This is a genomic window from Pseudomonas sp. Root569 (assembly GCF_001427465.1).
Classification (GTDB): Bacteria; Pseudomonadota; Gammaproteobacteria; order Pseudomonadales; family Pseudomonadaceae; genus Aquipseudomonas; species Aquipseudomonas synxantha.
Window position 1 is genome coordinate 1 of sequence record NZ_LMGQ01000009.1, and the last position, 55,280, is coordinate 55,280.

General features: G+C 56.9%; 60 protein-coding genes and 4 tRNA genes (1 of these 64 running past the window's edge). 56 read left to right on the forward strand and 8 right to left on the reverse strand.

The annotated features are described in order from the left end of the window. The first annotated feature begins 208 nt into the window (after positions 1-208). From birA to bfr, 49 genes are all read left to right on the forward strand, one after another. The gene (gene birA, locus ASD70_RS09740) at positions 209-1,168 is read left to right on the forward strand and encodes a bifunctional biotin--[acetyl-CoA-carboxylase] ligase/biotin operon repressor BirA (RefSeq protein WP_046069770.1); all 960 of its coding nucleotides are present in this window, start codon (positions 209-211) and stop codon (positions 1,166-1,168) included. Beyond that, positions 1,158-1,907 (forward strand): pantothenate kinase, encoded by a 750-nt coding sequence (locus ASD70_RS09745; protein WP_056846329.1) that lies wholly within the window; start codon positions 1,158-1,160, stop codon positions 1,905-1,907. The genes birA and ASD70_RS09745 overlap by 11 nt, the downstream gene beginning before the upstream one ends. Before the next feature lie 7 nt (positions 1,908-1,914). Beyond that, entirely contained in the window at positions 1,915-2,361 is a 447-nt protein-coding gene (locus ASD70_RS09750; protein ID WP_056846330.1) for a hypothetical protein, read from the forward strand. A gap of 142 nt (positions 2,362-2,503) precedes the next feature. Then, positions 2,504-2,588 (forward strand) — tRNA-Tyr (locus ASD70_RS09755). A gap of 23 nt (positions 2,589-2,611) precedes the next feature. Continuing rightward, a tRNA-Gly gene (locus ASD70_RS09760) sits at positions 2,612-2,685 on the forward strand. A gap of 26 nt (positions 2,686-2,711) precedes the next feature. Further along, positions 2,712-2,787, forward strand: a tRNA-Thr gene (locus tag ASD70_RS09765). A gap of 163 nt (positions 2,788-2,950) precedes the next feature. Continuing rightward, a tRNA-Trp gene (locus ASD70_RS09770) sits at positions 2,951-3,026 on the forward strand. A 45-nt stretch (positions 3,027-3,071) separates the two neighbouring features. Then, complete coding sequence (gene secE / locus ASD70_RS09775) at positions 3,072-3,440, forward strand: preprotein translocase subunit SecE (protein ID WP_003194658.1); 369 nt, start codon at positions 3,072-3,074, stop codon at positions 3,438-3,440. Positions 3,441-3,449: 9 nt separating this feature from the next. Then, a complete protein-coding gene (gene nusG, locus ASD70_RS09780) occupies positions 3,450-3,983 on the forward strand; it encodes a transcription termination/antitermination protein NusG (RefSeq protein WP_003176436.1) in 534 nt (177 codons plus the stop codon). Positions 3,984-4,100: 117 nt separating this feature from the next. After that, complete coding sequence (rplK, locus tag ASD70_RS09785) at positions 4,101-4,532, forward strand: 50S ribosomal protein L11 (protein ID WP_003176435.1); 432 nt, start codon at positions 4,101-4,103, stop codon at positions 4,530-4,532. Then, complete coding sequence (gene rplA, locus ASD70_RS09790) at positions 4,532-5,227, forward strand: 50S ribosomal protein L1 (protein ID WP_003176434.1); 696 nt, start codon at positions 4,532-4,534, stop codon at positions 5,225-5,227. The genes rplK and rplA overlap by 1 nt, the downstream gene beginning before the upstream one ends. A gap of 199 nt (positions 5,228-5,426) precedes the next feature. Continuing rightward, positions 5,427-5,927 carry a 50S ribosomal protein L10 gene (gene rplJ / locus ASD70_RS09795; RefSeq protein WP_003232405.1) on the forward strand — a complete coding sequence of 167 codons (501 nt, stop codon included), beginning with the start codon at positions 5,427-5,429 and terminating at the stop codon, positions 5,925-5,927. A gap of 78 nt (positions 5,928-6,005) precedes the next feature. After that, complete coding sequence (gene rplL / locus ASD70_RS09800; RefSeq protein WP_003176432.1) at positions 6,006-6,371, forward strand: 50S ribosomal protein L7/L12; 366 nt, start codon at positions 6,006-6,008, stop codon at positions 6,369-6,371. A 219-nt stretch (positions 6,372-6,590) separates the two neighbouring features. Beyond that, positions 6,591-10,664, forward strand: coding sequence for a DNA-directed RNA polymerase subunit beta (gene rpoB, locus ASD70_RS09805; RefSeq protein ID WP_046069767.1), 4,074 nt, complete (start codon positions 6,591-6,593; stop codon positions 10,662-10,664). A gap of 64 nt (positions 10,665-10,728) precedes the next feature. Further along, a complete protein-coding gene (rpoC, locus tag ASD70_RS09810) occupies positions 10,729-14,928 on the forward strand; it encodes a DNA-directed RNA polymerase subunit beta' (RefSeq protein ID WP_005791982.1) in 4,200 nt (1,399 codons plus the stop codon). A gap of 216 nt (positions 14,929-15,144) precedes the next feature. Continuing rightward, positions 15,145-15,516 (forward strand): 30S ribosomal protein S12, encoded by a 372-nt coding sequence (gene rpsL, locus ASD70_RS09815; RefSeq protein ID WP_002555494.1) that lies wholly within the window; start codon positions 15,145-15,147, stop codon positions 15,514-15,516. Between the two features lie 118 nt (positions 15,517-15,634). Beyond that, the gene (gene rpsG, locus ASD70_RS09820; RefSeq protein ID WP_002555493.1) at positions 15,635-16,105 is read left to right on the forward strand and encodes a 30S ribosomal protein S7; all 471 of its coding nucleotides are present in this window, start codon (positions 15,635-15,637) and stop codon (positions 16,103-16,105) included. 30 nt (positions 16,106-16,135) lie between these two features. Continuing rightward, complete coding sequence (gene fusA, locus ASD70_RS09825; protein ID WP_043050068.1) at positions 16,136-18,241, forward strand: elongation factor G; 2,106 nt, start codon at positions 16,136-16,138, stop codon at positions 18,239-18,241. Positions 18,242-18,271: 30 nt separating this feature from the next. Beyond that, positions 18,272-19,465, forward strand: a complete 1,194-nt coding sequence (gene tuf / locus ASD70_RS09830) for an elongation factor Tu (RefSeq protein ID WP_003176426.1) — start codon at positions 18,272-18,274, stop codon at positions 19,463-19,465. Between the two features lie 159 nt (positions 19,466-19,624). Further along, complete coding sequence (rpsJ, locus tag ASD70_RS09835) at positions 19,625-19,936, forward strand: 30S ribosomal protein S10 (protein ID WP_003186070.1); 312 nt, start codon at positions 19,625-19,627, stop codon at positions 19,934-19,936. An 81-nt stretch (positions 19,937-20,017) separates the two neighbouring features. Next, positions 20,018-20,653, forward strand: a complete 636-nt coding sequence (gene rplC / locus ASD70_RS09840) for a 50S ribosomal protein L3 (protein WP_003176425.1) — start codon at positions 20,018-20,020, stop codon at positions 20,651-20,653. A 12-nt stretch (positions 20,654-20,665) separates the two neighbouring features. Continuing rightward, complete coding sequence (gene rplD / locus ASD70_RS09845; protein WP_003176424.1) at positions 20,666-21,268, forward strand: 50S ribosomal protein L4; 603 nt, start codon at positions 20,666-20,668, stop codon at positions 21,266-21,268. Next, entirely contained in the window at positions 21,265-21,564 is a 300-nt protein-coding gene (rplW, locus tag ASD70_RS09850) for a 50S ribosomal protein L23 (protein WP_002555488.1), read from the forward strand. The genes rplD and rplW overlap by 4 nt, the downstream gene beginning before the upstream one ends. A 14-nt stretch (positions 21,565-21,578) precedes the next feature. Then, positions 21,579-22,403 carry a 50S ribosomal protein L2 gene (rplB, locus tag ASD70_RS09855; RefSeq protein ID WP_003210080.1) on the forward strand — a complete coding sequence of 275 codons (825 nt, stop codon included), beginning with the start codon at positions 21,579-21,581 and terminating at the stop codon, positions 22,401-22,403. A 16-nt stretch (positions 22,404-22,419) separates the two neighbouring features. Further along, entirely contained in the window at positions 22,420-22,695 is a 276-nt protein-coding gene (rpsS, locus tag ASD70_RS09860; protein ID WP_002555486.1) for a 30S ribosomal protein S19, read from the forward strand. Positions 22,696-22,706: 11 nt separating this feature from the next. Then, positions 22,707-23,039 (forward strand): 50S ribosomal protein L22, encoded by a 333-nt coding sequence (gene rplV, locus ASD70_RS09865; RefSeq protein ID WP_003103908.1) that lies wholly within the window; start codon positions 22,707-22,709, stop codon positions 23,037-23,039. Positions 23,040-23,052: 13 nt separating this feature from the next. Continuing rightward, a complete protein-coding gene (gene rpsC / locus ASD70_RS09870) occupies positions 23,053-23,739 on the forward strand; it encodes a 30S ribosomal protein S3 (protein WP_003176422.1) in 687 nt (228 codons plus the stop codon). A 12-nt stretch (positions 23,740-23,751) separates the two neighbouring features. After that, a complete protein-coding gene (gene rplP, locus ASD70_RS09875; RefSeq protein ID WP_003176421.1) occupies positions 23,752-24,165 on the forward strand; it encodes a 50S ribosomal protein L16 in 414 nt (137 codons plus the stop codon). Continuing rightward, a complete protein-coding gene (gene rpmC, locus ASD70_RS09880; RefSeq protein ID WP_002555481.1) occupies positions 24,165-24,356 on the forward strand; it encodes a 50S ribosomal protein L29 in 192 nt (63 codons plus the stop codon). The genes rplP and rpmC overlap by 1 nt, the downstream gene beginning before the upstream one ends. A 2-nt stretch (positions 24,357-24,358) precedes the next feature. Next, positions 24,359-24,625, forward strand: a complete 267-nt coding sequence (gene rpsQ, locus ASD70_RS09885) for a 30S ribosomal protein S17 (RefSeq protein ID WP_003444370.1) — start codon at positions 24,359-24,361, stop codon at positions 24,623-24,625. A 23-nt stretch (positions 24,626-24,648) separates the two neighbouring features. Further along, positions 24,649-25,017, forward strand: coding sequence for a 50S ribosomal protein L14 (rplN, locus tag ASD70_RS09890; protein ID WP_002555479.1), 369 nt, complete (start codon positions 24,649-24,651; stop codon positions 25,015-25,017). A gap of 11 nt (positions 25,018-25,028) precedes the next feature. After that, the gene (gene rplX / locus ASD70_RS09895; protein ID WP_007896770.1) at positions 25,029-25,343 is read left to right on the forward strand and encodes a 50S ribosomal protein L24; all 315 of its coding nucleotides are present in this window, start codon (positions 25,029-25,031) and stop codon (positions 25,341-25,343) included. A 22-nt stretch (positions 25,344-25,365) separates the two neighbouring features. Next, positions 25,366-25,905, forward strand: coding sequence for a 50S ribosomal protein L5 (rplE, locus tag ASD70_RS09900; RefSeq protein WP_003194642.1), 540 nt, complete (start codon positions 25,366-25,368; stop codon positions 25,903-25,905). Positions 25,906-25,918: 13 nt separating this feature from the next. After that, positions 25,919-26,224, forward strand: a complete 306-nt coding sequence (gene rpsN / locus ASD70_RS09905) for a 30S ribosomal protein S14 (RefSeq protein ID WP_003176414.1) — start codon at positions 25,919-25,921, stop codon at positions 26,222-26,224. A 208-nt stretch (positions 26,225-26,432) separates the two neighbouring features. Continuing rightward, the gene (gene rpsH / locus ASD70_RS09910) at positions 26,433-26,825 is read left to right on the forward strand and encodes a 30S ribosomal protein S8 (protein ID WP_003176413.1); all 393 of its coding nucleotides are present in this window, start codon (positions 26,433-26,435) and stop codon (positions 26,823-26,825) included. A gap of 12 nt (positions 26,826-26,837) precedes the next feature. After that, positions 26,838-27,371, forward strand: a complete 534-nt coding sequence (gene rplF, locus ASD70_RS09915; protein WP_003194640.1) for a 50S ribosomal protein L6 — start codon at positions 26,838-26,840, stop codon at positions 27,369-27,371. 10 nt (positions 27,372-27,381) lie between these two features. Beyond that, a complete protein-coding gene (rplR, locus tag ASD70_RS09920; protein WP_003186037.1) occupies positions 27,382-27,732 on the forward strand; it encodes a 50S ribosomal protein L18 in 351 nt (116 codons plus the stop codon). Positions 27,733-27,735: 3 nt separating this feature from the next. Beyond that, a complete protein-coding gene (rpsE, locus tag ASD70_RS09925; RefSeq protein WP_003176409.1) occupies positions 27,736-28,236 on the forward strand; it encodes a 30S ribosomal protein S5 in 501 nt (166 codons plus the stop codon). A gap of 2 nt (positions 28,237-28,238) precedes the next feature. Continuing rightward, positions 28,239-28,415, forward strand: coding sequence for a 50S ribosomal protein L30 (gene rpmD / locus ASD70_RS09930; protein WP_003176408.1), 177 nt, complete (start codon positions 28,239-28,241; stop codon positions 28,413-28,415). Between the two features lie 3 nt (positions 28,416-28,418). Further along, complete coding sequence (rplO, locus tag ASD70_RS09935) at positions 28,419-28,856, forward strand: 50S ribosomal protein L15 (protein WP_046069766.1); 438 nt, start codon at positions 28,419-28,421, stop codon at positions 28,854-28,856. Then, entirely contained in the window at positions 28,857-30,185 is a 1,329-nt protein-coding gene (secY, locus tag ASD70_RS09940) for a preprotein translocase subunit SecY (RefSeq protein WP_003194637.1), read from the forward strand. It begins immediately after the preceding gene. Between the two features lie 27 nt (positions 30,186-30,212). Next, positions 30,213-30,329, forward strand: a complete 117-nt coding sequence (rpmJ, locus tag ASD70_RS28280; RefSeq protein ID WP_002555468.1) for a 50S ribosomal protein L36 — start codon at positions 30,213-30,215, stop codon at positions 30,327-30,329. Between the two features lie 129 nt (positions 30,330-30,458). Continuing rightward, entirely contained in the window at positions 30,459-30,815 is a 357-nt protein-coding gene (gene rpsM, locus ASD70_RS09945; protein ID WP_003194635.1) for a 30S ribosomal protein S13, read from the forward strand. Positions 30,816-30,845: 30 nt separating this feature from the next. Then, positions 30,846-31,235 carry a 30S ribosomal protein S11 gene (gene rpsK, locus ASD70_RS09950; RefSeq protein WP_002555466.1) on the forward strand — a complete coding sequence of 130 codons (390 nt, stop codon included), beginning with the start codon at positions 30,846-30,848 and terminating at the stop codon, positions 31,233-31,235. Positions 31,236-31,253: 18 nt separating this feature from the next. Further along, the gene (rpsD, locus tag ASD70_RS09955; RefSeq protein WP_003176404.1) at positions 31,254-31,874 is read left to right on the forward strand and encodes a 30S ribosomal protein S4; all 621 of its coding nucleotides are present in this window, start codon (positions 31,254-31,256) and stop codon (positions 31,872-31,874) included. A gap of 22 nt (positions 31,875-31,896) precedes the next feature. Further along, positions 31,897-32,898, forward strand: a complete 1,002-nt coding sequence (locus ASD70_RS09960) for a DNA-directed RNA polymerase subunit alpha (RefSeq protein WP_003176403.1) — start codon at positions 31,897-31,899, stop codon at positions 32,896-32,898. A 41-nt stretch (positions 32,899-32,939) separates the two neighbouring features. Continuing rightward, positions 32,940-33,326: a 50S ribosomal protein L17 gene (gene rplQ / locus ASD70_RS09965; protein WP_003176402.1), complete on the forward strand. Its 387-nt coding sequence runs from the start codon at positions 32,940-32,942 to the stop codon at positions 33,324-33,326. 238 nt (positions 33,327-33,564) lie between these two features. Beyond that, the gene (locus tag ASD70_RS09970; RefSeq protein WP_043050067.1) at positions 33,565-35,013 is read left to right on the forward strand and encodes a catalase; all 1,449 of its coding nucleotides are present in this window, start codon (positions 33,565-33,567) and stop codon (positions 35,011-35,013) included. A gap of 155 nt (positions 35,014-35,168) precedes the next feature. Beyond that, entirely contained in the window at positions 35,169-35,633 is a 465-nt protein-coding gene (bfr, locus tag ASD70_RS09975) for a bacterioferritin (RefSeq protein ID WP_003176400.1), read from the forward strand. Between the two features lie 65 nt (positions 35,634-35,698). Here bfr and uvrA read toward each other — a convergent pair whose 3' ends face one another. Beyond that, entirely contained in the window at positions 35,699-38,533 is a 2,835-nt protein-coding gene (gene uvrA, locus ASD70_RS09980; RefSeq protein WP_046069765.1) for an excinuclease ABC subunit UvrA, read from the reverse strand. A 178-nt stretch (positions 38,534-38,711) separates the two neighbouring features. On the opposite strand from uvrA, the gene ASD70_RS09985 reads away from it, so the two are divergent. Continuing rightward, positions 38,712-40,106 (forward strand): MFS transporter, encoded by a 1,395-nt coding sequence (locus tag ASD70_RS09985; RefSeq protein ID WP_056846331.1) that lies wholly within the window; start codon positions 38,712-38,714, stop codon positions 40,104-40,106. Between the two features lie 9 nt (positions 40,107-40,115). Next, on the forward strand, positions 40,116-40,631 hold the full coding sequence (locus ASD70_RS09990; RefSeq protein ID WP_043050064.1) for a single-stranded DNA-binding protein: 516 nt from the start codon (positions 40,116-40,118) through the stop codon (positions 40,629-40,631). Positions 40,632-40,704: 73 nt separating this feature from the next. Here ASD70_RS09990 and ASD70_RS09995 read toward each other — a convergent pair whose 3' ends face one another. Then, complete coding sequence (locus ASD70_RS09995) at positions 40,705-41,529, reverse strand: alpha/beta fold hydrolase (RefSeq protein WP_046069762.1); 825 nt, start codon at positions 41,527-41,529, stop codon at positions 40,705-40,707. A gap of 277 nt (positions 41,530-41,806) precedes the next feature. Between ASD70_RS09995 and tam the strand changes: the two genes are divergently transcribed. Continuing rightward, positions 41,807-42,568 (forward strand): trans-aconitate 2-methyltransferase, encoded by a 762-nt coding sequence (gene tam / locus ASD70_RS10000; protein ID WP_056846332.1) that lies wholly within the window; start codon positions 41,807-41,809, stop codon positions 42,566-42,568. 21 nt (positions 42,569-42,589) lie between these two features. Here tam and ASD70_RS10005 read toward each other — a convergent pair whose 3' ends face one another. Continuing rightward, positions 42,590-43,153 (reverse strand): cysteine hydrolase family protein, encoded by a 564-nt coding sequence (locus ASD70_RS10005; protein WP_056846333.1) that lies wholly within the window; start codon positions 43,151-43,153, stop codon positions 42,590-42,592. A gap of 96 nt (positions 43,154-43,249) precedes the next feature. Between ASD70_RS10005 and ASD70_RS10010 the strand changes: the two genes are divergently transcribed. The 3 genes from ASD70_RS10010 to ASD70_RS10020 all read left to right on the forward strand — a co-directional run bounded on the left by ASD70_RS10010 (position 43,250) and on the right by ASD70_RS10020 (position 46,249). After that, the gene (locus ASD70_RS10010; protein WP_056846334.1) at positions 43,250-44,221 is read left to right on the forward strand and encodes a GlxA family transcriptional regulator; all 972 of its coding nucleotides are present in this window, start codon (positions 43,250-43,252) and stop codon (positions 44,219-44,221) included. 173 nt (positions 44,222-44,394) lie between these two features. Beyond that, positions 44,395-45,504 carry a DUF3182 family protein gene (locus tag ASD70_RS10015; protein ID WP_056846335.1) on the forward strand — a complete coding sequence of 370 codons (1,110 nt, stop codon included), beginning with the start codon at positions 44,395-44,397 and terminating at the stop codon, positions 45,502-45,504. Next, positions 45,494-46,249: an alpha/beta hydrolase family protein gene (locus tag ASD70_RS10020; RefSeq protein WP_046069757.1), complete on the forward strand. Its 756-nt coding sequence runs from the start codon at positions 45,494-45,496 to the stop codon at positions 46,247-46,249. The genes ASD70_RS10015 and ASD70_RS10020 overlap by 11 nt, the downstream gene beginning before the upstream one ends. Positions 46,250-46,253: 4 nt before the next feature. Here the strand turns inward: ASD70_RS10020 and ASD70_RS10025 are convergent, their stop codons facing one another. The 4 genes from ASD70_RS10025 to ASD70_RS10040 are packed head-to-tail and all read right to left on the reverse strand — an operon-like array spanning position 46,254 to position 50,158. Further along, a complete protein-coding gene (locus tag ASD70_RS10025; RefSeq protein ID WP_056846336.1) occupies positions 46,254-47,210 on the reverse strand; it encodes a lysylphosphatidylglycerol synthase domain-containing protein in 957 nt (318 codons plus the stop codon). Further along, positions 47,200-48,462, reverse strand: a complete 1,263-nt coding sequence (gene clsB / locus ASD70_RS10030) for a cardiolipin synthase ClsB (RefSeq protein ID WP_056846337.1) — start codon at positions 48,460-48,462, stop codon at positions 47,200-47,202. The genes ASD70_RS10025 and clsB overlap by 11 nt, the downstream gene beginning before the upstream one ends. Continuing rightward, positions 48,459-49,235 (reverse strand): endonuclease/exonuclease/phosphatase family protein, encoded by a 777-nt coding sequence (locus tag ASD70_RS10035; protein ID WP_046069754.1) that lies wholly within the window; start codon positions 49,233-49,235, stop codon positions 48,459-48,461. Before ASD70_RS10035 ends, clsB begins: the two co-directional genes overlap by 4 nt. After that, positions 49,232-50,158 (reverse strand): DUF72 domain-containing protein, encoded by a 927-nt coding sequence (locus ASD70_RS10040; RefSeq protein WP_056846338.1) that lies wholly within the window; start codon positions 50,156-50,158, stop codon positions 49,232-49,234. Before ASD70_RS10040 ends, ASD70_RS10035 begins: the two co-directional genes overlap by 4 nt. Positions 50,159-50,376: 218 nt before the next feature. Between ASD70_RS10040 and ASD70_RS10045 the strand changes: the two genes are divergently transcribed. Next, entirely contained in the window at positions 50,377-52,467 is a 2,091-nt protein-coding gene (locus tag ASD70_RS10045) for a mechanosensitive ion channel family protein (protein WP_046069752.1), read from the forward strand. Positions 52,468-52,559: 92 nt separating this feature from the next. On the opposite strand, the gene ASD70_RS10050 is transcribed toward ASD70_RS10045, so the two are convergent. After that, on the reverse strand, positions 52,560-55,280 hold the 3' portion of the coding sequence (locus ASD70_RS10050; protein ID WP_056846339.1) for a DEAD/DEAH box helicase. It continues 1,527 nt past the right edge of the window; only the last 2,721 of its 4,248 coding nucleotides appear in the window; its start codon lies off the right edge, out of view; its stop codon occupies positions 52,560-52,562.

Genomic DNA, 55,280 nt, shown 5'->3' on the forward strand with positions numbered 1-55,280 from the left:
TGTGGGGTGTGGGGTTTCCCCATGTGAGAGTAGGTCATCGTCAAGATTAAATTCCGAAACCCCAATTGCGAAAGCAGTTGGGGTTTTGTTTTGGGCGCTCGGAAAATCTATAAATATCACTTATGCCTTGAGTGCTAACGAACGGGCTTTCTATGCAATGACCCTACGCATGGCTATCATGCGTGCCTCATTGTGAGGCGATACCTGCATGCTGACGTTGTTGAAACTTCTGAAAGATGGTCGATTCCATTCTGGAGAGGCGCTTGGCGCTGCCCTGGGGATTAGTCGAAGTGCTGTGTGGAAGCAGCTCCAGCATCTTGAAGCCGAGATGAATCTGCCTATTCATAGAGTCCGTGGCCGTGGGTATCAATTGGCTGCGCCGCTGGTGTTTTTGAATGCAGAGGACATTTCTCTGGAGGCGGCTTCTTCGGCCTGGCCGGTTCACATTTACGATTCCGTTGATTCCACCAATGCCGAGGCTTTGCGTCTTGTGGAGTCGGGCTGCGTGCCACCCTTTGTTGTCTTGGCAGAACAACAAACGGCTGGAAGGGGGCGGCGTGGCCGAAAATGGGTCAGTCCATATGCGCAAAATCTTTATTACAGTCTCGTGTTGCGCATCGACGGCGGCCTGCGACAGTTGGAGGGGTTGAGCCTCGTAGTGGGTTTGGCTGTCATGCAGGCTTTGCGCGAGTCGGGGGTCCAGGGCGCTGCTTTGAAGTGGCCAAACGACGTCTTGGTTGGGAACAAGAAAATTTCTGGCATCTTGCTTGAGTTAGTCGGGGATCCTGGAGACATCTGTCACGTTGTGCTTGGCATAGGTATCAATGTGAATATGCAGAAGGCTGTTGAGGTCGATCAACAGTGGACGTCGATGCAGCTTGAGACTGGAACCTCTATTGACCGCAACCACCTGGTGGCGCGCCTGGGAGGACAGCTGCAAATCTATCTTGATCGCCATAAGGCTACTGGTTTTGCGGGATTGCAAGAAGAGTGGGAGCAGCATCACTTGTGGCAGGCCAGGCCTGTATCTCTCATTGCCGGCACCAACCGGATTGAGGGGGTGGTACTGGGTGTGGATCGTCAGGGCGCCTTGCGTTTGAATGTCGATGGGGTTGAGAAAATCTATAGCGGCGGTGAGCTAAGCCTGAGGTTGCGTGATGATTCTTGAGCTCGACTGTGGAAACAGCTTCATTAAATGGCGTGTACTTGAGTCGAGTGAGGCAAGCGCTTGCGCGGAAGGCATAGCAGGTTCGGATGCATCATTGATTGACAGCTTGGTGGCTCTTCCCGATCTTCTGCTTACGCGCTGCCGATTAGTCAGTGTTCGTGCACTTGAAGAAACCGACAAGCTGGTAGCTGCTTTGGTGGATACATTTGGCGTTACCGTTTCATGTGCCGGCCCTGAGCGGGAAATGGCTGGTGTGCGCAACGGCTACGAAGATTTCGAGCGTCTCGGGCTTGATCGTTGGTTGGCGATGCTCGGGGCGTTCAAATTGGCGTCAGGTGCATGCCTGGTGCTTGATTTTGGCACCGCGGCGACCGCCGATTTTATCAGTTCAGATGGTGAGCACCTGGGAGGGTTTATTTGCCCAGGCATGCCCCTCATGCGCAATCAGCTGCGTACCCATACGCGCAAGATACGTTATGGCGACGCGGCGGCTGAGAGGGCTCTGGAGCGCCTCTCTCCGGGGCGGACCACCGTGGAGGCCGTCGAGCGAGGCTGTACGCTCATGCTTAGAGGGTTTGTGCTGACCCAGCTTGAGCTGGCGCGAAGCTACTGGGGTGACGATTTCACCGTCTTCCTGACTGGAGGGGATGCTGAGTTGGTCTCGGATGCTGCGCCCCAGGCTCAGCTGGTTCCGGACCTTGTATTTGTTGGTCTGGCGATGGCATGCCCTTTGTCTTGAGGTGATTATGCGTTGGCTGTTTTTGCTTTTACTTGTCCTCAATGCTTTCTATTACGTCTGGCATCAGCAAGAGGCTCCGTTGCGTGCCAAGGATGTTACGCCTTTGAGTCTTTATCGTGGAGCGCAGCAAGACATTCGGCTCTTGAGTGAATCTGTAGATGGGGTGGCTCGGCGTGATCGAATAAAGCCATCTGAAGGGCAAAATACCTGTCTATACATCGGTGGTTTCTCTGATCGGCGCCAAGCCCTATCTGTCGAGCAGCGACTGACGAGCCTGGATATAAAGGTCAAGGTTCAATTGTTGAGTGCGCCTGATGCCTCGGGTTACTGGTTGCGTGTAGCCCCTGAAAGCCGGCGCCTGGCTGATGATCTGCCGTTTGAAAACCTTGCTAAGGAATTCAATGAGTTAAAACATAAAATAATGCTGTGCGAAGGCATTGCAACTCTCGAATAGTTTGCATAGAATGGCGCCCGCTTCGCAGTGAAGACCTTTAAGGGCTACATGGCGAAGCGAAGGTCAACGCAGCTAACCTCATATTTTTAATGAGAAAATGCTTGACAGAAGGCCGGCGTGATGTAGAATGCCGGCTCGCTTAGGAGGGGTTCCCGAGCGGCCAAAGGGATCAGACTGTAAATCTGACGTCTACGACTTCGAAGGTTCGAATCCTTCCCCCTCCACCATTTTAGCGTGAGCTGCAAGCTCCGCGGGTATAGTTTAGTGGTAGAACCTCAGCCTTCCAAGCTGATGATGCGGGTTCGATTCCCGCTACCCGCTCCAAGTTTGCAGATTGTGCACGGTGTTTTGCTCTTGTAGCTCAGTTGGTAGAGCACACCCTTGGTAAGGGTGAGGTCAGCGGTTCAAATCCGCTCAAGAGCTCCATATAACAAGGCAGATATGAAAATATCTGCCTTTGTTTTAACAGCTGCCTCGGCTTGTTTCGTGTTGTGTCTGGCTTTGATTGTCGGATGGTTTCAAGTCTGTTGGGGTTGGTTGTTGTAAAGTCTTTTTCAGGCCTGCATAATGGTCGGCCTGATTTTGTTTTAGGTCAGTAGCTCAATTGGCAGAGCGACGGTCTCCAAAACCGTAGGTTGGGGGTTCGATTCCCTCCTGACCTGCCAGATTCACGTGGTGTGTCTGGCTTTCTTTTCACAGGATCTTCATAGATGACTCCTAAGGCTGAAGCTCAAAGCTCTCGTTTCGATCTGGTCAAGTGGCTCGCTGTAGTCGCCTTGGTGGTCGTAGGCGTTGTTGGCAATCAGTACTATTCTGCTTCGCCGATCCTGTACCGTGTGCTCGCTTTGCTCGCCCTTGCTGCTGTAGCTGCCTTTGTAGGCCTGCAGACTGCCAAAGGCAAGTCTTTCGCGGTCCTGGTAAAGGAAGCTCGCACCGAAATACGTAAAGTCGTTTGGCCGACTCGCCAAGAAACCACGCAGACCACATTGATTGTCGTGGCTGTTGTTCTGGTTATGGCGTTGCTGTTGTGGGGGCTTGATTCCCTGCTCGGCTGGCTTGTTTCCTTGATTGTTGGCTAAGGGTGTCCCGTGGCTAAGCGTTGGTACGTTGTGCATGCTTACTCGGGTTACGAGAAGCATGTTATGCGCTCTTTGCTAGAGCGCGTAAAGCTTGCAGGCATGGAAGATGGCTTCGGCGAGATTCTGGTCCCCACTGAAGAAGTGGTTGAAATGCGCAATGGCCAGAAGCGCAAAAGCGAACGCAAGTTCTTCCCTGGCTACGTGCTGGTTCAGATGGACATGAATGAAGGTACTTGGCACTTGGTCAAGGACACTCCTCGTGTCATGGGTTTCATTGGCGGTACTGCTGATAAGCCTGCTCCGATCACCGACAAAGAGGCGGAAGCAATTCTGCGTCGCGTTGCTGATGGTAGCGACAAGCCCAAGCCGAAGACGTTGTTCGAGCCGGGTGAGGTTGTTCGTGTGACTGATGGCCCATTTGCTGATTTCAATGGCACCGTCGAAGAAGTTAACTACGAAAAGAGCCGGATCCAAGTGGCAGTGCTCATTTTCGGTCGCTCTACTCCGGTAGAGTTGGAGTTCAGCCAGGTCGAGAAGGTCTAGCTGGACAAGCATCCCAACCCCGCAGCCTTAGGCTGTGGGGTTTTGTCGTCACTGGGATAAACGCGCAAGTAACCGGGGAGCCTTTCGAGGCGTTTGAACCCGTAATTGGAGTGCCTCATGGCCAAGAAGATTACCGCTTACATCAAGCTGCAAGTGAAGGCCGCTCAGGCCAACCCAAGTCCACCCGTCGGCCCGGCTCTGGGTCAGCACGGCGTGAACATCATGGAATTCTGCAAGGCCTTCAACGCCCGTACACAGGGTCTTGAACCAGGTCTGCCGACTCCAGTGATCATCACTGTATACAGCGACCGTAGCTTCACCTTCGAAACCAAGTCGACCCCGGCTTCGGTTCTGCTGAAGAAGGCTGCTGGTCTGACTAGCGGTTCCGCTCGTCCTAACACCGTTAAGGTTGGCACCGTGACTCGTGCTCAGCTGGAAGAAATCGCGAAAACCAAAAACGCGGATCTGACTGCAGCTGATATGGATGCAGCCGTGCGTACCATCGCCGGTTCTGCTCGTAGCATGGGCCTTAACGTGGAGGGTGTGTAATGGCTAAGCTGACCAAGCGCCAAAAGGCTATCGCCGGCAAAATCGAAGCAGGCAAGTCCTACAACTTTGTAGACGCTGCTGCCCTGCTGACCGAGCTGTCGACTGTCAAGTTCAGCGAGTCTGTTGACGTTGCTGTAAACCTGGGTGTTGACCCACGTAAATCTGACCAGGTCGTTCGTAGCGCTACTGTGCTGCCACACGGTACTGGCAAGACTGTACGTGTTGCTGTCTTCACCCAAGGCCCAGCCGCTGAAGCTGCTCTGGCCGCTGGCGCTGATCGCGTTGGCATGGATGACCTGGCTGCCGAAATGAAAGGCGGCGACCTGAACTACGACGTAGTTATCGCCTCCCCGGATGCAATGCGCGTTGTAGGCCAGTTGGGTCAGATCCTCGGTCCACGTGGTCTGATGCCTAACCCTAAAGTCGGCACTGTAACCCCAGACGTAGCTACCGCGGTTAAAAACGCCAAGGCTGGTCAGGTTCGTTATCGCACCGACAAAAACGGCATCATTCACACCTCCGTTGGCAAAGTCGGCTTCGATGCCGTCAAGCTGAAGGAAAACGTTGAAGCCCTGATCGCTGATCTGAAGCGTATCAAGCCGGCTTCCTCGAAAGGTATCTACGTCAAGCGCGTTACCCTGAGCACCACTATGGGCCCAGGTCTGGTCATCGACCAAGGCTCGCTGGACGTATAAGACGCAAGTTGGCGCAAGCGATTGCGCCAATTGAAAGATTGGGGTCCCTGCCTGGCGGGGGCTATCCAAGACCGTAGGCGACGCAAGTCTTAAACCAACAAGCCTACGCAGATGGTGCTCCCGGTTCCTTACCGAATCAGACACCAAAACGACATCCGGCTCCGGCCAGATGAAACGGTAACAAGCAGGAGTTAAACCCGTGGCAATTAATCTCGAAGACAAGAAGGCCATCGTCGCTGAAGTCAACGAGGCTGCCAAAGCTGCTCTGTCCGCTGTCGTGGCTGATGCCCGTGGTGTGACAGTAGGCGCTATGACCGGACTCCGTAAAGAGGCTCGTGAAGCTGGCGTATACGTACGTGTTGTACGTAACACCCTGCTCAAGCGCGCTGTTGCTGACACTGAATACAGTGTTCTCAACGACGTGTTCACTGGCCCGACTCTGATTGCGTTCTCCAAGGATCATCCAGGCGCTGCTGCCCGTTTGTTCAAGGAATTCGCCAAGAGTCAGGATAAGTTCGAGATCAAGGCAGCTGCGTTCGAGGGCAAGTTCCTCGCAGCTAACCAAATCGACGTACTGGCAACACTGCCGACCCGCGACGAAGCCATTTCGCAGCTGATGAGCGTGATTCAAGGCGCTACCAGCAAGCTGGCTCGTACTCTGGCTGCAGTTCGCGAGCAAAAAGAAGCTGCCGCAGCCTAAGGCTGAGCAACCTCTCTCGCGTATTTTTGTTTATTTCGATGGCCGCGTAGGCCGTCCCCCAATTCAGGAAATACAGCAATGTCTATCTCCCAAGACGATATCCTCAACGCCGTAGCTGAAATGTCGGTTCTGCAGGTTGTTGAGCTGATCAAAGCTTTCGAAGAAAAATTCGGCGTTTCCGCTGCCGCTGCTTCCGCTGGCCCAGCTGTTGCTGCTGTTGCTGCTGAAGAGCAAACCGAATTCAACGTCATGCTGCTGGAAGCTGGCGAGAAGAAAGTAAACGTGATCAAGGCAGTACGTGAACTGACCGGTCTGGGCTTGAAAGAAGCCAAGGCTGTAGTTGACGGCGCTCCTGCCCAGGTTCTGGAAGCTGTGTCGAAAGACGCTGCTGACAAAGCCAAAGCTACTCTGGAAGAAGCAGGCGCTAAAGTCGAGCTGAAGTAAGCATCGACCTTGCGTCTCCAGCCCAAGCGTTAAGCTGAAGGCTGATGGCTGGTGGCTCTTGCCACCGGCCTTTTTCCGTTCTTGGCTGTCGACTCGGTCGCCGCCATTAACGCGCTGTAGCCACCCGATGCGGTGGTGCAAACCATGGGGTTTGCAAGATTTTCTGGCTGCTCCCGTCGGGAGGGCCAAACAAGCAGGTGACCAAGCTGGGGAACGCTGATGGCTTACTCATATACTGAGAAAAAACGTATCCGCAAGGACTTTAGCAAGTTGCCGGACGTCATGGATGTCCCGTACCTTCTGGCTATCCAGCTGGATTCGTATCGTGAATTCTTGCAGGCGGGAGCGACCAAAGATCAGTTCCGCGACGTGGGCCTGCATGCGGCCTTCAAATCCGTTTTCCCGATCATCAGCTACTCCGGCAATGCTGCGCTGGAGTACGTCGGTTATCGCCTGGGCGAACCGGCATTTGATGTCAAAGAATGCGTGTTGCGTGGCGTTACGTACGCCGTACCTTTGCGGGTAAAAGTCCGCCTGATCATTTTCGACAAAGAATCGTCGAACAAAGCGATCAAGGACATCAAAGAGCAGGAAGTCTACATGGGCGAAATCCCATTGATGACTGAGAACGGTACCTTCGTTATCAACGGTACCGAGCGTGTAATCGTTTCCCAGCTGCACCGTTCCCCGGGCGTGTTCTTCGACCACGACCGCGGCAAGACGCACAGCTCCGGCAAACTCCTGTACTCCGCGCGGATCATTCCGTACCGCGGTTCGTGGTTGGACTTCGAGTTCGATCCGAAAGACTGCGTGTTCGTGCGTATCGACCGTCGTCGCAAGCTGCCGGCCTCGGTACTGCTGCGTGCGCTCGGCTATACCACCGAGCAAGTGCTGGACGCTTTCTACACCACCAACGTATTCAGCCTGAAGGATGAAACCCTCAAGCTGGAGCTCATCGCTTCGCGTCTGCGTGGTGAAATTGCTGTCCTGGACATCCAGGATGAAAAAGGCAAGGTCATCGTTGAGGCTGGCCGTCGTATCACTGCGCGCCACATCAATCAGATCGAAAAAGCCGGTATCAAGGAGCTGGAAGTACCTCTGGACTATGTCCTGGGCCGTACTACCGCCAAGGTCATCGTTCATCCGGCCACAGGCGAAATCCTGGCCGAGTGCAACACCGAGCTGAACACCGAGATCCTGGCTAAAATCGCCAAGGCCCAGGTCGTTCGCATCGAGACCCTGTACACCAACGACATCGACTGCGGTCCGTTCATCTCCGACACACTGAAGATCGACTCCACCAGCAACCAATTGGAAGCGCTGGTCGAGATCTATCGCATGATGCGTCCTGGCGAGCCACCAACCAAAGACGCTGCCGAAACCCTGTTCAACAACCTGTTCTTCAGCCCTGAGCGCTATGACCTGTCTGCGGTCGGCCGGATGAAGTTCAACCGTCGTATCGGTCGTACCGAGATCGAAGGTTCGGGTGTACTGTGCAAGGAAGACATCGTTGCGGTCTTGAAGACCCTGGTCGACATCCGTAACGGCAAAGGCATCGTCGATGACATCGACCACCTGGGTAACCGTCGTGTTCGCTGCGTTGGCGAAATGGCCGAGAACCAGTTCCGCGTTGGCCTGGTACGTGTTGAGCGTGCGGTCAAAGAGCGTCTGTCGATGGCAGAAAGCGAAGGCCTGATGCCGCAAGACCTGATCAACGCCAAGCCAGTGGCTGCGGCGGTGAAAGAGTTCTTCGGTTCCAGCCAGCTCTCGCAGTTCATGGACCAGAACAACCCGCTCTCCGAGATTACCCACAAGCGCCGTGTCTCTGCACTGGGCCCGGGCGGTCTGACCCGTGAGCGGGCAGGTTTCGAAGTCCGTGACGTACACCCTACGCACTACGGTCGTGTTTGCCCGATCGAAACGCCGGAAGGTCCGAACATCGGTCTGATCAACTCCTTGGCCGCTTATGCGCGCACCAACCAGTACGGCTTCCTTGAGAGCCCGTACCGTGTGGTGAAAGAGGGTCTGGTCACCGACGAGATCGTATTCCTGTCTGCTATCGAAGAAGCTGATCATGTGATCGCTCAGGCTTCGGCCACGATGAACGACAAGAAAGTCCTGATCGACGAACTGGTAGCTGTTCGTCACTTGAACGAGTTCACCGTCAAGGCGCCGGAAGACGTCACCTTGATGGACGTTTCGCCGAAGCAGGTAGTTTCGGTTGCAGCGTCGCTGATCCCGTTCCTGGAACACGATGACGCCAACCGTGCGTTGATGGGTTCCAACATGCAGCGTCAAGCTGTACCGACCCTGCGTGCCGACAAGCCGCTGGTAGGCACCGGCATGGAGCGTAACGTAGCCCGTGACTCCGGCGTTTGCGTCGTGGCTCGTCGTGGTGGCGTGATCGACTCTGTTGATGCCAGCCGTATCGTGGTTCGTGTTGCCGATGACGAAGTTGAAACCGGTGAAGCTGGTGTCGACATCTACAACCTGACCAAGTACACCCGTTCTAACCAGAACACCTGCATTAACCAGCGTCCGCTGGTGCGCAAGGGTGATCGCGTTCAGCGTAGCGACATCATGGCCGATGGCCCGTCCACCGACATGGGTGAGCTGGCACTGGGTCAGAACATGCGCATCGCGTTCATGGCCTGGAACGGTTACAACTTCGAAGACTCCATCTGTCTGTCGGAGCGCGTTGTTCAAGAAGATCGCTTTACCACGATCCACATTCAGGAACTGACCTGTGTGGCACGTGACACCAAGCTTGGGCCAGAGGAAATCACTGCGGACATCCCTAACGTGGGTGAAGCTGCACTGAACAAGCTGGACGAAGCCGGTATCGTTTATGTAGGTGCTGAAGTTGGTGCAGGCGACATCCTGGTAGGCAAGGTCACTCCGAAAGGCGAGACCCAGCTGACTCCGGAAGAGAAGCTGTTGCGTGCCATCTTTGGTGAAAAAGCCAGCGACGTTAAAGACACTTCCCTGCGTGTACCTACCGGTACCAAGGGCACTGTCATCGACGTACAGGTCTTCACCCGTGACGGCGTTGAGCGTGATGCTCGTGCACTGTCCATCGAGAAGACCCAGCTCGACGAGATCCGCAAGGACCTGAACGAAGAGTTCCGTATCGTTGAAGGCGCGACCTTCGAGCGTCTGCGTTCCGCTCTGGTAGGCCACAAGGCTGAAGGCGGCGCAGGTCTGAAGAAAGGTCAGGACATCACCGACGAAATCCTCGACGGTCTTGAGCATGGCCAGTGGTTCAAACTGCGCATGGCTGAAGATGCTCTGAACGAGCAGCTCGAGAAGGCTCAGGCCTATATCGTTGATCGTCGTCGTCTGCTGGACGACAAGTTCGAAGACAAGAAGCGCAAACTGCAGCAGGGCGATGACCTGGCTCCAGGCGTGCTGAAAATCGTCAAGGTTTACCTGGCAATCCGTCGTCGCATCCAGCCGGGCGACAAGATGGCCGGTCGTCACGGTAACAAAGGTGTGGTCTCCGTGATCATGCCGGTTGAAGACATGCCGCACGATGCCAATGGCACCCCGGTCGATGTCGTCCTCAACCCGTTGGGCGTACCTTCGCGTATGAACGTTGGTCAGATCCTTGAAACCCACCTGGGCCTCGCAGCCAAAGGTCTGGGCGAAAAGATCAACCGCATGATCGAAGAGCAGCGCAAGGTCGCAGACCTGCGTAAGTTCCTGCACGAGATCTACAACGAGATAGGTGGTCGCAACGAAGAGCTGGATACCTTCTCCGACCAGGAAATCCTGGATCTGGCGAAGAACCTGCGCGGCGGCGTTCCAATGGCTACCCCGGTGTTCGACGGTGCCAAGGAAAGCGAAATCAAGGCCATGCTGAAACTGGCAGACCTGCCAGAAAGCGGCCAGATGCAGCTGTTCGACGGCCGTACCGGCAACAAGTTCGAGCGCCCGGTTACTGTTGGCTACATGTACATGCTGAAGCTGAACCACTTGGTAGACGACAAGATGCACGCTCGTTCTACTGGTTCGTACAGCCTGGTTACCCAGCAGCCGCTGGGTGGTAAGGCTCAGTTCGGTGGTCAGCGTTTCGGGGAGATGGAGGTCTGGGCACTGGAAGCATACGGTGCTGCATACACTCTGCAAGAAATGCTCACAGTGAAGTCGGACGATGTGAACGGTCGTACCAAGATGTACAAAAACATCGTGGACGGCGATCACCGTATGGAGCCGGGCATGCCCGAGTCCTTCAACGTGTTGATCAAAGAAATTCGTTCCCTCGGCATCGATATCGATCTGGAAACCGAATAACACGTGACGCGAATCGAGAGCGTGGCCGTTTGGTCCGCTCTCTGCTCCGCCAGGAGGAAAGGCCTTGAAAGACCTACTGAATTTGCTGAAAAACCAGGGTCAAGTCGAAGAGTTCGACGCCATCCGTATTGGGTTGGCATCGCCTGAGATGATCCGTTCGTGGTCGTTCGGTGAAGTTAAAAAGCCGGAAACCATCAACTACCGTACGTTCAAACCTGAGCGTGACGGCCTGTTCTGCGCCAAGATCTTTGGCCCGGTAAAGGATTACGAGTGCCTGTGCGGTAAGTACAAGCGCTTGAAGCACCGTGGTGTGATCTGCGAGAAGTGCGGCGTTGAAGTCGCACTGGCCAAGGTTCGTCGTGAGCGTATGGCGCACATCGAACTGGCTTCGCCGGTTGCCCACATCTGGTTCCTGAAATCGCTGCCGTCCCGTATCGGCTTGCTGATGGACATGACTCTGCGTGATATCGAACGCGTTCTCTACTTCGAGAGCTATGTCGTTATCGATCCAGGCATGACCACCCTTGAAAAAGGTCAGCTGCTGAACGACGAGCAGTACTTCGAAGCGCTGGAAGAGTTCGGTGACGATTTCGATGCCCGTATGGGTGCCGAAGCTGTCCGCGAGCTGCTGCACGCTATCGACCTGGAGCACGAGATTGGCCGTCTGCGCGAAGAAATTCCGCAAACCAACTCCGAAACCAAGATCAAGAAGCTGTCCAAGCGTCTGAAGTTGATGGAAGCCTTCCAGGGTTCCGGCAACTTGCCAGAGTGGATGGTGCTGACCGTTCTGCCGGTTCTGCCGCCAGACCTGCGTCCGCTGGTACCGTTGGACGGTGGTCGTTTCGCGACGTCCGACCTCAACGACCTGTATCGCCGCGTGATCAACCGTAACAACCGCTTGAAGCGCCTGCTTGACCTGTCCGCTCCGGACATCATCGTGCGCAACGAAAAGCGTATGTTGCAGGAAGCTGTCGATGCCTTGCTCGACAACGGTCGTCGTGGCCGCGCTATCACCGGTTCCAACAAGCGTCCTCTGAAATCCTTGGCTGACATGATCAAGGGTAAGCAAGGTCGTTTCCGTCAGAACTTGCTCGGTAAGCGTGTTGACTACTCCGGTCGTTCGGTAATTACCGTAGGTCCGACCCTGCGTCTGCACCAGTGCGGTCTGCCCAAGAAGATGGCACTTGAGCTGTTCAAGCCATTCATCTTCGGCAAGCTGGAAATGCGCGGTCTCGCGACCACCATCAAAGCGGCCAAGAAAATGGTCGAGCGCGAACTGCCAGAAGTTTGGGACGTTCTCGCCGAGGTGATCCGCGAACACCCGGTTCTCCTCAACCGTGCACCGACCCTTCACCGTCTGGGTATCCAGGCGTTTGAGCCAGTACTGATCGAAGGTAAGGCTATTCAGCTGCACCCGCTGGTCTGTGCCGCGTACAACGCCGACTTCGACGGCGACCAAATGGCCGTGCACGTACCGCTGACACTGGAAGCCCAGTTGGAAGCGCGCGCGTTGATGATGTCGACCAACAACATTCTGTCGCCAGCCAACGGTGAGCCAATCATCGTTCCTTCGCAGGACGTTGTATTGGGTCTGTACTACATGACCCGTGAAGCGATCAATGCCAAGGGCGAAGGTCGTGTGTTCGCTGACCTGCAGGAAGTTGACCGTGTGTTCCGTGCCGGCGAAGCCGCACTGCACGCCAAGGTCAAAGTGCGGATCAACGAAACCGTCAATGACCGTGACGGCGGCAGCGTGAGCAACACCCGTATCGTCGACACCACTGTCGGCCGTGCGCTGTTGTACCAGGTTGTGCCAAAAGGTCTGTCGTACGACGTCGTCAACCTGCCAATGAAGAAAAAGGCGATCTCCAAGCTGATCAACCAGTGCTACCGCGTGGTTGGTTTGAAAGAGACCGTTATCTTCGCTGACCAGTTGATGTACACAGGTTTCGCTTACTCCACTATCTCCGGCGTTTCCATCGGCGTTAACGACTTCGTTATCCCGGATGAAAAAGCTCGCATCATCAGTGCCGCCACTGACGAAGTGAAAGAGATCGAGAGCCAGTACGCCTCCGGCCTGGTAACCCAGGGCGAGAAGTACAACAAAGTGATCGACCTTTGGTCCAAGGCCAACGACGAAGTTTCCAAGGCGATGATGGCCAACCTCTCGAAAGAGAAAGTCATCGACCGTCACGGCGACGAAGTCGACCAGGAATCTTTCAACTCGATGTACATGATGGCCGACTCGGGCGCACGGGGTTCTGCTGCGCAGATCCGTCAGCTCGCCGGTATGCGTGGCCTGATGGCCAAGCCGGACGGTTCCATCATCGAAACGCCGATTACCGCGAACTTCCGTGAAGGTTTGAGCGTACTTCAGTACTTCATCTCCACTCACGGTGCTCGTAAGGGTCTTGCGGATACCGCGTTGAAAACCGCTAACTCCGGTTACCTGACACGTCGTCTGGTAGACGTTGCACAAGATCTGGTTGTAACCGAGATCGATTGCGGCACCGAGCATGGCCTGCTGATGACTCCGCACATTGAAGGCGGTGACGTTGTAGAACCGCTGGGTGAGCGCGTATTGGGTCGTGTGATTGCCCGTGACGTGTTCAAGCCAGGTACCGAGGAAGTTATCGTTCCTGCCGGCACTCTGGTAGATGAAAAGTGGGTCGAGTTCATCGAACTCAACAGCATCGACGAAGTGATCGTTCGCTCGCCGATCAGTTGCGAAACCCGCTACGGCATCTGCGCCAAGTGCTACGGCCGTGACTTGGCTCGTGGTCACCAGGTGAACATCGGTGAAGCGGTCGGCGTTATCGCTGCCCAATCCATCGGTGAGCCGGGTACCCAGCTGACCATGCGTACGTTCCACATTGGTGGTGCGGCAAGCCGGACCTCCGCAGCCGACAGCGTTCAGGTGAAGAATGGCGGTACCGTCCGTCTGCACAACCTGAAACACGTTGAGCGAGTGGATGGCCACCTCGTTGCTGTTTCCCGTTCCGGTGAGCTGGCAATCGCTGATGACTACGGTCGTGAGCGCGAGCGTTATAAGCTGCCGTACGGTGCTGTGATTTCGGTTAAAGAAGGTGACAAGGTCGACGCTGGCGCAATCGTGGCCAAGTGGGATCCGCACACTCACCCAATCGTTACCGAAATGAAAGGTACCGTGACCTACGTGGGCATGGAAGAAGGCATCACGATCAAGCGTCAGACTGACGAATTGACCGGTATGACCAACATTGAAGTACTCGACGCCAAAGATCGTCCAGCTGCCGGTAAAGACATCCGTCCTGCCGTGAAGATGGTCGACGACAACGGCAAGGATCTGTTGCTGCCAGGCACTGACGTAATCGCTCAGTACTTCCTGCCAGCCAACGCCCTAGTCGGTGTGGCGGATGGTGCGAAGATCGCGATCGGTGATGTTATCGCGCGTATCCCGCAAGAAACTTCGAAGACTCGTGACATCACCGGTGGTCTGCCGCGTGTTGCTGACTTGTTCGAAGCTCGTCGTCCGAAAGAAGCGTCGATTCTGGCTGAAGTCAGCGGCACCATCGCGTTCGGTAAAGAGACCAAGGGCAAGCGCCGTCTGGTCATTACCCCGAACGACGGTAGCGATCCGTATGAAGAGCTGATTCCGAAGTGGCGTCACCTGAACGTCTTCGAAGGCGAACAGGTAAACCGCGGCGAAGTTATCTCCGACGGCCCGAGCGATCCACACGACATCCTGCGTCTGCTGGGTGTGAGTGCGCTGGCCAAGTACATCGTCAACGAGATCCAGGACGTTTACCGTCTGCAGGGCGTGAAGATCAACGACAAGCACATCGAGACCATCCTGCGTCAGATGCTGCGTAAAGTTGAAATCGCTGAATCCGGCGATTCCAGTTTCATCAAGGGCGACCAGATGGAACTGACTCACGTACTGGTAGAAAACGAGCGCCTGGCGAACGAAGAGAAATTCGTTTCCAAGTTCACTCGCGTGCTGCTGGGTATCACCAAGGCGTCGTTGTCCACTGAGTCGTTCATCTCGGCGGCCTCCTTCCAGGAGACCACTCGCGTACTGACCGAAGCAGCGGTAACCGGCAAGCGCGATTACCTGCGTGGCCTGAAAGAAAACGTGGTTGTGGGTCGTCTGATCCCAGCCGGTACCGGTTTGGCTTACCACAGCGAGCGCAAGCGTCGCCGTGATGCTGACAAGCCGTTGCGCGTAAGCGCCAGTGAAGTGGAAGCTGCACTGACCGAAGCGCTGAACTCAAGCGGTAACTGAGTTCTGCAGTAGATAAGTCTGGGCCCTGGCAGTCCCATTCGTCGGATCGAGGCATTTTTGCCCTGGTTCGACGAGAGGGGAGGTCGGGGCCTTGCCTTGACTGGGGACAAGATCCTCTTTAGACTCTTGTACCCCTAAATTTGGCGGGAATTCGTTCCTGCCATTTTGCTTTTCTTGCAAGACAATAGCGTCGCAAGACAACAGTGGAGCTAGTAGATGGCAACTATCAACCAGCTGGTACGTCAGCCGCGTAAGCGTATCGTCGAGAAATCCGACGTGCCTGCGCTGCAGAACTGCCCGCAACGTCGTGGCGTATGCACCCGTGTGTATACCACCACGCCGAAAAAACCTAACTCGGCACTGCGTAAAGTATGCCGTGTGCGTCTGACCAACGGTTTCGAGGTTTCCTCGTACATCGGCGGTGAAGGCCACAACCTGCAAGAGCACAGCGTGGTACTGATCCGCGGCGGTCGTGTAAAAGACTTGCCAGGTGTTCGTTACCACACCGTACGCGGCTCCTTGGATACTTCCGGCGTTAAAGGTCGTAACCAGGGTCGTTCGAAGTACGGTACTAAAAAGCCTAAGTAGTAGCGGCTTTTTGTAAACCTGAATCATCTTATTTTCTGAGTCGATAAGAGTAAGGTCGGAGGCGTCCCGAAAGGGCACCGATTCCGAGCGAACCTGAAGACCGTTTGAGGGCTTATCCATGCCAAGAAGACGCGTAGCAGCCAAGCGCGAAGTGCTTGACGATCCAAAATACGGAAGCCAAATCCTGGCCAAGTTCATGAACCACGTGATGGAAAGCGGCAAGAAAGCCGTTGCCGAGCGTATCGTTTATGGCGCGCTGGAAAAGGTTAAAGAACGCAAGAACAGCGACCCCCTGGAAATCTTCGAGAAAGCTCTCGACGCCATCGCTCCGCTGGTCGAAGTGAAGTCGCGCCGTGTAGGCGGTGCTACTTACCAGGTTCCGGTTGAAGTTCGCCCGTCCCGTCGTAACGCCCTGGCAATGCGCTGGTTGGTAGACTTCGCCCGTAAGCGCGGCGAGAAGTCTATGGCTCTGCGTTTGGCCGGCGAATTGTTGGACGCTGCTGAAGGTAAAGGTGCTGCTGTTAAGAAGCGTGAAGACGTGCACCGTATGGCTGAAGCTAACAAAGCTTTCTCGCACTACCGCTTCTAATTTTAGCTTCACTAATTTTGCGAGGGCTTTATGGCTCGTACTACTCCGATTAGCCGCTACCGTAACATCGGTATCGTTGCTCACGTGGATGCTGGTAAAACCACCACCACCGAGCGCGTACTGTTTTACACCGGCAAAAGTCACAAGATGGGCGAGGTGCATGATGGCGCCGCGACCACAGACTGGATGGTTCAGGAGCAGGAGCGTGGTATTACCATTACTTCTGCTGCTATTACCGCCTTCTGGAAAGGTTCCGAGAAGCAGTACAAGGATGAGCACCGCTTCAACGTAATCGATACCCCGGGCCACGTAGACTTCACTATTGAAGTTGAGCGTTCCCTGCGCGTACTCGACGGCGCTGTCGTTGTGTTCTGCGGTACCTCGGGTGTTGAGCCGCAGTCGGAAACCGTATGGCGTCAAGCCAACAAATACGGCGTTCCACGCCTTGTTTACGTAAACAAGATGGACCGTGCCGGTGCGAACTTCCTGCGCGTGATCGGTCAGATCAAGCAGCGCTTGGGTCACACTCCGGTGCCAATCCAGTTGGCTATCGGTTCCGAAGATAACTTCCAGGGGCAGATCGATCTGCTGACCATGGAAGCTGTCTACTGGAACGATGCCGACAAGGGTATGGTCCCTGTTCGCAAGCCTATCCCTGCCGAGCTGCAGGAACTGGCTGACGAATGGCGCAACAACATGGTTGAGGCTGCGGCCGAAGCCAATGAAGAGCTGATGAACAAGTACCTCGAAGGTGAAGAGCTCACCAACGTGGAAATCAAGGCCGCTCTGCGTCAGCGTACTATCGCTGGTGAGATCGTCTTGGCTGTTTGCGGCTCCTCGTTCAAGAACAAGGGCGTTCCCCTGGTTCTCGATGCTGTGATCGACTACCTGCCGGCACCAATCGATATTCCTGCCATCAAGGGTACTGACCCGGATGACGAGACTATCGAGCTGGAGCGTCATGCAGACGACGCAGAACCGTTCTCCGCTCTGGCATTTAAAATTGCCACTGACCCATTCGTGGGTACCTTGACCTTCGTCCGTGTTTACTCGGGCGTGTTGAACTCCGGCGACGGCGTGATCAACTCGGTTAAAGGCAAGAAAGAGCGCGTGGGTCGTATGGTGCAAATGCACGCAAACGCCCGCGAAGAGATCAAGGAAGTACGCGCTGGTGACATCGCGGCCTTGATCGGCATGAAGGACGTCACCACTGGTGAAACCTTGTGCAACGCTGACAAGCCAATCATCCTGGTTCGCATGGACTTCCCGGAGCCGGTTATTTCGGTTGCCGTAGAGCCTAAGACCAAGGATGACCAGGAAAAAATGGGTATCGCACTGGGCAAGCTTGCTCAGGAAGATCCATCTTTCCGCGTCAAAACTGATGAAGAGACTGGTCAAACGATCATCTCGGGCATGGGCGAGCTTCACCTGGACATCCTGGTTGACCGGATGCGCCGTGAGTTCAACGTCGAAGCCAACATCGGTAAGCCTCAGGTTTCCTATCGTGAGCGCATCACGAAGAACTGTGAAATCGAAGGCAAGTTCGTTCGTCAGTCCGGCGGTCGTGGTCAGTTCGGTCACTGCTGGATCCGTTTTGCGCCTGCTGACGAAGGTCAGGAAGGTCTGCAATTCGTGAACGAAGTAGTAGGTGGTGTTGTTCCTAAGGAATACATCCCTGCTATCCAGAAGGGTATCGAAGAGCAGATGAAGAACGGTGTTGTTGCCGGCTATCCGCTGATCGGCCTGAAAGCAACCGTTTTTGACGGTTCTTACCACGACGTCGACTCCAACGAGATGGCGTTTAAGGTGGCTGCCTCCATGGCAACCAAGCAGCTGGCCCAGAAGGGCGGTGGTGAGTTGCTTGAGCCAATCATGGCGGTAGAAGTTGTTACACCTGAAGACTATATGGGTGATGTCATGGGCGACCTTAACCGTCGTCGCGGCATGATCTTGGGTATGGAAGACACGGTTTCCGGCAAAGTGATTCGCGCTGAGGTTCCGTTGGGTGAGATGTTCGGTTATGCGACCGACGTTCGCTCCATGTCCCAGGGTCGCGCAAGCTACTCTATGGAATTCAAAAAATACAACACAGCTCCGGCGCACATCGCTGAAACTGTATCCAAAAAACAAGGCTGATTCAGTCCTTTAGGCAAGGAGTTAATTGTCGTGGCTAAAGAAAAATTTGATCGTTCCCTACCGCACGTCAACGTTGGCACTATCGGTCACGTTGACCACGGTAAAACCACTCTGACTGCTGCTCTGACTCGCGTTTGCTCCGAAGTATTCGGTTCTGCAATCGTTGATTTCGATAAAATCGACAGCGCACCAGAAGAAAAAGCTCGTGGTATCACCATCAACACCGCGCACGTTGAATACAACTCGCTGATCCGTCACTACGCTCACGTTGACTGCCCAGGTCACGCTGACTATGTGAAGAACATGATCACCGGTGCTGCCCAGATGGACGGCGCAATCCTGGTTTGTTCGGCCGCTGATGGTCCGATGCCACAAACCCGTGAGCACATCCTGCTGTCCCGTCAGGTTGGCGTTCCGTACATCGTGGTTTACCTGAACAAGGCTGACCTGGTAGATGACGCTGAGCTGCTGGAACTGGTTGAGATGGAAGTGCGCGATCTGCTGAGCACTTACGACTTCCCAGGTGACGACACTCCGATCATCATCGGTTCTGCTCGTATGGCTCTGGAAGGCAAAGACGATAACGAAATGGGCACCACGTCCGTTCGTAAACTGGTTGAGACTCTGGACAGCTACATCCCGGATCCAGTCCGTGTTATCGACAAGCCGTTCCTGATGCCAATCGAAGACGTATTCTCGATCTCCGGTCGTGGTACTGTTGTAACTGGTCGTATCGAGCGCGGTATCGTCAAGGTTCAAGATCCACTGGAAATCGTTGGTCTGCGTGACACTACCGTCACCACCTGCACCGGTGTTGAAATGTTCCGTAAGCTGCTCGACGAAGGTCGTGCTGGCGAGAACTGCGGCGTTCTGCTGCGTGGTACCAAGCGTGACGACGTTGAGCGTGGCCAGGTTCTGGTCAAGCCAGGTTCGGTTAAGCCGCACACCAAGTTCGAAGCTGAAGTCTACGTGCTGAGCAAAGAAGAAGGCGGCCGTCACACTCCGTTCTTCAAAGGCTACCGTCCACAGTTCTACTTCCGCACTACCGACGTAACTGGTAACTGCGAACTGCCGGAAGGCGTAGAAATGGTAATGCCAGGCGACAACATCAAAATGGTTGTCACCCTGATCAAAACCATCGCTATGGAAGACGGCCTGCGTTTCGCAATCCGTGAAGGCGGCCGTACCGTTGGTGCTGGCGTTGTAGCTAAAATCATCGAGTAATTATCTCTTCTGAGATAGTTCTGATGTTTTGAAAAGGCCCCCGCTCAGCGGGGGCCTTTTTTATTGGGTTGACACCTATCAGGGCCGTCTATAGAATTGCGCCTCCTTTTAACGGGCGTATTGCGCTCGCTGGGAATAGCAGCCGGAGTCTGAAATCCAATGCAAAATCAGCAAATCCGTATCAGGTTGAAGGCTTTTGACCATCGCCTGATCGACCAATCCACCCAGGAAATCGTGGAAACCGCGAAACGTACTGGTGCTCAAGTGCGTGGTCCAATTCCACTGCCTACCCGTAAAGAGCGGTTCACCGTTCTGGTCTCCCCGCACGTCAACAAAGACGCGCGTGACCAGTACGAGATCCGTACTCATAAGCGCGTACTGGACATTGTCCAGCCAACGGATAAAACCGTTGATGCACTTATGAAGCTCGATCTGGCGGCCGGTGTGGAAGTACAGATCAGCCTCGGCTAAGACTTGGGTCTTAGTCGTGTAACGCTCTGAAATGGGCGGCCATAGCGGGTGAAAGCCCCGTACACTCATGAGGTTTACAACATGACTATTGGTGTAGTCGGTCGTAAATGCGGTATGACCCGTATTTTCACCGAAGAAGGTGTCTCCATTCCGGTCACGGTCATTGAGATCGAACCGAATCGCGTCACCCAGTTCAAAACTGAAGAAACCGATGGCTATCGTGCAGTGCAAGTCACTGTCGGCGAGCGTCGTGCTTCGCGCGTGACTGCTGCTCAAGCAGGTCACTTCGCTAAAGCAAACGTTGCAGCTGGTCGCACCGTCATGGAGTTCCGTCTTGAAGACGGCGACTACAAGGCTGGCGATCTGATCAACGCTGAAATCTTCGCCGCTGGTCAACTGGTTGATGTAACCGGTCAGTCCAAGGGTAAAGGCTTCCAGGGTACGATCAAGCGTTGGAATTTCCGTGGTCAAGACAACACTCACGGTAACTCCGTTTCCCACCGCGTCCCGGGCTCTATTGGCCAGTGCCAGACTCCTGGTCGTGTATTCAAGGGCAAGAAAATGTCCGGTCATATGGGCGCTGAGCGCGTGACCGTGCAGTCCCTCGAAGTAGTGCGCGTCGACGCTGAACGCAATCTGTTGTTGGTCAAGGGTGCTGTTCCTGGCGCTACTGGCGGCAACCTGGTTGTACGTCCAGCGGCCAAGGCTCGCGGTTAAGGGGAAGCTGACATGCAATTAAATGTAAATGACGCTCAAGCGATTGAAGTTTCCGAACTGACATTTGGCGGCGAATTCAACGAGACGCTGGTTCACCAAGCAGTCGTGGCCTACATGGCCGGCGGCCGTCAAGGTAGCAAGCAGCAAAAGACCCGTTCCGACGTTCGTGGTGGCGGTAAGCGCCCTTGGCGTCAGAAAGGTACTGGCCGTGCTCGTGCCGGTACTATCCGTAGCCCAATCTGGCGCGGCGGCGGTACCACTTTCGCAGCTCGTCCTCAGGATCACTCTCAGAAGCTCAACAAGAAGATGTATCGCGCAGCACTGCGCTCCATCCTTGCTGAACTCGTGCGTACTGATCGCCTGGTCGTGGTTCAAGACTTCGCTGTTGAAAGTCCAAAAACCAAAGATCTGCTGGGCAAACTGAACAACATGAGCCTGACCGACGTTTTGATCGTGTCTGAAGCTGTTGATCAGAACCTGTACCTGGCTGCTCGCAACCTGCCACACGTTGATGTACGTGACGTGCAAGGTTCCGATCCAGTTAGTCTGATCGCATACGACAAGGTGTTGATCACCGTGTCGGCCGTGAAGAAATTCGAGGAGCTGCTGGGATGAACCAGGAACGCGTATTTAAAGTTCTGCTTGGCCCGCACGTTTCCGAAAAGGCTACGGTTCTGGCTGACAAGAAAGGCCAGTTCGTTTTCAAGGTTGCAACTGACGCAACCAAGCTGGAAATCAAGAAGGCCGTCGAAAGCCTGTTCAGCGTGAAAGTAGAGCGTGTTACTACCCTGAATGTTCTGGGTAAGAGCAAGCGCACTGCTCGCGGTCTGGGCAAGCGTAATGACTGGAAGAAGGCAGTTATCTCCCTTCAGCCAGGCCAAGATCTCGATTTCAGCAGCAGTGCTGAGTAAGGAAGGGGTGCATCATGGCAATCGTTAAATGCAAACCGACTTCCCCTGGCCGCCGTTTTGTGGTCAAGGTGGTCAACCAGGAGCTGCATAAAGGCGCTCCTCACGCACCGCTGCTCGAGAAGAAATCGAAGACTGGTGGTCGTAACAACAATGGTCGTATTACCACTCGTCACATCGGTGGTGGCCATAAGCAGCATTATCGTCTGGTCGACTTCCGTCGCAACGACAAAGATGGCATCGCTGCCACTGTCGAGCGTATCGAATACGATCCAAACCGTACTGCTCACATCGCTCTGCTGCTGTACGCAGATGGCGAGCGTCGCTACATCATCGCCCCTAAAGGCGTGAGTGCTGGCGACCAGCTGATCGCAGGTGCCCTGGCACCGATCAAGCCGGGCAACGCTCTGCAACTGCGTAACATTCCAGTTGGTAGCACCGTACACGGCATCGAATTGAAGCCAGGTAAAGGCGCACAGATCGCTCGTTCCGCTGGTGCTTCGGCTCAGCTGATCGCTCGTGAAGGTGTCTACGTGACCCTGCGTCTGCGTTCTGGTGAGATGCGTAAAGTGCTGGCTGAATGCCGTGCGACCCTGGGTGAAGTCTCGAACTCCGAGCACAGCCTGCGTTCGCTGGGTAAAGCTGGTGCCAAACGCTGGCGTGGCGTTCGCCCAACCGTTCGTGGTGTTGCCATGAACCCGGTTGACCACCCACACGGTGGTGGTGAAGGTCGTACCTCTGGTGGTCGTCATCCGGTATCGCCATGGGGCTTCCCGACTAAGGGCGCGAAGACTCGTGGTAATAAGCGTACCGACAAAATGATCGTCCGTCGTCGCAAGTAAATAGAGGGATACGACAGTGCCACGTTCTCTGAAAAAAGGTCCTTTTATTGATCTTCACCTACTGAAGAAGATCGAAGTGGCGGCGGAAAAGAACGATCGCAAACCAGTTAAAACCTGGTCGCGTCGTTCGATGATCCTGCCACAAATGGTCGGTCTGACCATCGCAGTACACAACGGTCGCCAACACGTCCCAGTTCTCGTTAACGAAGACATGGTCGGCCACAAACTAGGCGAGTTTGCCGGTACCCGCACTTATCGTGGGCACGTGGCAGACAAGAAAGCCAAGCGTTAAGGGGTAAGGAAATGGAAGTAGCCGCTAAGTTGTCGGGCGCTCGAATCTCCGCCCAGAAAGCCCGCTTGGTCGCCGACCAGATCCGCGGGAAGAAGGTGGGCGAAGCGCTCAACCTGTTGGCTTTCAGCAGTAAGAAAGCCGCCGAGATCATGAAGAAAGTGCTGGAGTCGGCCGTAGCCAACGCCGAGCATAACGAAGGCGCAGACGTTGATGACCTTAAAGTCAGCACCGTTTTCGTCAACGAAGGGCGTTCGCTGAAGCGCATCATGCCACGTGCCAAAGGCCGTGCTGATCGCATCGTCAAGCGGTCTTGCCATATCACTGTCAAGGTTGCTGACAAGTAACGGAGTCGAAGAGATGGGTCAGAAAGTACATCCCATTGGCATTCGCCTGGGAATCGTCAAGGAGCACACCTCCGTCTGGTACGCAGACGGTCGGACTTATGCGGACTATTTGTTCGCTGATCTGAAGGTGCGTGAGTATCTCCAAGACAAACTAAAAAGCGCGTCCGTAAGCCGTATCGATATCCATCGTCCGGCACAAACTGCACGTATCACCATCCACACCGCTCGTCCAGGTATCGTTATCGGGAAGAAGGGTGAAGATGTTGAGAAACTGCGTCAGGACCTGACCAAGCAAATGGGTGTGCCTGTGCACATCAATATCGAAGAGATCCGTAAGCCGGAGCTCGACGGTATGCTGGTTGCGCAGAGCGTAGCTCAGCAGCTGGAACGTCGCGTAATGTTCCGTCGCGCTATGAAGCGCGCCGTACAGAACGCCATGCGTATTGGTGCCAAAGGCATCAAAATCCAAGTGAGCGGTCGTCTCGGCGGTGCTGAAATCGCACGTACTGAATGGTATCGCGAAGGTCGTGTGCCACTGCACACCCTGCGTGCCGACATCGACTATGCCAACTACGAAGCTCACACCACTTATGGTGTGATCGGTGTAAAGGTTTGGATCTTCAAAGGCGAAGTAATTGGTGGTCGCCAAGAAGAACTGAAACCACAAGCACCAGCGCCTCGTAAAAAAGCTGCTAAGTAAGGGGTACGCCAAATGTTGCAACCTAAGCGTACGAAGTTCCGCAAGCAGATGACAGGCCACAACCGTGGTCTGGCTCAGCGCGGTAGCAAAGTCAGCTTCGGCGAGTTCGCGCTGAAGTCTGTAGCTCGTGGTCGTCTCACCGCTCGTCAGATCGAGTCAGCGCGTCGTGCTCTGACCCGTCACGTAAAACGTGGCGGCAAGATCTGGATCCGTGTATTCCCGGACAAGCCGATCTCCAAAAAACCTCTCGAGGTTCGGATGGGTAAAGGTAAGGGTAACGTGGAATACTGGGTAGCCCAGATTCAACCAGGCAAAGTCCTGTATGAAATCGAGGGCGTTTCTGAAGAGCTGGCGCGTGAGGCTTTCGCCCTGGCTGCTGCAAAGCTGCCGCTCGCCACCTCCTTTGTTAAACGGACGGTGATGTGATGAAAGCGAATGAACTTCGTGAAAAATCCGCACAGCAGCTGAACGAGCAACTGCTCGGCCTGCTGCGCGACCAGTTCAATCTGCGCATGCAGAAAGCAACTGGCCAGTTGGGGCAGTCTCATCTGCTCTCGCAAGTTAAGCGTGACATCGCTCGCGTGAAGACTGTGCTCAACCAGCAGGCAGGTAAGTGATCATGGCTGAAGCCGAAAAGACTGTCCGTACGCTGACTGGCCGTGTTGTCAGCGACAAGATGGACAAAACCATCACCGTTTTGATCGAGCGTCGCGTTAAGCACCCGATCTACGGTAAATATGTTAAGCGTTCGACTAAGCTGCACGCGCACGACGAAACCAATCAGTGCCACATCGGCGACAAAGTCACTATTCGTGAAACTCGTCCGCTGGCCAAGACCAAGTCTTGGGCACTGGTTGATATTCTCGAACGCGCTGTGGAAGTCTAAGGACTAGGGGTCGGAGAAATTATATGATTCAGACTCAATCCATGCTCGATGTGGCCGATAACAGCGGCGCTCGCCGTGTTATGTGCATCAAGGTGCTGGGTGGCTCCCATCGTCGTTACGCTGGTATCGGTGACATCATCAAAGTTACCGTGAAGGAAGCAATTCCTCGCGGTAAGGTGAAAAAAGGCCAAGTGATGACTGCTGTCGTAGTCCGCACTCGTCACGGCGTACGTCGTGCAGATGGCTCCATTATCCGCTTTGATGGCAACGCTGCTGTTCTTCTGAACAACAAGCAAGAGCCTATCGGCACCCGTATCTTTGGGCCAGTGACCCGTGAACTTCGTACTGAGAAGTTCATGAAGATCGTCTCGCTCGCCCCAGAAGTGCTGTAAGGAGATCCGACATGCAAAAGATTCGTCGTGACGACGAGATCATCGTGATCGCCGGCAAAGACAAAGGTAAGCGCGGTAAGGTGCTGAAGGTTCTCGCTGATGACCGTCTGGTCGTTGGTGGTCTTAACCTGGTCAAGCGTCATACCAAGCCTAACCCGATGTCGGGCGTACAGGGCGGTATCGTCGAGAAAGAAGCGCCATTGCACGCTTCTAACGTCGCCATCTTCAACGGCGAAACCAACAAGGCTGACCGCGTTGGTTTCAAAGTAGAAGACGGTAAGAAAATTCGTGTCTTCAAGTCGACCCAAAAAGCGGTTGATGCTTGAACACTGCTAGGTAGATAAGACCATGGCACGACTACAAGAGATTTACCGGAAGGAAATCGCCCCCAAGCTTAAGGAAGAACTTAAGCTCGGGAACGTGATGGAAGTTCCGCGCGTCACCAAAATCACCCTGAACATGGGTTTGGGCGAAGCGATCGGCGACAAAAAAGTCATCGAGCACGCTGTTGCTGACCTGGAAAAGATCACCGGTCAAAAAGTCGTTGTGACTTACGCTCGGAAATCCATCGCTGGCTTTAAAGTCCGTGAAGGTTGGCCGATCGGCGTCAAAGTGACTCTGCGCCGTGAGCGTATGTACGAATTCCTGGATCGTCTGCTGTCGATCTCCCTGCCTCGGGTCCGCGACTTCCGCGGCCTGAATGCCAAGTCCTTCGATGGTCGTGGTAACTACAGCATGGGCGTGAAAGAGCAGATCATCTTCCCGGAAATCGACTACGACAAGATCGATGCTCTCCGCGGTCTGGATATCACCCTGACCACCACTGCCAAGAACGATGATGAAGGTCGCGCCCTGTTGCGTGCTTTCAAATTCCCGTTCCGCAACTGATTGGAGTAGGACCATGGCCAAGATGAGCATGAAAAACCGCGAGCTGAAGCGTCAGCTCACGGTTGCCAAGTACGCCAAGAAGCGTGCAGCACTGAAAGCAATCATCGTTGATCTGAACGCAAGTCCAGAAGCGCGTTGGGAAGCTACAGTTGCTCTGCAGAAGCAGCCACGTGACGCAAGCGCTTCGCGCATGCGTAACCGCTGCCGCCTGACCGGTCGTCCACACGGCGTTTACCGCAAGTTCGGCCTCGGCCGTAACAAACTGCGTGAAGCGGCAATGCGTGGTGACGTACCAGGTCTGGTTAAAGCCAGCTGGTAAGTACGTTCGAAGTCCAGGCGGTTCGGATCGCAAGATACTGACCGCCGGTGACCTTGAATCTGGAACAAGCCCCTTTTGGGGCTTGTTTCATTTCCGGAGTGTGTCTAGAATACCCGGCTCGCCTGAGCCCGTGTTTTCTATGCTCGGAGATTCTCGGCGACATATGTAGCCGCAAGGCTAATTTTTTTGTATTAGGAGCGTCTAGCCCATGAGTATGCAGGACCCGTTAGCGGACATGCTAACTCGTATCCGTAATGCCCAGATGGCTGAAAAGTCCGTCGTAAGCATGCCATCTTCCAAGTTGAAGGTAGCTGTTGCCAAAGTCCTGAAAGACGAAGGCTACATTGCGGGTTATCAGATCAGCAGCGAAATCAAACCACTGCTGTCCATCGAGCTGAAGTACTTCGAAGGCCGTTCGGTCATCGAGGAAGTGAAGCGCGTTAGCCGTCCAGGCCTGCGTCAGTACAAGTCCGCTGAAGATCTGCCGAAAGTTCGTGGCGGTCTGGGCGTGTCTATCGTCTCCACCAACAAAGGTGTGATGACGGATCGTGCTGCGCGCGCTGCCGGTGTCGGCGGCGAAGTTCTTTGCACTGTGTTCTAAGGGGGGATAAGCATGTCACGCGTCGCTAAGAACCCCGTTAAGCTGCCAGCCGGTGTCGAAGTCAAATTCGCAGGCCAACAGCTTTCGGTGAAGGGTGCCAAGGGTACTCTTGAACTGAACATCCATTCGTCCGTTGAGATCGTTGAAGAAGCTGGTGAGCTGCGTTTCGCTGCTCGCAATGGCGATCAACAAACTCGCGCAATGGCCGGTACCACGCGTGCGTTGGTAAACAACATGGTCCAAGGCGTAAGCCAAGGCTTCGAGCGTAAGCTCCAGCTGGTCGGTGTTGGTTACAAAGCGCAAGCAAAAGGCACGGTTCTGAACCTTGCCCTTGGCTTCTCGCACCCTGTGGATTACGAACTGCCAGCGGGCATCACTGCTGAGACCCCTAGCCAGACCGATATCCTGATCAAGGGCATCGACAAGCAGCTGGTAGGTCAAGTGGCCGCTGAGATCCGCGACTTCCGTCCACCAGAGCCGTACAAAGGCAAAGGTGTGCGCTACGCGGACGAAGTCGTCCGTCGTAAAGAAGCCAAGAAGAAGTAGGGCATAGCAAATGACCGACAAAAAAGTTACTCGACTGCGTCGCGCTCGCAAAGCACGCCTGAAAATGCACGAACTCGAAGTCGTGCGTCTCTGCGTGTTCCGCTCGTCGCAGCACATCTACGCCCAGGTCATCTCGGCCGACGGCAACAAAGTCCTGGCAAGCGCCTCGACTTTGGATAAAGAACTGCGTGATGGTGCCACTGGCAACATCGACGCGGCCACAAAGGTTGGCCAGCTGGTCGCTACGCGTGCTAAGGCCGCTGGCGTCTCGCAAGTGGCTTTCGACCGCTCTGGCTTCAAGTACCACGGTCGCGTGAAAGCGCTGGCTGATGCTGCTCGTGAAGCTGGGCTGGAGTTCTAAGTTATGTCAAATAACGACCAAAAGCGCGACGAAGGCTACATTGAGAAGCTGGTTCAAGTTAACCGCGTAGCCAAAACCGTTAAAGGCGGCCGTATCTTCACTTTCACCGCGTTGACCGTGGTAGGTGATGGTAAAGGGCGTGTTGGCTTCGGCCGTGGCAAGTCACGTGAAGTGCCTGCTGCGATCCAGAAGGCAATGGAAGCTGCTCGTCGCAACATGATCCAAGTTGATCTGAACGGCACCACTCTGCAGTACGCAATGAAGTCCGCCCATGGCGCTTCGAAGGTGTACATGCAGCCTGCTTCTGAAGGTACCGGTATCATCGCTGGCGGCGCTATGCGTGCTGTCCTCGAAGTTGCTGGCGTTCAGAACGTTCTGGCCAAGTGCTACGGCTCGACTAACCCGGTAAACGTGGTTCACGCCACTTTCAAGGGTTTGAAAGCTATGCAATCTCCTGAGTCCATCGCTGCCAAGCGTGGCCTGACTGTCAAGGAGATCTTCTGATCATGGCTACCGTTAAAGTAACGCTGATCAAAAGCATGACCGGCCGCATCCCTAACCACAAACTGTGCGTTAAAGGTTTGGGTCTGCGTCGCATCGGTCACACTGTAGAAGTCCAGGATACTCCCGAGAATCGCGGGATGATCAACAAGGCTTACTACATGCTGCGTGTAGAGGGTTAATCGATGAAACTCAATGATCTGAGTCCAGCGCCGGGTTCCCGTCGCGAAAAGCATCGTCCGGGCCGTGGTATCGGTAGCGGTTTGGGTAAGACTGGTGGCCGTGGCCACAAAGGTCAAACCTCCCGCTCCGGTGGCACCATCGCTCCAGGCTTTGAAGGCGGTCAACAGCCGCTGCATCGTCGCCTGCCTAAGTTCGGTTTCGTATCCCTGAAAGCCATGGACCGCGCAGAAGTGCGTCTGTCCGAGCTGTCTAAAGTGGAAGGCGACATCGTTACTGTGCAGACCCTGAAAGATGCCAACGTGATCAACGTCAACGTACAGCGTGTGAAAATCATGCTGTCCGGTGAAGTGACTCGCGCTGTCACTATCGGCAAGGGAATCGGCGCCACCAAAGGTGCGCGTTCGGCTATCGAAGCAGCTGGCGGCAAGTTCGAGGAATAAATGGCTAAGCAAGGTGCTCTCTCAGCGCTCGGCAAAGGCGGTATGTCTGAACTTTGGGCTCGTCTGCGTTTTCTGTTCCTGGCGATTATCGTCTACCGAATAGGCGCACACATCCCGGTTCCAGGTATCAACCCGGACCGACTCGCAGACCTGTTTCGACAGAATGAGGGGACCATTCTTAGCTTGTTCAACATGTTTTCCGGTGGCGCGCTGGAGCGGATGAGCATCTTTGCACTGGGGATCATGCCGTACATTTCGGCATCGATCATCATGCAACTGATGACAGCCGTCAGCCCGCAACTGGAGCAGTTGAAGAAGGAAGGTGAAGCTGGCCGTCGCAAGATTAGCCAGTACACCCGCTACGGCACTGTCGTCCTTGCCCTGGTTCAAGCTATCGGCATGTCCGTTGGCCTGGCAGGGCAGGGCGTTGCGTTCACTGGTGACTTTGGCTTCCATTTCGTCGCGGTATCCACATTTGTGGCTGGTGCGATGTTCATGATGTGGCTGGGTGAGCAGATTACTGAGCGTGGTGTTGGTAACGGTATCTCGATGTTGATTTTCGCAGGTATCGTCGCCGGTCTTCCGAGGGCAATCGGGCAGTCTTTCGAGTCTGCGCGTCAGGGTGATATCAATATCTTCGCCTTGGTTGCCATCGGTTTGCTGGCAGTAGCGATTATCGGTTTTGTGGTGTTCATTGAGCGTGGCCAGCGTCGTATTGCTGTTCACTACGCCAAGCGTCAGCAGGGCCGCAAGGTCTTTGCTGCGCAGACCAGCCACTTGCCGCTGAAAGTGAATATGGCCGGCGTTATTCCGGCAATTTTCGCGAGCAGCATCTTGCTGTTTCCGGCTTCGTTGGGTACCTGGTTTGGTCAGTCCGAAAATATGGGCTGGCTGCAGGACCTCTCTCAGTCGATCGCTCCTGGTCAGCCGTTGAATATTCTGCTGTTTAGTGCAGGGATTATTTTCTTCTGCTTCTTCTATACGGCGTTGATGTTCAATCCGAAAGACGTAGCGGAAAACCTGAAGAAGTCCGGTGCCTTTATTCCGGGCATCCGTCCAGGTGAGCAGTCGGCACGCTACATTGATGGCGTTCTGACTCGTTTGACCCTGTTCGGTGCTCTATATATGACGGCCGTGTGCTTGTTGCCCCAGTTCCTGGTGGTTGCAGCAAACGTTCCGTTCTACCTTGGCGGGACCTCGTTGCTGATCGTGGTCGTGGTTGTGATGGACTTCATGTCCCAAGTACAATCGCACCTCGTTTCGCACCAGTACGAATCCCTGATGAAGAAAGCCAACCTGAAGGGTTACGGCAGCGGCATGTTGCGCTGAGTACCCATAAGGTTCGAGGAGTTGGTGATGAAAGTTCGTGCATCGGTGAAAAAGCTGTGCCGTAACTGCAAGATTATTCGCCGCGAAGGTGTTGTTCGAGTAATTTGCAGCGCGGAACCGCGTCACAAACAGCGCCAAGGCTGAGTGTGATCCGCTTGAAGCCCGGCAGCTAGTGCGCTGCCGGGTTGATTATTTGTTATTACAGCGATATTATCTCGCGCCCTATTTCTTGGCTTCCGGGGCGTAGGTAGCTGTCAATTGGAGTCCCACTGAATGGCCCGTATTGCAGGCGTTAACATTCCAGATAACAAGCACACTGTTATCTCGCTGACCTACATCTATGGTGTTGGTCGCACTACTGCGCAGAAAATTTGCGCAGTTGCTGGGGTAAACCCAGCCGCTAAGATCAAGGATCTGAGCGACGAGCAGATTGAACAGCTGCGTGGCGAAGTGGCGAAGTTCACCACTGAAGGTGACCTGCGTCGCGAAATCAACATGAAAATCAAGCGTTTGATGGACCTCGGTTGCTATCGCGGTCTGCGTCATCGTCGTGGTCTTCCAGTACGCGGTCAGCGTACCAAGACTAACGCGCGTACCCGTAAAGGTCCGCGTAAGCCGATCCGCAAGTAATCGCCCCAGCGAATCGACAGGAAAATTATCATGGCAAAACCTGCTGCTCGTCCTCGTAAAAAAGTTAAAAAGACAGTGGTTGATGGCATCGCCCACATCCATGCATCTTTTAACAACACCATCGTGACCATCACCGACCGTCAAGGTAACGCGCTTTCTTGGGCTACCTCCGGTGGTTCGGGTTTCCGCGGTTCCCGCAAGTCCACCCCGTTTGCTGCTCAAGTAGCTGCTGAACGTGCTGGTCAAGCTGCGCTGGAATACGGCCTGAAAAACCTCGACGTTAACGTCAAAGGTCCAGGCCCAGGTCGTGAGTCTGCTGTCCGTGCTTTGAACGGCTGTGGCTATAAGATCGCCAGCATCACCGACGTGACGCCAATCCCGCACAACGGGTGCCGTCCGCCGAAGAAGCGCCGCGTGTAATCCAGGAGATTGTAAAGAATGGCTCGTTACATTGGTCCAAAATGCAAACTCGCTCGTCGCGAGGGCACCGATCTCTTCCTGAAGAGCGGCGTGCGCGCGATCGAATCGAAGTGCAACATTGAAGCAGCACCTGGTATCCACGGCCAACGCCGCGGTCGCCAGTCCGATTACGGCACCCAACTGCGTGAAAAGCAGAAGGTCCGTCGTATCTACGGCGTTCTCGAGCGTCAGTTCAGCGGCTACTACAAAGAAGCTGCTGGCAAGAAAGGTGCAACCGGTGAAAACCTGCTGCAACTGCTCGAATGCCGTCTGGACAACGTTGTATACCGTATGGGCTTTGGTTCGACTCGTGCCGAATCCCGTCAGCTGGTATCGCACAAGTCGATCAGCGTTAACGGTCAGACCGTAAACGTTCCGTCCTACCAGGTTCGTGCTGGTGACGTGGTCGCAGTTCGCGAGAAAGCTAAAAACCAACTTCGCATTGTCCAAGCTCTCGATCTGTGTGCCCAACGTGGCCGCGTAGAATGGGTAGAAGTAGACACTGAGAAGAAGTCGGGCGTTTTCAAGAACGTTCCTGCTCGCAGTGATCTGTCCGCCGACATCAACGAAAGCCTGATTGTCGAGCTCTACTCCAAGTAAGGGCTAGAAAATAGGTGCATCCATGCAGATTTCGGTAAATGAGTTCCTGACACCCCGCCACATTGATGTGCAGGTTGTCAGTCCAACCCGCGCCAAGATCACTCTCGAGCCTCTCGAGCGTGGTTTTGGCCACACCCTGGGCAACGCGCTGCGCCGCATCCTGTTGTCCTCAATGCCCGGCTGTGCAGTAGTCGAGGCCGAGATTGACGGTGTGCTCCACGAGTACAGCGCCATCGAAGGTGTACAGGAAGACGTAATTGAAATCCTGTTGAACCTTAAAGGTCTGGCTATCAAGCTGCACGGCCGTGACGAAGTTACGCTGACCTTGTCGAAGAAGGGTTCGGGGGTGGTTACCGCTGCCGATATTCAGCTGGATCATGATGTCGAGATCGTTAACCCCGATCACGTAATCGCTAACCTGGCGTCTAACGGCGCCCTGAACATGAAGCTCACTGTAGCTCGTGGTCGTGGTTATGAACCGGCCGACTCGCGTCAGAGCGATGAAGACGAAAGCCGCAGCATTGGTCGCTTGCAGCTTGACTCTTCGTTCAGCCCGGTTCGCCGTATCGCATACGTGGTGGAAAACGCCCGTGTCGAGCAGCGTACTAACCTGGACAAGCTGGTTATTGATCTGGAAACCAACGGTACCCTGGATCCTGAAGAGGCTATCCGCCGCGCTGCAACCATTCTGCAACAGCAGTTGGCTGCGTTCGTCGACCTCAAGGGTGACAGCGAGCCAGTGGTAATCGAGCAAGAAGACGAGATCGATCCGATCCTGCTTCGCCCGGTTGACGATCTGGAACTGACTGTACGTTCGGCTAACTGCCTTAAGGCGGAAAACATTTACTACATCGGCGACCTGATTCAGCGTACCGAAGTAGAACTGTTGAAGACTCCGAACCTGGGCAAGAAATCCTTGACTGAAATCAAGGACGTTCTGGCCTCCCGCGGTCTGTCCCTCGGCATGCGCCTCGACAACTGGCCGCCTGCAAGTCTTAAGAAGGACGACAAGGCGACTGCCTGATCGTCGTAATCACCGAACGTGAGTTTGGTAAGGAATGAACCATGCGTCATCGTAAAAGTGGTCGTCACCTGAGCCGTACCAGCTCGCACCGCAAGGCCATGTTCCAAAACATGGCGGTGTCGCTGTTCGAGCACGAGCTGATCAAAACTACACTGCCGAAAGCCAAAGAACTGCGTCGCGTTGCTGAGCCGCTGATCACTTTGGCCAAGACAGACAGCCTGGCTAACCGCCGTCTGGCTTTCGACCGTACTCGTTCGAAAGCTATCGTTGGTAAGCTCTTCAACGACCTGGGCAAGCGTTACGCTACCCGTGAGGGTGGCTACCTGCGCATCCTCAAGTGCGGTTTCCGCGCTGGCGACAACGCGCCTATGGCGTATGTCGAGTTGGTTGATCGTGCTACTGCTGGCGAAGCTGTATCCGCCGAGTAAGACGACAAGCTGTAACGAAGAACCGGGCCTTGTGCCCGGTTTTTTGTGCGCGCAAGGAAAGCTCAATAGATACAAGCTTTCACTCATCGGCGCTGGGTACTATGAATATTGGAAGGTTATTAGTTATTTTCTATTGATGCTTACGATTTAATGAATTTGTACACGTCATGTTGATGATCAATACTCCCTCCAAGCCGATTAGCCGGCAGTTCCAAGCCCGACCTGAGGAAGATTGCGCATGAGCCAGAATAAAGTCCTTACCACCGCCAGCGGCGCCCCCGTCGCAGACAACCAGAACTCGCGTTCCGCCGGCCCTCGCGGCCCGTTGCTGCTCGACGATTTTCACCTGATCGAGAAGCTCGCTCACTTCAACCGTGAAAACATCCCCGAGCGTCGTGTGCACGCCAAAGGTTCGGGTGCTTACGGTACGTTCACTGTGACAAAAGACATCACCCAGTACACCAGCGCCAAGCTGTTCGAATCGGTTGGCAAGCAAACGCCGACCTTCCTGCGGTTCTCCACTGTAGGTGGCGAGCGCGGTTCGGCTGACACCGAGCGAGATCCACGTGGCTTCGCCTTGAAGTTCTACACCGAAGAAGGCAACTGGGACATCGTGGGTAACAACACCCCGGTGTTCTTCATCCGCGACCCATTGAAATTCCCGGACTTTATCCACACCCAGAAACGTCTGCCGCAAAGCAACCTGAAAAGCGCGCAGATGATGTGGGACTTCTGGTCACACTCTCCTGAGGCGCTGCACCAGGTCACGATCCTGTTTTCGGACCGCGGTATTCCAGACGGCTATCGTCACATGCATGGCTTCGGTAGCCACACTTACAGCCTGATCAATGCCAAGGGCGAACGTCATTGGGTGAAATGGCACTACAAGACCAAGCAAGGTATCAAGAACCTGGCGCCAGCCGAGGCTGCCCGACTTGCAGGGACTGATCCTGACTATGCCCAGCGTGATCTATTTGGGGCGATTGAGCGCGGTGACTTTCCGAAATGGCGCGTCTGCATCCAGATCATGACTGAGGCCCAGGCGAATGCTCACTACGAGAACCCGTTTGACGTGACCAAGACCTGGTCGCAAAAAGAGTTCCCGTTGATTGAAGTGGGTGAGCTGGAGCTCAACCGCAATCCGCAGAACTACTTCGCTGAAGTGGAACAGGCTGCATTCGGCCCAAGCAACATGGTTCCAGGTGTTGGCCTGTCGCCGGACCGCATGCTGCAAGGTCGGGTTTTCGCTTACGCAGATGCCCACCGCTACCGTGTCGGCACCAACCACCAGCAATTGCCGGTGAATGCGCCACGCAACCCGGTGAACAGCTACCAGCGTGACGGTTCGATGGCCTTCGGCAGTAACGGTGGTGCGGCTCCCAACTACGAGCCAAACAGCTACGCCGATGCGCCGAAACAAGCCCCGCAATATGCAGAGCCTGCATTGGCCCTGAGCGGCGCCGCGGATCGTTACGATCATCGTGAAGACACCGACTACTACAGCCATGCGGGTGCGTTGTTCCGCCTGATGAACGATGAGCAAAAAGCCCTGCTTACCAGCAACATTGCCGGTGCGATGGCTGGGGTTTCCAGCGATGTGGTCCAGCGTCAATTGCAGCATTTCTATAAGGCCGACCCGGCTTATGGAGAAGCAATCGCAAAGGCACTGGGTGTATCGCTTAACTGACTCTAAACGATAAGCAGAACCGCCCTCATTTGGGCGGTTTTTGCGTTATTTCAGCTGCTTTTCTCCGGAAATCTTCACTTTTCTGCCGTTGATCCCGTGACCTTCAAGTCATCATGGTTCAAACTACAGCCTTTCAAGTAGGGAGATGTAGGGCGATGCAAGGTCACCCCGACGTAATCGATTACCTCAACACGTTGCTGACGGGCGAACTGGCAGCTCGTGATCAATATTTCATCCACTCGCGTATGTACGAAGACTGGGGCTTTACCGAGCTTTACGAACGTATCAACCATGAGATGGAAGAAGAGGCACAGCATGCTGATGCGCTGATGCGCCGCATCCTGATGCTTGAAGGCACGCCACGCATGCGTCCCGATGATCTGGATGTGGGCACAACGGTACCTGACATGCTCGCTGCCGACCTGCGCCTTGAGTACAAGGTCCGTGCGGCCCTGTGCAAGGGCATCGAGCTGTGTGAGCAGCACAACGACTATGTCACCCGGGAAATACTGCGTGTCCAGTTGAATGACACCGAAGAAGACCACACCTACTGGCTGGAAAAGCAGTTGGGCCTCATCAAGTTGATTGGCCTGGAGAATTATCTGCAATCGCAGTTCTAACTTCCGGCTACAAAAAAGCCCCTGTCACCGCAACGTGACAGGGGCTTTTTATTGGGGCCTGAAAATCAGGCCCGGTCGCGCGCCAACAACGGCTTCAAGTAATAACCCGTGTGTGACTGCGACATCTCGGAGACTTGCTCCGGTGTGCCCACGGCGATGATCTGGCCACCCTTGGAGCCACCTTCCGGCCCCAGGTCCACCAACCAGTCAGCGGTCTTGATTACATCGAGGTTGTGCTCAATCACCACCACGGTATTGCCGTGGTCGCGAAGGCGGTGCAGTACGTCCAGCAATTGCTGGATATCCGCGAAGTGCAGTCCGGTGGTCGGCTCATCGAGAATATACAGGGTCTTGCCGGTATCTCGCTTGGACAGCTCGCGAGACAACTTGACCCGCTGCGCCTCGCCACCGGACAACGTAGTCGCCGATTGCCCGAGCTTGATATACGACAGGCCCACGTCCATCAACGTCTGCAGCTTGCGCGCCAACGCCGGCACCGCGTCAAAGAACACCCGGGCTTCCTCGATAGTCATCTCCAGGGTTTCGTGGATGCTTTTGCCCTTGTATTTGATTTCCAGGGTTTCGCGGTTGTAGCGCTTGCTCTTGCACACATCGCACGGCACGTAGATGTCCGGCAGGAAGTGCATCTCCACCTTGATCAGGCCGTCGCCCTGGCATGCTTCACAGCGCCCGCCCTTGACGTTGAACGAGAACCGGCCAGGCCCATACCCCCGCGAACGGGATTCTGGAACGCCAGCAAACAGCTCGCGAATCGGCGTAAACAACCCGGTGTAGGTCGCAGGGTTGGAACGCGGTGTGCGGCCGATCGGGCTCTGGTCAATATCGACCACCTTGTCCAGGTGTTCCAGGCCCTTGATGCTGTCATGGGCTGCCGCTTCCAGGGTGGTCGCGCCGTTCAGGGCGGTGGCACTCAATGGGAACAACGTGTTGTTGATCAGCGTCGATTTGCCCGAGCCGGAAACACCGGTCACGCAGGTCAACAGGCCCAGCGGAATCTCCAGGTCGACATTGCGCAGGTTGTTCCCGCGCGCGCCTTTGAGATGTAGCGCCATTTTCTTGTTACGCGGAGTACGCTTGGCAGGTACTTCGATCTTCACCCGGCCAGACAAATACTTGCCGGTCAATGAATCGGGGTGGGCCATTACTTCGGCAGGCGTACCCTCGGCAACGATATGTCCACCATGCACGCCAGCACCTGGGCCGATATCGACCACATAATCTGCCAGGCGGATAGCGTCTTCATCGTGCTCGACCACAATCACGGTGTTGCCGATATCCCGCAAGTGTTTCAACGTACCCAGCAGGCGATCGTTATCCCGTTGGTGCAAGCCAATCGAAGGCTCGTCGAGGATATACAGCACGCCTACCAGGCCCGCACCAATCTGGCTGGCCAAGCGGATCCGCTGTGCTTCACCACCCGACAAGGTATCGGCGCTGCGATCCAGCGACAGGTAGTCCAGGCCGACGTTGACCAGGAACTGCAACCGCTCGCGAATCTCCTTGAGGATTTTGTCGGCAATCTCCCCGCGACGCCCGGTGAGCTTAAGCACACCAAAGTATTCGCATGCATCGCCAATCGGCAGGTTGGTCACCGCCGGCAGGGTTTTCTCGCCTACCCACACATGTCGTGCTTCACGGCGCAGGCGCGTGCCACGGCAATCCGGGCAAGGCTGGGTGCTGAGGAATTTGGCCAGCTCTTCACGCACGCTCGCCGATTCGGTTTCGCGGTAGCGGCGCTCCAGATTCGGCACGATGCCTTCAAACGGGTGCGAGCGCTTGACGATATCGCCGCGGTCGTTCAGGTACTTGAAGTCGACATTCTGCGAGCCGCTGCCATTGAGGATGACCTTCTGCTGGTCTGTCGGCAGTTGGTTGAACGGCACTTCCAGGCTGAACTTGTAGTGGGAAGCCAACGACCCCAGCATCTGGAAGTAGTAGACGTTACGCCTGTCCCAGCCACGTATCGCGCCTTCGGCCAAGGTCAGGTCGCCATTGACCAGGCGCTTGATATCGAAAAACTGCTTCACGCCCAGGCCATCGCACGTCGGGCAGGCGCCGGCCGGGTTATTGAAGGAAAACAGCTTGGGTTCCAGCTCGCTGATGGCGTGGCCACAGATCGGGCAGGCGAAGCGTGCGGAGAAGATGATCTCTTCGCCCGGCTCGTCATCCATGGGGGCTACCAAGGCAATGCCATCGGCCAGCTTCAGCGCGGTCTCGAAGGATTCCGCCAAACGCTGCTGCAAGTCGGCGCGCACCTTGAAGCGGTCGACCACCACATCGATCGAATGCTTTTTCTGCTTGTCGAGCTTCGGCGCTTCATCCAGCTCATAAAGCTTGCCGTTGATGCGTGCGCGTACGAAGCCTTGGGCCCGCAGCTCTTCGAAGACCGAAAGGTGTTCGCCTTTGCGCTCGCGGATAACGGGCGCCAGCAGCATCAGCTTGGCGCCTTCCGGCTGGGCCAGCACCAGGTCGACCATCTGGCTGACGGTCTGGGCTTCCAGAGGAATGTCGTGGTCCGGGCAACGCGGAATACCAACCCGCGCGTACAGCAGGCGCAGGTAATCGTAGATCTCGGTAATGGTGCCCACGGTGGAACGTGGGTTGTGGGAGGTCGACTTCTGCTCAATGGAGATCGCCGGCGACAAGCCTTCGATGGTGTCGACGTCGGGTTTTTCCATCATCGACAGGAACTGCCGGGCATAGGCCGACAGCGATTCCACATAACGACGCTGACCTTCGGCATACAGCGTGTCGAACGCCAGGGACGACTTGCCGGAGCCGGACAAACCGGTGATGACGATCAGTTTGTCCCGGGGCAGGGTCAGGTCGATGTTCTTCAGGTTGTGGGTTCTAGCCCCACGAATCAGGATCTTGTCCAAGATGGCCTCGCACGGCGGGCGTAAATAATGCCGGAGTATACGGCTAAAGACTGGATGAATATACACTGTCAAAAGGCCGCTTGCAGCCTTACATGAAAGCTGCGCGGCAAAGCGCCGCATATACCCTCTCAATCGATGGGACTGGTAGAATCGCCGCCGGTTCACACGAGGTTTTTCCATGCACGATCCCCATAGCGAACGCATGAGTAGCGGCGAGACCCGAGCGGCAAGCGGTCTGGCCCTGGTGTTCGCCTTCCGTATGCTGGGCATGTTTATGGTGTTGCCGGTGCTGGCGACCTATGGAATGGATCTCGCAGGCGCAACCCCCGCTTTGATTGGCCTGGCGATTGGCGCCTATGGCCTGACCCAGGCGATTTTCCAGATTCCATTCGGGATCATTTCCGACCGCATTGGCCGTCGCCCGGTGATTTATCTCGGGCTGATCGTGTTCGCCTTGGGCAGCGTGCTCGCAGCCCAGTCCGATTCGATCTGGGGCGTGATCGCCGGGCGCATCCTGCAGGGTGCGGGCGCGATTTCCGCTGCGGTCATGGCCTTGCTGTCGGACCTGACCCGTGAACAGCACCGCACCAAGGCCATGGCCATGATCGGCATGACCATCGGCCTGTCGTTTGCCGTGGCCATGGTGGTCGGCCCTTTGCTGACCCGTGCGTTTGGCTTGCACGGGTTGTTCCTGGCCACCGGTGGCATGGCATTGTTCGGTATCGTGATAGTGGCCTTTATGGTGCCGCGCTCTACTGGCACGCTGGCCCATCGTGAATCCGGTGTCGCCCGCCAGGCGTTGCTGCCCACGCTCAAACACCCAGACCTGCTGCGCCTGGATTTGGGTATCTTTGTGTTGCACGCCATGTTGATGTGCAGCTTCGTCGCCTTGCCCCTGGCCCTGGTGCAAAAAGCCGGCCTGCCCAAGGAGCAGCATTGGTGGGTGTACCTTACCGCGCTGCTGATTTCGTTCTTCGCCATGATCCCGTTCATCATCTACGGCGAGAAAAAACGCAAAATGAAACGAGTTCTGCTCGGCGCCGTCGCGACGCTGATGCTCACTGAGCTATTCTTCTGGCAGTTCGGCGACAGCCTGCGGGCGCTGGTCACCGGCACGGTGGTATTTTTCACCGCGTTCAACCTGCTGGAGGCTTCATTGCCTTCGCTGATCAGTAAAGTTTCACCGGCCGGCGGCAAGGGCACGGCGATGGGGGTGTATTCCACCAGCCAGTTCCTGGGTTCCGCACTGGGCGGCATCATGGGTGGCTGGATGTTCCAGCATGGCGGTTTGTCGGTTGTTTTCCTGGGATGCGCCGGGCTGGCTGCACTTTGGCTGGCCTTTGCTGTTACCATGCGCGAACCTCCCTATGTGACGAGTCTGCGCTTGCCGTTATCGCCCGACGCGATGCGCGAAGCAGGCCTGGCCGAGCGCCTGAAGACCGTCACCGGGGTTACCGATGCCGTGGTTGTCGCTGAAGAAGCCGCCATCTACATCAAACTAGACACCGAATTATTGGATCGCGCGACGCTCGAGCAACTGGTCAACCCAGTGCCGACAGCGCGCCCAGCTTAGGAGAACGTTATGGCCCGTGGGGTTAACAAAGTCATATTGGTCGGTACGTGCGGCCAGGATCCCGAAGTTCGCTACTTGCCTAACGGTAACGCCGTGACCAACCTGAGTCTGGCGACCAGCGAGCAGTGGACCGACAAGCAGACCGGCCAGAAAGTCGAGAAGACCGAATGGCACCGCGTGTCGATGTTCGGCAAGGTTGCGGAGATCGCCGGTGAGTACCTGCGCAAAGGTTCGCAGGTATACATCGAAGGCAAGCTGCAAACCCGCGAGTGGGAAAAAGACGGTATCAAGCGCTACACCACCGAAATCGTGGTCGACATGCAAGGCACCATGCAACTGCTGGGCGGCCGTCCACAGGGCGACCAACAGGGCCAGGGCGGCATGTCCAACTCGGCACCGCGTCCACAGCAGTCGCGTCCGCAGCCAGCACAGCAGCCACAGCGTGAGTCGCGCCCAGCGCCACAACAGGCTGCGCCGCAACCGGCCCAGGATTTCGACAGTTTTGATGACGATATTCCGTTCTAGGCCACATCGAAGCGACTCGCTGCAAAAGAACGCGCTGCCTAAGGCCGCGCGTTTTTTTGTGTACTGCTGCCGACTACAATTGCGCAAAGCGCAACATATCTTGATTGGCTCGCTCCTTGTGCGTGTCGGTCAACCCATGAGGGGCGCCTGTGTATACCAGCAGTTGGGCGTGTGGGATCAAGCGCTTGCTCTCCAGGGCCGAAGCTTGGATCGGTACAATTTGATCGTCGCCTCCATGGATGATCAGCGTGGGGATGTTGAAGTACTTCAGATCATCCCTGAAGTCGGTTTCCGAAAAAGCCTCGATACTGTCAAACGTATTTTTGTGCCCTCCCATTACGCCTTGCATCCAGAACGAATTGATCAAGCCTGGCGAGGGCTCGACCCCTGTTCGGTTGAATCCAAAGAATGGTCCGCTTGCGAGGTCAAGATAGAGCTGCGAACGGTTGGCAATGGAGTCGGCGCGCAGGCCGTCGAAAACATCTATCGGCGTCCCCTGCGGATTACTGGGGGTTTTTAACATCAGGGGCGTCACGGCGCAGATCAACCCTGCCTTGGCCACGCGTGCAGTGCCGTGCCGTGCGATATAGCGTGCCACTTCCCCGCCCCCGGTGGAGAAACCGAAGAGAATCACGGCGGTCAGATCCAAGTGCTCGATCAGTTGCGCCAAGTCATCTGCGTAGTGATCCATGTCATTGCCGGCCCACGGTTGACTTGATCGGCCATGCCCGCGGCGGTCATGCGCAATGGCACGAAAACCATGGTTGGCGAAGTGCAGCATTTGAGACTCCCAACTGTCGCTGTTCAGCGGCCAGCCGTGGCAAAACACAACGGGCTGACCACTACCCCAGTCCTTGTAGTAAAGATCGTTACCTTCGCGAGTTTTCAAATAGGCCATGGCTCAGCTCCATTGACGTGTGAATGATTTTTGGCTGATGGAGGCCAGAAAAATCGTCCGTGGACACTACGCTGGCGTTAAGTTGATGACCCTAAGAAGACTCAACCTGTTCGGGTCGATAGTAATTCTAGTCTGTACAGGCGAGGCGTGTGCCGACAGCGCCGAGTTTTCCGCTCACGGACAGGCTTTTAACAGGGGCGGCGATCAATTCGGCTATTTGTTCTCATGGCTCACAAGTTTTAGGCTGTCGTTCATCTCTAGAACAAGGAAAATTGCGATGACCTGGTCTGCCAAGCAATACACGCTGTTCGAACAGCAACGCACTCGCCCCGTCCGTGATCTGGTCGCGGCCATTCCCACTGCTGACGTGCGCACAGCCGTTGACTTGGGGTGCGGCCCGGGCAACTCCACTGAAGTGCTGGCCAAACGCTTCCCCGAGGCGCAGGTGATCGGCATGGACAGCTCCGATGACATGTTGGCTGACGCCCGCAAGCGCCTGCCGGCGCTGAACTTCGAGCTGGCAGATATCGGTGCCTGGAGTCCGGCACAGAGTTTCGATGTGATCCTGGCCAATGCCTCGCTGCAATGGCTGCCCGACCACGCCACGCTCTACCCGCACTTGATCAACCAACTGAACCCAAGCGGTACGCTGGCGGTGCAAACACCGGATAACCTTGACGAGCCTGCTCACCGGCTGGCCCGCGAAGTCGCGGCCGACGGCCCATGGTCCGCGAAGATCGGCGCGGTCAAACACAATGAGCGGCACACCGCCAGCTACTACTACGAACTGCTGAGTAAGCATTGCAGTGCCGTAGATGTGTGGCGCACCACTTATCAGCATCCGCTGGCGGATCACGCGGCGGTAGTGGAGTGGTTCAAGGCGTCGGCATTGCGGCCCTTTCTCGAGCCGTTGAGCAGTGATGAAAAAACCGCTTTCCTGCAGGCGTACAAGGCGCGAATCACCCAGGCCTATCCGGCCCTGTCCGATGGCACTGTGTTGCTGCCGTTCCCGCGGCTGTTCATCATTGCTACACGCTAGAGCCATCGATCCGAGTGGCGGTCACGCGGCCGCCGCTTGCGCCTTCAAGAATTCATCCGTTGACACCACGCCCGCATAGCCGAAGGCCAGGGCTGCCATGTATGCGCCTTGTACTTGAGCCGCTGGGATGACCTGCCCGTTGAACTCCTGATCGCGAGTGGCACACGCGTCATGGATCACCGTGACTTTGTAGCCCAGGTCCGCCGCCGCCCGCACCACGGCATCCACGCACATATGGCTCATGCTGCCGACTACTACCACATCGGTGATGCTGCGCTGTTCCAACAAGGTACGTAGGTTGGTTTGGCGAAACGCATTCACAAAGTGCTTGAGCACGACCGGTTCATCGCCCTCGTTCAACACTTTGGCATGCAAGTGCGCGCCTTCGGAGCCCGGTGTAAAGAACGGTGCGTCGTCGCCTTCGAATTCATGCCGCACATGAATCACTGTATCGCCGGCCTGGCGAAACGCCTGTAGCACTTGCGCCGCCTTGTCTGCCGCGGCTTCCACGCCGTCGAGGGGCCACTTGCCTTGTGGGAAGTAGTCGTTCTGGATATCGATTAGGATGAGCGCCTGCTTGGCCATGTGTATCGCCTCGTGATGGTTTGATGGGCCTAGTATCTTAGCTGGCGATCAGACCGAGGATTGGCTGCACCGACAATAACAGGGGGAAAACTGACAATGACCGTGGAACGCGGGACCGTCGAGCTGGGGGTGTTGATCTACCAGGGCGCGCAACTGGCGGCGGTGCATGGCCTGACGGACCTGTTCGGGGTGGCTAATCGCATCGCCGCCGAGCATCGAACCGGGCAACTTCCGCTGTTGCGGGTCAGCCACTGGCAGGTGGATGCCCACGGCACGCCTGCGCGCGTGTTCGACAGCCACCCAGGTCCGGACCAAGCGATGATGGCCGTACTGGTGCCCCCGTCGATTGCTGAGTTCACCGAAGATCAGGCGCCGCCCGCGCTGCTGGAGTGGATCCGCCAGCAGCATGCCGCCGGTACGGTGCTTGGCGGCGTGTGCATCGGCTCGATCATGCTGGCGCGCAGCGGGCTTTTGGACGGGCGCAGCGCCACCACCCACTGGTCATCCGCGAAAACCTTCGCGGCCCGTTACCCGGCGGTGCGCCTGGAAGCGGATAAACCCATTGTCGATGACGGCGACCTGATCACCACCGCTGGGCTGATGGCCTGGTCCGAGCTGGGTCTGCGCCTGGTCGACCGGCTGATGGGCCCGAGCATCGCGGCCGACACGGCGCGGTTTCTGGTGATCGAACACCGCGACAGCGCCAGCCAGTGCGGCAGCAACTTTGCGCCGATTCTCAGGCATGGCGACAGCGCAATCCTCAAGGTCCAGCATTGGTTGCAAGCCAGTGGCGCGGTGGATGTCGGCGTGGCGGCGATGGCACGGGAGGCGAACCTTGAAGAGCGCACGTTCCTGCGACGGTTTCGCACTGCGACCGGGTTGAAACCCACCGAATACTGCCAGCACCTGCGGGTAGGCAAGGCGCGACAGATGCTGGAGTTCACCAACGGCACGATCGACCACATCGCCTGGACCGTGGGCTATCAGGATCCCAGCGCCTTTCGTGCGATCTTCAAGAAGATTACCGGCCTGGCCCCCAGCGATTACCGCAACCGGTTTGGTGTTTGAATCGTGCAGAACGCCGTGTGGTGTAACGCAGGTCGTGCAGAATAAGACAGGCTAACGGCCATCACTTTCCCCGCAACTTATTGATTTAAAGACTATCCCTGCCAGCCGTGCGTTGGCCTGATCCATGCAGCCTTTGTGCTACACATAAGAGCGGGATAACCAAGGGGGAACGCATGACCCCAACGAATCGCAAGAAACTGGTGGTCGCATACTCCACGCGAGAGGGTGCGCCGCAGCATGAAGTTGAAACCAACCTCGCCTTGGCCCGCTGGCTGGCGCAGATCCTCGGGCTCAAATTCGGTGGCAGTTACGACCCCGATTTGCACGCTGGGCGTGAACTGTATCTTTTGCCCACACAAACGCTGGTTGGGCCCGCCCAAGCACGTGAGCTCAATATCAAGGGGCCAGAAGACTTGTGGGGCGGTTATGTCGACCATGATTTCATCTGCACCAAAGCCATCAGCCATGGCCTGCTGGGCCCTGAGGCAAAAGCGCCTGAAGGGTGGTCGCCGTTATTCTGCGAGCGAGTGCGCGACGTCGTGTTGGATGGCTTGACTGTGTTCAGCCTCAACGACGCCAGGCCCGCCGCCACTCGTCTGCTCTACAGCGGTCCGATTCGCCTCAAGCCCGTGCATGCCTGCGCAGGACGTGGCCAGGAAGTTATCCACAGCCTCGATGAGTTCGACGCGGTCTTGGCACGTCCAGAAGCGAGCAAGATGTTCAGTGAGGGCGTGGTGCTGGAACAGGATCTGCACGAGGTGGTCACCCACAGTGTGGGTCAGAGCTTTATCGGCGCTCACGTATTCAGCTACTGCGGCGAGCAGTACCTGGCCCAGGACGGGCAGGGCGAAAAGGTTTACGGCGGCTCCAATCTCTTGGTCGTGCGCGGTTACTACGAAGACCTGCTCAAGCTGGACTTGCCAGAGGATGTGCGTGAAGCCATCGAGCAGGCTCGGGTGTTCGACAACGCTGCCGACGAAGCCTACCCGGGCTTCTACGCCTCGCGGCGCAACTACGATATAGCCCAGGGTCTGGACAGCGACAACCAACGGCGCAGTGGTGTGCTCGAGCAATCCTGGCGCATGGGCGGCGCAAGCAGCGCAGAGGTCGCGGCGCTGCAGAGCTTTATCAACAACCCGGGTCTCAGGGCCATTCGTGTGTCCTCGGTGGAAACCTACGTGGAGCAAGCGCTGCCGGCGGATGCCATCGAGGTCTACCGAGGCCCGGCCGAAAACAGCGAATTTCTTCTCAAATACGTGACGGTCAAACCTTATGACGGCTAGAAGCGAGAGCATCACCATCGATATAGACGACGAACAGATGAGCGGGACATTCCTCAGTCCCAAATCCAAAGTGCCTGGCGTGTTGTTTGTACACGGTTGGGGCGGCAGCCAGGAGCGCGACCTCGAGCGAGCCAAAGGCATTGCCGGCCTTGGCTGCGTTTGCCTGACTTTCGACCTGCGCGGCCATGCTGGCAACGGCATACCCTTGTCCCGCGTCACCCGTGAAGACAACTTGCGCGACCTGCTGGCCGCCTACGACCGCCTGCTGTCTCACCCGGCTATCGACACCTCGGCGGTGGCGGTGGTTGGCACCAGCTATGGCGGCTACCTGGCGGCCATCCTCACCTCGTTACGCCCAGTACGTTGGCTGGCGCTGCGGGTGCCCGCACTGTACCGCGACCAGGAATGGCTCAAGCCCAAGCGCGACCTGGATAAAGCCGACTTGATGGATTACCGGGGCACCCTCGTGCATGCCGAGACCAACCGTGCCCTGCATGCCTGTGCACAATTTACTGGCGATGTGCTGATCGTCGAATCGGAAACCGATGACCATGTGCCCCATGCCACCATCATGAGTTATCGCGCGGCGTGCCAGCAGACCCATTCCCTGACCCACCGCATCATCGATGGTGCCGACCATTCCCTGAGCGACCCGGTGTCGCAACAGGCGTACACCTCGATCCTGGTGGACTGGATTACCGAGATGGTGGTGGGCGAGCGGTTAAGCATCATTCAATCCCGCTGACGCGCTAAGCGGGTGTCTTCTTCACCCGCAGGGCCTTGGCCTTCGCCTCCACGCCCAGGTACATCACCAAGGCAATCAACAGCGGACAAATAAAGTAAATCGCCCGATACGCGATCAGGCCCGCCAGCAAACTCCCCCGCGACGCCTCGTGTTGCAGCAGGCCGATAAACACCGCCTCCAACACCCCAAGCCCGGCAGGTATATGGGTGACCACACCGGCAATCGCACTGATCAGCAACACCCCTAACACCAGCGGATAATCCAGCTTGGCCGGCAGCAAGGTAAAAATCACCGCCGCCATCAGCGACCAGTTCAAGGCGCCCAGGGCCAGTTGCAGGCAGGCCATGCGCAGCGACGGCAGATTGATCTCGACGCCACGGATCGACCATGCGCGTTTTTTCGAAAACCTGCATGCCGCCAGATACCCAAGGCTTGCGATTACCAACAACATGCCGACACCTTGCAAGGCGCCACTGCTGAGCTTCCAGCCGGGCGGCATGGTGACCAGCCCGCTGCTGAATACCACCCCGGCCAGTGCCATATAACCAAACCAATTGGTGGCCAGGCTCAGGCCGAGGATCTTGGCGATATTGCTGGTGCTTACCCCCAGTCGCGAATACAGCCGATAGCGCATGGCGATGCCGCCTACCCAGGCGCTGAGGTTGAGGTTGAACGCGTAACTGATGATGCCCACCGGCAGGATCTGCTTCCAGCGCAGCGGCTGGCGAATGTAGGTGCGGCCGATCAGATCGAAACAGGCATAGACGATAAAACTGCACAAGGTCAGGGCGCCAGCGATGAGCAACGTGCGCAGCTTGAAGTCGCCCAGGGTCTGGAACACTTCGCTCCAGTCGATACGCCGGGCGAGCAGGGTGAACAGGACGATCAGCAGCAGGAAGAACGCAATCGTCAGCGGTTTCTTCCAGCGCTTGAACCGCGAACCGCTGATTTCAGACGTCATGGGGCCTACTCTCAAAAGGTTTCAAGCGCGGCTTGTGCGCTGGCAACCAGCCGGTCAGCGCAGGGAAGTGGCGCATCACATGGAATACCAAAAAGCCCACGGTCAGGCGCCACAGCCACAGGCGCGGCTTGCGCTTGGCAGGCATGGTCTGGCAATGATTCCTGGCAAGTGCATCCAGGCGTTCGTACAACTGCTGATTGAATGCCCGGTCACGAATCAGCACATTGGCTTCCAGGTTCAGCGCGAGGCTCAGTGGGTCGAGGTTGCTGGAGCCCACGGTGCTCCATTCGTCGTCCACCAGCGCAACTTTGCCGTGCAGCGGGCGTTGGCAATACTCGTGGATCACCACGCCATCCTTGAGCAGATAGTCGTAGAGCATGCGCGCCGCCAGCTTGGCCAGCAGCACATCGGGCTGGCCCTGCATGATCAATTGCACGTGCACGCCACGGCGCGCCGCGTTACGAATCTCGCGCAGCAGGCGATAGCCAGGGAAGAAGTAGGCGTTGGCGATCACCACTCGCTGGCGGGCTTGGCTCAGGGCGTGGATATACGCCTCTTCGATGTCGTCGCGATGCTGGATATTGTCGCGATAAATCAGGCGCACCAAGCCGTCACCTTGCTCGTTGGTCCAGGGCGAAGGCCGCTGCTGACGCCGTCGCCAGCCACGACGGCTGCGCACCTGGCGACCACTTTGGGCCAGGGCAAAGTGGTGCAGGTCAGCCACTGCCGGGCCGATCACCTGTACTGAATAATCCTGCTTGGCCTCGGGGCCGAAATCCGCCAAGTGGTCGGCGGAAAAATTGATCCCGCCGATAAACGCCACGCTGGCGTCCACCACCACGATCTTGCGGTGCAGGCGGCGGAACCAGTTGGTGCGTATGCCCAGGGTCTTGGAGGCTGGGTCGAACATCTGCACCATCACTCCAGCCTCGGCCAATTCGCCAAGAAAGGCCGGGCTCAGCTCGCCACATCCAAAGCCATCAAGGCTGACCACCACTTTCACCCCGCGCTGCGCCGCTTCGATAAGGATGCCTTGCAGCTCATGGCCAACCTTGTCCTCAAACAGGATGAAGGTCTCCAACAGGATTTCGCGCTGGGCGCCGCGCAAGGCGTCGAACACCGCGGGAAAGTACGCCTCGCCATTCTCCAGCAACTCCACACGGTTGCCGCTCTGCCAGCCGTAATCCATGTCGCGCGCCTTGCTGTCGTCCGGCGGCTGGTCGGTGGCGATATGCTCTACCGCAACGTTCATAGCTCAATCTCCACCGACAGGGGCACATGATCCGACAGGTGAGACCAGGGCCGCGTGGTGAGCACGCGAGGATTATGGATCGTCAGGTTGCGCACATAAATGCGATCCAGAGGCAGCAATGGCAGGCGTGCCGGGAAAGTGCGTGCCGGCTTGCCATGGGCATGGACAAACACCTCATGGAGGCCGCTTTGGCTCAGGTCGGCCTTTTGGCGCCAGTCGTTAAAATCGCCGGCGACCACCAGCGGCGCATCGGCCGGAATCTCGCGGATGCGCTGCTCCAGCAAGCGCAATTGCTGCTGGCGATGTACCTCGCGCAAGCCCAGGTGGATGCAGATCGCATGTATCTCGCGCTCGCCACCCGGCAAGCGCAGCACGCAATGCAGCAGGCCACGGTTTTCGTGGCCGCTTTGGGAAATGTCGAGGTTGTCGTAGCGAATGATCTGGAATTTCGACAGCAGTGCATTGCCATGGTCGCCATGGGGGTAGACCGCATTGCGACCATAGGCAAACTGCGGCCAGATGCTGTCGGCGAGGAATTCGTATTGCGGCATTTTTGGCCAGTCGCTGTAGCGCTGGGGATGACGTTCGTGGGTGCCGTGAATTTCCTGCAGGAACACCATGTCGGCGCCCACGCTGCGCACTGCCTCACGCAACTCGGGCAAGATGAAGCGCCGATTCAAGGCCGTGAAGCCCTTGTGGATATTGACCGTCAGCACGGTGAAACGAGTGATGGGAGTGGTCGGCGTGATCGGAATCAATTCGGGCTGGGTCATGGCAATACTCCGGGTTCCGGCAACTTGCCGGGCTCGGTGGCCAGGTGCTTGTCCAGTTCGAAACGCTGCAGCAATTGGCGTGCATCGAAGGGGGCGCGAACCTTGATGTCATTGTCGAAAAAGCAGAACACGTCGCGTTGTTTGCGGGCACGGGGTTTGTGTTGTGGGTCGACGAGGTGCGCGTCCGCAGGCTGCTTGCCGTTGGCCCAGCGCTCGATACGGTCACCCCAGCGCTTGAGCGCTTCGGCGCTATAGCCACTGGCATACAACTGCTTGTCGCCGTGCAAGCGCAAGTACATGAAGTTGGCGGTGACGTCTTCGATATACGGCCACTTGCCGGCGGTGTCTGCCACCACTAGAGCGACGCCGTGCTTGTCCAGCATCTGCACAAATTCCGGCACTGCAAAACTCTTGTGGCGAATCTCCACGGCATGGCGCAAAGGCTTCTTGGCATAGGCTTTCATGCTGGCCTTGCCGTTCAGGCGTGACTCATGTTGGCGGGCCAGGGCAGCGGCCTGATGGGTGTCGGTGGGTAGTTCGGCAAGGAAGGTTTCAAACAGCGCGGCGTCGAACTTGAAGCTGGGCGGGAACTGCCAAAGGATGGGGCCGAGTTTTTCCTTCAACTCCAATACCCCGGAGGCGAAGAAGTTCGCCATTGGCTTGTGCACCTCCCGCAGGCGCAGGATATGCGTGATATAGCGCGGCGCCTTGACGCTGAATACGAAGCCCTCAGGCGTATCGGCATACCATTCGGCGTAGCGCTTGGGGGTTTGCAGCGCGTAGAACGAACCGTTGATTTCGATGCTGTTGACGGCACGTGACGCAAACTGCAGCTCGCGTTTCTGGGTCAGCCCCTCGGGGTAGAAGTCCCCGCGCCAGGGCGTGTAGCGCCAGCCGGAAATGCCGATATGAATCGCCGCCATGCTTGCTCCCGTAAATGATGGGTGGATTGACCTCCGTTATGGGATGACTGCGATATTTGCCTGAAAGTTTCCACATTCCTACAGACGGTACGGGGTGCCAAATGTGGGAGGGACAAGCCCCTTCCACCTTTTTGAATCACATGCCCAAAAAGCGCAGGGAACGATCCAAGGCCAAACCCGTCAGTTCCTTACAGACCCTGCTGAAGGAGCCCGTTGTTTTGCTGAATCTAAAGACTGCATTACTGCTCGCCGCACTGTTGCTGTGCGGCAACGGCGCACTGCAAGCCGCGGCCACCGCGCCTGCCACCGAAACGCCGGCCAAGCCGGAGCTGTTGGTGGAGGGCGGGCTGCTCGGGGCCATCAGTTCCAGTATCGATGACGTGCAGGACAAGCTCGACCTCAACCAGAACCTCGTCGATGCCTGGCGCCTGCGTGCCGATCGGGCGGCGGATGAAGTGGGGCGCCTGGTCGACCAGACCGCCGCGCGCTCGCCGTGGAGTGTGGCCGGCGATTTTCTGCTGTTGTCCGGGGTGTGGATCGGTGCCTTTGCCGTGTTGACGTTACTGGGGCACTGGGTCGTGCAGCGCTCCAGCCGGCGCCCGTTCGTCGCACGACGCCAGCGCTTGCAAGGCTTGCTCGGCTACATAGTGCCCTACACGATTCCAGCGTTGATCTGCCTGCCGCTTACCCTCTATGTAAGCCACTTCTTGGCCGCTTCGGTGGGCCGTGCGCTGGCGCTGTGTTTTGCCTATGCCACCAGCAGCGGCATCTTTTCGACCTCGATGCTGCTGTGCGTCATTGTGATGTTTAACGTCGGGCACAAACGGCCCGCCGTGCAGATTATTCGTGACTACTGCCCCAAGCCGCTGTTCCTGATCGGCTTCCTTGCCGCCCTCAGCGACGCGTTGACCAGCCCGCAGATCGCTCGTCAACTGGGCGGCAATATCACCAGCAGTATCGCGGTATTTACCGGCCTGTTTGCCGCAGTAATTTTTGGTGTGCTGGTGGTGCGCCTGCGCCGTCCGGTGGCCCATTTGATCCGTAACCGGCCGTTGGCCCAGCGCCTCAAACATCCGGCCTTGCAGCAATCGCTGCGGGTGTTTTCCGGGCTTTGGTACTGGCCGATCCTGTTGATGGTGCTGGTGTCGGCGGTCAACCTGATCGGCGCCGGCGACGACAACCAAAAGGCCCTGCGTTGCGCACTGCTCACCACGCTGCTGCTGATCGGCACCGTGTTTCTCAGCACCGTGCTGCAACACCTGTTCAAATCCCGCAGCCAAGTGTCGATCCAACGGAGCAGCGCCTACAAGGAGCGCTTCCTCAGTTTGCTGCACGCGATCCTGCGTATCGTGATGGCTATCGCGTTTATCGAAATCCTCGGGCGTATCTGGGGTGTTTCGCTATTCGAATTTGCCCAGCGCAACTCGGTGGGCCGGGCCATCAGCGATTCCCTCAGTAGCATCGGCCTGATCCTGTTGGTGACCTGGCTGTTCTGGGTGGTGCTCGACACGGCGATCCAGGAAGCGCTCAAGCCGCCGGTGAATAAACGCTCCAGCCGCCAGCCCAGCACTCGGGTGAAAACCATCCTGCCGCTGCTGCGCAATGCGGTGAAGATTATCCTGGTGGTGATTTGCGCGATCACCACCATGGCAAACCTTGGCATCAACGTCGCGCCGTTGCTGGCGGGTGCCGGGGTGGTGGGCCTGGCCATTGGTTTCGGCTCCCAGCAGTTGGTGCAGGACGTGATTACCGGCCTGTTCATCATTATCGAAGACACCCTGTCCATCGGCGATTGGGTGGTGCTCGACTCCGGCCACGCCGGCACCGTCGAAGGCCTGACCATCCGCACCCTGCGCTTGCGCGACGGCAAGGGTTTTGTGCATTCGGTGCCGTTCGGGCAGATCAAGGCGGTTACCAACCAGTCGCGGCAGTTCGCCTATGCCTTCTTCTCGGTGCAATTCACCTACGACACCGACGTGGACAAGGCCGTGGAACTGATCCGCGAAGCGGGCCAATCGATTCGCGACGACGTGTTCCTCAAATACAACCTGCAAGGGCCGCTGGAAGTATTTGGCGTGGACAAGATGGACCTCAATGGCGTGGTGCTTACCGCACAGTTCCGTACGGTGTCGGGTGGGCAATATGCGGTCAGCCGGGCGTTTAACCAGCGGTTGAAAAAACTTGTGGATAACTGTGATGAGGTGCACTTTGCGCAGACTTATCCACAGCAGGTGTTGTTGCCAAAACGTGTGGCGCAGGTGGAAGAGCCGGATGCGCTGGTGCTGACTGAGCAGCCCAGGTCTCAATGATGAGGCCCCATCGGGAGCAAGCCCCTCACATTTAGATTTGTGAACACATTTCAAGTGTGGGAGGGGGCTTGCCCCCGATGAGGCCCTCAAGGTCAGCGCCTGATCAACTTCTCCTGCACCGCTTGCTGATCCACCTCCAGCAACACCTGTTGCTTGCCGGCGACCATCACCGCCGCCGGCACCCCATCACGATACACAATCCGATTACCGCTCACCGCTGGCACCTTGGCCCCCGGCAACAGCGTGCCGACAAGATTCAACGGATCGGCCCCACACACTGCAATCAAACTCCCATCATGGGGCCGCCGCCGCACCTCGCGCAGCAGCGGTATCGCCTCAGGCAATGCAAACTGCTCCCCCGCCAACCCACTGACAAACCGCCCGCCACGAATTTCGCCCCGCGCCTCCAACCGATGGAAAGTGCGCAGCAGCTCACGCCAACTTGGCAACCAGTCCGCCTCACGCTCCAGCAGCCGCCAGAACACCACACCATAACGGCGCAGCAGGGTCATCGCCACATGCTCCAGGGTCTCGGCCGAATGCGCGCCGGCGGCGGTCGCCGAGCGGCGAACCAAGGCCCAACGCCCGGCATCGTCCATACCGCCGACAAACGCCCCGCGCCCACGTCGACTGCTGCGCGCCTGGCGTTTGCTGGCAGGGGTGGTCAAGGCGCGCAGGCCGGCGAAACTGTCAGCATTCACCAGGCCGGCGCCTACCAGTTCCTGCAAGGCTATCTCCAGTTCGCTGCGCAGCAAATGGGCCTCGTGCACCAGTTCATCGAAAAACAGCGCGCCATGCTCGCGCAGGGCCAGGTGGGCCTTCTGGGCCTTGGGCGACAAGGTGGTGCTGTCGGTAGGCTCGGTCAGCCCGCTCCACAACGCTACCTGGCTACGGGGGAGCAAAACCACCGGGGTGCTGCGCAACGCCATGGCGCCGGCCTTGTTGCTCAGGCGCGTCCAGACCAGCTTGCCGCTGCGGCACAGGTCATCGAGCCAGGTCGATGAGTAATCCTTGATGCGGGCGCTGAGCAGGTCGGTGTCCCAGGCCGACGTGGCCGCGGCATAGCCTTCGAACTGGCCGACAATCTGCGGCAACACCGCGCTGCCCTGGCCACGTGTGCTGTCGGACAGGTGCTGCCAATCGAACAGAAAGCGCATGAAATCCTGCAATGCCACCGGCTCGATTTCCCGGCGCAGGCGCTTGACCGTGTAGCGATGAATGCGCGCCAGCAAATGACGTTCGCACCATTGTTCTTCACCCACGCCGGGGCTGAAGTGGCCGCGCAGCACGTAGCCTTCCTGTTCCAGGCGTGCCAGGGCCTGGGTAATCGACTCCACCGGTAAGGCCAGGGGCGCTGCGATCTCGACCAGGGTCAGCGGGCCAAAACCACTGAGGCGCGCACGCAGCACTTCCACCAGCGCTTCATCGAAGGACCAGGGCTCATCGAACCCCGGCAGCAACGGCAGATCGTTGGGATACAGCGCCTGCAAACAGCTCAAGCGCTCCACGGCGCCCCACATTCCGTTAGACAACTGATAGGCCCGCCCGGCGTTGCGCAATGCCAGCAGCCATTGGGCCCATTGCGGCGTAACTTCGCTCGCTGCGATGCATGCCAGGCTCATCAGCGCCTCATGCATTTCATCCAGGCCATTGGGCGCGGGCCAGGCTTCTTCGCGTACACCGGCGACGGCGTCGGCATCCAGGGCGCCCAGGTCGTCGGTGCTCTGCGGGTCGCTCCAGCGGCGGTTGAGCACGGCCTGGGTGCGGCGCTCTTCCAGGGGCGCGTCGTCGAGGAAGGTATAGGGCTTGGCGCTGAGGATTTCTGCGGCCATGGGCGAGGGCGCGGGCAGGTCGCGGCTGATCAACCGCACGTCGCCGCGCTCCATGCGCCGCAGCAGCGCCAGCCAGGCGTCGCTGTCCATGGCTTCGTGCAGGCAGTCGTCGAGGGTTTGCTCCACCAGCGGGTGGTTGGGAATTTCGCGTTCGCCGGCAAGGTTTTCCAGGCAGGCGATCTGGTCGGGAAACACGCTGGCGATCAGGTCTTCGCTCTTCATGCGCTGGATCTGCGGCGCCACCTTGCGCCCGCCGGTATAACGCGGCAGCGCCAGGGCGACGCCGGCATTCCAGCGCCAGCGCACACCAAACAGTGGCGCATCCAGCACGGCCTGGATCAGGATGTGTTCGGCACTGTTGCTGTTGAGGTAACGCCACACCTCATCCAGCGCGAAGCTGTGACTGGTGGACAACGACAGCACGATGGCATTTTCACTGGCCGCCGCTTGCAGCTCGAAATTGAACGTGCGGCAAAAGCGCTTGCGCAAGGCCAGGCCCCATGCGCGGTTGATGCGGCTGCCAAACGGCGTGTGGATGATCAGTTGGGTGCCGCCGGATGCGTCGAAAAACCGTTCCATGATCAATGTGTCCTGGGACGGCAGGGCGCTCAGGGCAAGGCGCGACCGGGCGAGGTAGTCCAACAGTTGATCGGCGCTGGCGACATTGAGGCCCAGGGTGCCGGTAAGCCAGTCGAGGGCCGGTTGCAGGTCGCCGGGCGTGGCGCCGAGCAAGCTGTCCAACTGCCCTTGCAAGCGGGCCACAGCCACCGATAACTCGTTGCTGCGCCCGGGGGCTTCACCCAGCCAGAACGGAATGGTCGGAGGTTGGCCCTGGGCATCCTCGACCCGCACCTTGCCGGCTTCGACCCGCAGGATGCGATAGGAGGTATTGCCGAGCTGGAAGATATCCCCGGCGATGCTTTCCACCGCAAAGTCTTCGTTGACGCTGCCGATATTCAGGCTTTGCGGCTCCAGCAACAC

Excerpts from the sequence above, each read along its gene's own strand:
- rplC (WP_003176425.1), top strand. The coding sequence starts at position 20,018 with ATGACTATTGGTGTAGTCGGTCGTAAATGCGGTATGACCCGTATTTTC.
- rpsE (WP_003176409.1), top strand. The coding sequence starts at position 27,736 with ATGTCAAATAACGACCAAAAGCGCGACGAAGGCTACATTGAGAAGCTG.
- rplQ (WP_003176402.1), top strand. The coding sequence starts at position 32,940 with ATGCGTCATCGTAAAAGTGGTCGTCACCTGAGCCGTACCAGCTCGCAC.
- rplR (WP_003186037.1), top strand. The coding sequence starts at position 27,382 with ATGACCGACAAAAAAGTTACTCGACTGCGTCGCGCTCGCAAAGCACGC.
- rplX (WP_007896770.1), top strand. The coding sequence starts at position 25,029 with ATGCAAAAGATTCGTCGTGACGACGAGATCATCGTGATCGCCGGCAAA.
- rplL (WP_003176432.1), top strand. The coding sequence starts at position 6,006 with ATGTCTATCTCCCAAGACGATATCCTCAACGCCGTAGCTGAAATGTCG.
- birA (WP_046069770.1), top strand. The coding sequence starts at position 209 with ATGCTGACGTTGTTGAAACTTCTGAAAGATGGTCGATTCCATTCTGGA.
- ASD70_RS10015 (WP_056846335.1), top strand. The coding sequence starts at position 44,395 with ATGACCCCAACGAATCGCAAGAAACTGGTGGTCGCATACTCCACGCGA.
- bfr (WP_003176400.1), top strand. The coding sequence starts at position 35,169 with ATGCAAGGTCACCCCGACGTAATCGATTACCTCAACACGTTGCTGACG.
- ASD70_RS10040 (WP_056846338.1), bottom strand. The coding sequence starts at position 50,158 with ATGGCGGCGATTCATATCGGCATTTCCGGCTGGCGCTACACGCCCTGG.
- rpsQ (WP_003444370.1), top strand. The coding sequence starts at position 24,359 with ATGGCTGAAGCCGAAAAGACTGTCCGTACGCTGACTGGCCGTGTTGTC.
- rpmD (WP_003176408.1), top strand. The coding sequence starts at position 28,239 with ATGGCTACCGTTAAAGTAACGCTGATCAAAAGCATGACCGGCCGCATC.
- rplA (WP_003176434.1), top strand. The coding sequence starts at position 4,532 with ATGGCTAAGCTGACCAAGCGCCAAAAGGCTATCGCCGGCAAAATCGAA.
- rplW (WP_002555488.1), top strand. The coding sequence starts at position 21,265 with ATGAACCAGGAACGCGTATTTAAAGTTCTGCTTGGCCCGCACGTTTCC.
- fusA (WP_043050068.1), top strand. The coding sequence starts at position 16,136 with ATGGCTCGTACTACTCCGATTAGCCGCTACCGTAACATCGGTATCGTT.
- rplB (WP_003210080.1), top strand. The coding sequence starts at position 21,579 with ATGGCAATCGTTAAATGCAAACCGACTTCCCCTGGCCGCCGTTTTGTG.
- rplF (WP_003194640.1), top strand. The coding sequence starts at position 26,838 with ATGTCACGCGTCGCTAAGAACCCCGTTAAGCTGCCAGCCGGTGTCGAA.
- ASD70_RS09995 (WP_046069762.1), bottom strand. The coding sequence starts at position 41,529 with ATGGCCTATTTGAAAACTCGCGAAGGTAACGATCTTTACTACAAGGAC.
- ASD70_RS09750 (WP_056846330.1), top strand. The coding sequence starts at position 1,915 with ATGCGTTGGCTGTTTTTGCTTTTACTTGTCCTCAATGCTTTCTATTAC.
- ASD70_RS10010 (WP_056846334.1), top strand. The coding sequence starts at position 43,250 with ATGACCGTGGAACGCGGGACCGTCGAGCTGGGGGTGTTGATCTACCAG.
- ASD70_RS09960 (WP_003176403.1), top strand. The coding sequence starts at position 31,897 with ATGCAGATTTCGGTAAATGAGTTCCTGACACCCCGCCACATTGATGTG.
- ASD70_RS10025 (WP_056846336.1), bottom strand. The coding sequence starts at position 47,210 with ATGACGTCTGAAATCAGCGGTTCGCGGTTCAAGCGCTGGAAGAAACCG.
- ASD70_RS09970 (WP_043050067.1), top strand. The coding sequence starts at position 33,565 with ATGAGCCAGAATAAAGTCCTTACCACCGCCAGCGGCGCCCCCGTCGCA.
- ASD70_RS09990 (WP_043050064.1), top strand. The coding sequence starts at position 40,116 with ATGGCCCGTGGGGTTAACAAAGTCATATTGGTCGGTACGTGCGGCCAG.
- tam (WP_056846332.1), top strand. The coding sequence starts at position 41,807 with ATGACCTGGTCTGCCAAGCAATACACGCTGTTCGAACAGCAACGCACT.
- rplV (WP_003103908.1), top strand. The coding sequence starts at position 22,707 with ATGGAAGTAGCCGCTAAGTTGTCGGGCGCTCGAATCTCCGCCCAGAAA.
- clsB (WP_056846337.1), bottom strand. The coding sequence starts at position 48,462 with ATGAACGTTGCGGTAGAGCATATCGCCACCGACCAGCCGCCGGACGAC.
- secE (WP_003194658.1), top strand. The coding sequence starts at position 3,072 with ATGACTCCTAAGGCTGAAGCTCAAAGCTCTCGTTTCGATCTGGTCAAG.
- rpsJ (WP_003186070.1), top strand. The coding sequence starts at position 19,625 with ATGCAAAATCAGCAAATCCGTATCAGGTTGAAGGCTTTTGACCATCGC.
- rpsH (WP_003176413.1), top strand. The coding sequence starts at position 26,433 with ATGAGTATGCAGGACCCGTTAGCGGACATGCTAACTCGTATCCGTAAT.
- rpsL (WP_002555494.1), top strand. The coding sequence starts at position 15,145 with ATGGCAACTATCAACCAGCTGGTACGTCAGCCGCGTAAGCGTATCGTC.
- rpsN (WP_003176414.1), top strand. The coding sequence starts at position 25,919 with ATGGCCAAGATGAGCATGAAAAACCGCGAGCTGAAGCGTCAGCTCACG.
- rpsG (WP_002555493.1), top strand. The coding sequence starts at position 15,635 with ATGCCAAGAAGACGCGTAGCAGCCAAGCGCGAAGTGCTTGACGATCCA.
- rpsM (WP_003194635.1), top strand. The coding sequence starts at position 30,459 with ATGGCCCGTATTGCAGGCGTTAACATTCCAGATAACAAGCACACTGTT.
- rplD (WP_003176424.1), top strand. The coding sequence starts at position 20,666 with ATGCAATTAAATGTAAATGACGCTCAAGCGATTGAAGTTTCCGAACTG.
- ASD70_RS09985 (WP_056846331.1), top strand. The coding sequence starts at position 38,712 with ATGCACGATCCCCATAGCGAACGCATGAGTAGCGGCGAGACCCGAGCG.
- rpmJ (WP_002555468.1), top strand. The coding sequence starts at position 30,213 with ATGAAAGTTCGTGCATCGGTGAAAAAGCTGTGCCGTAACTGCAAGATT.
- rplN (WP_002555479.1), top strand. The coding sequence starts at position 24,649 with ATGATTCAGACTCAATCCATGCTCGATGTGGCCGATAACAGCGGCGCT.
- ASD70_RS09745 (WP_056846329.1), top strand. The coding sequence starts at position 1,158 with ATGATTCTTGAGCTCGACTGTGGAAACAGCTTCATTAAATGGCGTGTA.
- ASD70_RS10035 (WP_046069754.1), bottom strand. The coding sequence starts at position 49,235 with ATGACCCAGCCCGAATTGATTCCGATCACGCCGACCACTCCCATCACT.
- rplO (WP_046069766.1), top strand. The coding sequence starts at position 28,419 with ATGAAACTCAATGATCTGAGTCCAGCGCCGGGTTCCCGTCGCGAAAAG.
- rpsK (WP_002555466.1), top strand. The coding sequence starts at position 30,846 with ATGGCAAAACCTGCTGCTCGTCCTCGTAAAAAAGTTAAAAAGACAGTG.
- ASD70_RS10020 (WP_046069757.1), top strand. The coding sequence starts at position 45,494 with ATGACGGCTAGAAGCGAGAGCATCACCATCGATATAGACGACGAACAG.
- rpsC (WP_003176422.1), top strand. The coding sequence starts at position 23,053 with ATGGGTCAGAAAGTACATCCCATTGGCATTCGCCTGGGAATCGTCAAG.
- secY (WP_003194637.1), top strand. The coding sequence starts at position 28,857 with ATGGCTAAGCAAGGTGCTCTCTCAGCGCTCGGCAAAGGCGGTATGTCT.
- rpsD (WP_003176404.1), top strand. The coding sequence starts at position 31,254 with ATGGCTCGTTACATTGGTCCAAAATGCAAACTCGCTCGTCGCGAGGGC.
- rplE (WP_003194642.1), top strand. The coding sequence starts at position 25,366 with ATGGCACGACTACAAGAGATTTACCGGAAGGAAATCGCCCCCAAGCTT.
- rpoB (WP_046069767.1), top strand. The coding sequence starts at position 6,591 with ATGGCTTACTCATATACTGAGAAAAAACGTATCCGCAAGGACTTTAGC.
- rpmC (WP_002555481.1), top strand. The coding sequence starts at position 24,165 with ATGAAAGCGAATGAACTTCGTGAAAAATCCGCACAGCAGCTGAACGAG.
- rplP (WP_003176421.1), top strand. The coding sequence starts at position 23,752 with ATGTTGCAACCTAAGCGTACGAAGTTCCGCAAGCAGATGACAGGCCAC.
- ASD70_RS10005 (WP_056846333.1), bottom strand. The coding sequence starts at position 43,153 with ATGGCCAAGCAGGCGCTCATCCTAATCGATATCCAGAACGACTACTTC.
- rplK (WP_003176435.1), top strand. The coding sequence starts at position 4,101 with ATGGCCAAGAAGATTACCGCTTACATCAAGCTGCAAGTGAAGGCCGCT.